Origin of the sequence: Paenibacillus sp. HW567 (assembly GCF_000374185.1) — a bacterium.
Taxonomy (GTDB): domain Bacteria; phylum Bacillota; class Bacilli; order Paenibacillales; family Paenibacillaceae; genus Paenibacillus_AQ.
This window is the reverse complement of record NZ_KB910518.1, coordinates 2257532-2315202: the sequence shown is the minus strand read 5'-3', so window position 1 is coordinate 2315202 and position 57671 is coordinate 2257532. Positions and strand designations below refer to the sequence as shown.

The following is a 57671-nucleotide window of genomic DNA, read 5'->3' as shown; positions in this document are numbered from 1 at the left end:
GCAGCCATAGAATGCCGGCGCCAGGGGTTATCCAGCCTCATCATTGAGAAAAATTTCATTGTTCACTCGATCTATCTGTATCCGAACAATATGCAGTTTTTCAGTACAACCGCACTGCTCGAAATCGGAAATGTCCCGTTTACTTCACCCAATGACAAACCGTACCGCCATGAAGCGCTTGTCTATTACCGCCGTGCCGCCGAGCAGCATAACCTTGAGATCGCGGCTTACGAGGAAGCATTGTCTATTCAGCCCCAGGAGGATGGAAGCTTTGCCGTACATACCCGCAACAAACGCGGCGAAGCCCAGATCCGCACAGCCGCCAACGTAATCATCTCTACAGGCTACTTCGACCAGCCCAATCTGATCGGAATTCCCGGGGAGGAGCTGCCAAAGGTAACGCATTACTTCGGGGAAGCCCACCCCTACACCGGTATGAAGGTTACTGTAATCGGCGGGAGCAATTCCGCAGTGGATGCCGCTCTTGAGCTGATTCGGGTCGGGGCCAGCGTGGATATGGTGTACCGCGGGGCCAGCATTTCGGAGAACATCAAGCCCTGGGTCCGCCCGATCTTTGAGAGTATGGTCCAGAAGGGGAAAATTACACTGCATGTAGAATCGCGGGTAACGGAAATCACGCTGGGCTCCGTAATGATCACTCACCAAAGCGGCGGAGTCACTGAGCTTGATAATGATTTTGTGCTGGCTTTAACGGGCTTCCGTCCCAGCAGAACCCTTCTCTCCTCGGCCGGAGTGCAGATGAACGATGATCTGGATAAGCCCTCCTACAATCCGGAGACGATGGAGAGCAATGTTCCCGGGCTTTATGTAGCCGGCGTTATCGCCTCCGGACGCAATGCCAATGAGGTATTCATCGAAACCGGCCGGGGACACGGCAAGCTGATCGCAGACCACATTATTTCCAAACGACTGAACGACTAGCTTCCAGCCTCATAATCTCTGTGCCCGGTCCATATTATTAGCATAGTGTTAAGGAGTGTACCATTTGCCATGGATATTACCTCGCTACTGCTGCTCGGCTTTGCCGCACTGGGTATCATCAGCAAAAATTCACCAATCACGATTGCTGTAATCGTTCTGCTGCTCCTTCGGGTGCTTGGGCTGCAACAGGCTTATCCCTGGCTGGAAAAGTACGGGCTGACTGTCGGCATTATCATTCTGACCATCGGCGTAATGACACCGCTGGCCAGCGGAAAAATATCATTGGACACCATCTGGCATTCCTTCCTGCACTGGAAGTCCCTCGCAGCCATCGGTATCGGCATGCTGGTCGCCTACCTCGGCGGGCGCGGAGCCACATTAATGGGCAGTCAGCCCACGGTAGTCGCCGGTCTCCTGATCGGCACGGTCCTCGGCGTAGCCCTCTTCAAAGGGGTGCCGGTCGGACCGCTGATTGCAGCAGGCATACTGTCGCTGCTGATCGGAAAAATGTAATCCCGCTCACAGATGGAGTCAGGAATTGGTCTCACTGACCGGCAGAAATGGTATGTGGAAGCTGATCTAACGATCTCTTTTCTACAAAAACGGTTCTGCAAATCCATACTCCGCCTGAATCTGCTTCATATGATCCAGCGCTTCAGCTTCTGTAGTATACAGACGTTTCCGCCCTTTCCTTACCTGGCTTCAGTGTAATGACCACCTGGGCGGGATCTTTATATTCCTTGACTTCATAGGCAACCGGCTCTTTAAAGGTGATATTGAAGCGGATGGCGGAGTCGTCGAGCGTAATGAGCGGATAGGCGTCCCGAACGTAGCGGCTGTTCTTCAAGGTCTCCAGGTCCCGGGCAGCCGAGAATTTCCTCGCCCCGCTAACGGTCACCATCATGGTGTAAGGATACTCCGTGAACTTCACGTTATACGAACTCGCCATTGTCTGACCTTCATCCGGGCTGGCAAAGTCCAAAACAAGCTGATCGCTCTCTCCCCGTGTCTTCAAGGTAATAAACTTCACATCAGCCCCATCCTGTATTGTTCCGCCGCCAGCGCTTCCGCCGGTAAATTGCAATACCTCTACCAGCTTGCCAAGCACCGGCACCTGTTCCAGACTTTCCGCGAATGCAGGCAGTGAATTTATGCTTATGGTAAAAGAAATCAGCACCGCTGCCGCTTCCTGCATGCCCAATCAGGGCGGTGAAGCTGTCTTCATCGCCGGTAATCGCCGGTTCCGCCAGTACGGTCAGGTTCATGCATGTCACATCCTTTCATGAAGTTCTCAAGTGTTAGACGTGCGGCTTGATCATAAAGACTCAAGAAACTCTAAATGCCGTACAAAAGTACAATAAGATTCCCATTGTTTCACAGAATACGACGTCCCTTCGCTCTGCCGTATTAGCTGGGTACAGTTGACATTTACGCTCCACAGTGTTTTTATATTTTTAAACCCATAAGTACGATAGCAGTACCGGAAATTCAGGAGGATAATGATGTCCAGACAATTTGTGACGGAAGCCGTCATGATGGCGATTTACGGCCAGCTTCTTGTTCCGAGAAGCCCTGTAGAATATATTGTGCCTTATACCACCGTGATGGAATTATACGAACTGCGGGACAGCGACGAGCCTTTGATGAGCCATGCAGAGGATGACCAGCATGTGAAGCTCAAAATCCGCGAATTGATTGCCTATTTCGAGGAGCCGCTGAATTCCAAGAAGATCAACCGCTGCCTGAACGTCCCTTGGGCCAAAAGCTCCGGGATTCTGCTCGGCAGCCAGGCACAGGTCACGATTATCAACAGCGTTGACAATGCCACATATGGAGAAACCTTTGACCCGATTGAGACAGAGCTGCTGCTCGCTTCACAGCGGGAGAAGGTGCCGATTCTAACCGACCAGTTCGAGCTGATCCAGCGTATTATCGAAGGCGGTGTGCCTGTTCAGGTGTATGATATTGACGATTTTGAATTTGCTATGGAGGAAGAAACCTTCCGCAGCTCGCACTAATGCTTCAGTATCATACAGGGTCCTGCTCCAGCCGGCCAACATAAAAAGCCCTGCCTAATGGCAAGGGCTTTTGCGCTAAGTATGTGCTGATCCGCTTTGCGGCTGGATTACTTCTTCACACCGCCGGTTACCGGCACTGGTGCATACGTATATTCGATATCATCCTCATCTTCGGAATACACAATGGATAGGTCGTACCCTTCCATATACCATAAATCCTGCTCTTCCATATAAAAAACAATGCCCCCCTGCCCAGCCTGCACAGCAGGACGGCCCGGCGGCTCGGTTGCGATTCCCAGCGAAAAACCGGGATGCAGTCCTCCGCCCGAGCTGTAACGGGGAAATAAGCGGATATAATCCCCCTCCTGCAAACTAAGCTCCCGCTTGAACCAGGCGGCGGCATCCGGACTAATCAGCATATTCATTATTCTAAGCACCTCCTGTTTTTCTTAATCCTGGTGGACATTTGATACTAATTTAAATTGCAGATACATAATATATCATACAGCTTATTTGAACGTTATACAAAATTACAATTGACAATTCTTGAAGACGGGTGATAAACTCAAACACATAACGAAGCGTTTCAAGTTATTACCAAATTAATGAAAGGGGTGATCTCGGTGTTTAAACTTGTACCTATGTATTTCCAACCTATTGTCGGCAATAAATCACAACTGAATACCGAAGCAGCCCTAGTAGTGGAACCCTCCTGAGATTCAAGCGTGTTACGCGTACCGCTTGATATCAGATCGTGCAAGGTCTTCCATGTCACTGTGCTGCAATTGTCACCGTTGACATGATAGCTGCTGTAAATTACAGGCATATCGTCCGTTATCGGATGGTATGCCTTTTTGTTTGCCGCCTAGAACTTCCCACTAACATTGATGAGGCAAGTCATTACTTCTCTGTAAGAAGCCGACAACCATTACAACATGAAAGGAAGGGATTTCCCTTGTTCTCCGTTCTTCGCAATCTCGGCTGGTTTTTCCGCCGCGAAAAAAAGCGTTATGCGATTGGCCTAATTCTGCTAATCGCTGCAGGTGTGCTTGAGCTGCTGCCTCCCCGCCTGCTTGGCAATGCCATTGATGACATAGTCAACGGTTCAATAACCACATCTTCACTGTTTATGTACATCGGCATGATTGTAATCATGCTGCTGATCATCTATTGGGTCACTTACATATGGATGCACAAGCTGTTCGGGGGCTCTAACCTGGTGGAACGTCTCCTTCGTTCCCGCTTCATGAGCCGTCTGATGACGATGACGCCTTCGTTCTTCGAGCGCAACCGTACCGGCGACCTGATGGCCCGGGCCACCAATGACATCCGGGCCGTTTCGGCAACCGTAGGCTTCGGGATGCTCACACTTACGGATTCAACCTTTTATCTCACGGTAGTACTGATGGCTATGGGCTTTCTGGTCAGTTGGAAGCTGACGCTTGCCGCCGTATTGCCACTGCCGCTGATTGCTATCGCGATGATTTTCTACGGTAAAGCAATTCATGACCGGTACAGTCTGGCCCAGGACGCGTTCGGGGATATGAACGACCAGGTGCTGGAATCAGTGTCCGGTATCCGGGTCATCCGCGCCTATGTGCAGGAACGGCATGACGAGAAACGGTTTGCGGACATTACCGATGATGTATACCGCAAAAATATGGCCGTTGCCAAGGTCGATTCCTTCTTCGAGCCGACCATCCGGTTCTGCGTAGGATTAAGCTACATCATCGCGCTCACCTACGGTATCTACCTTGTATTCCGCAATGAGATTACCCTGGGGGACCTGGTCTCCTTCAATATGTATCTCGGGATGATTGTCTGGCCGATGTTCGCCATCGGCGAGCTGATCAACATCATGCAGCGCGGCGGCGCTTCTCTGGAGCGTATTGACGAAACGCTGAATTCCAAGCCGGATGTGGAGGATGTCCCTCATCCGACGCCGGTAACCTATCCGACCAGCATTGAGCTGAAGGACGTTACCTTCCGCTATCCGACCTCGGTGATTGACAACCTGAGCGGTGTCAGCTTCAAATTATCCCAGGGTCAGACGCTGGGTGTGGTCGGCCGTACCGGCAGCGGCAAGTCAACACTGCTGAAGCAGTTGCTGCATGAATATCCAACCGGTCAAGGCGATATCCTGATCTCCGATGTGGCGATTGAACAGATCGCGCTCGACCAGCTCCATAGCTGGATGGGTTATGTGCCGCAGGAGCAGATCCTGTTCTCCAAATCCGTGCGTGAGAACATCCAGTTCGGACACTTTCAAGCCAGCGACGAGAAGATCCTGGAGGCTATTACGGCTGCTGCGTTCCAGAATGATCTTGGCACTTTGGCCGACGGTCTGGACACACTAGTCGGTGAGCGCGGCGTCTCGCTCTCCGGAGGACAAAAACAGCGTGTATCCATCTCCAGAGCCTTTATTGCTAATCCCGATATTCTGATTCTGGATGATGCGCTGTCCGCCGTGGATGCCCGGACCGAAGCCAAAATTATTGAAAATATCCGTGAGGAGCGCGCAGGCAAAACCACATTAATCTCCACCCACCGTCTTTCCGCTATCGAGCATGCCGATCTGATCGTTGTGCTGGATGGTGGACGTATCACTGAACGCGGCACCCATCAGGAGCTGCTCGCGATGAACGGCTGGTACCGTGAACAATTTGACCGCCAGCAGGTGGAGAATAACCTGACCAATGACTAATCGGCAGCTTAGCTGCCATGCTCCCGGAATTAACATTCGGAATACCCTTTAGGAGGTGTCACTGTGACACAGAGTACAGGCAAACGCCTGCTGCAATATGCTTTAACTGCCAAAAAAACGTTCATCGCAGCCCTATTGCTGCTTAGCATTGGAGTCGCTGCCGAGCTTGCAGGGCCATTTATCGCCAAGAGCATGATTGACAATCATATGCTGGCTATCGAGAAACCGTACTTTCAGACTTCCTCGTCCGAGGATGCGGCTGAATATAACAATACCTTTTACAAACGCGGTGACCGTTTTGCGCCCGATGAGGCCAAGGGCCAGGAGATCCGTCTGCTGCAGGCGGGCAGAAGCTTCTATTTCATCAATGAGCCGGTAGCGCAGCCCGAAGGCAAGCGGACCTACCGTGACGGAGCGCTGCATATCCAGCGCGGAGACCAGGAGGCCGTCTACCCCGCTGTGAAGCTGTCGGCAAACGAGCTGTTTTCCTTTTACAAACCAGAGCTGCCGGGAATTTATGAGCTTGTCGGCTTGTATGGACTGTTCCTTGTCATTTCTATCTTTGCGGAATTCGGTAAAACCTACTGGCTGCAATCCTCGGCCAATCAGGTCATACGCAAGCTGCGGACAGATGTGTATGCGCATATCCAGCGGCTGCCGGTCCACTTTTTCGATAATTTGCCTGCGGGCAAGGTGGTTTCCCGGGTGACGAATGATACCGAAGCGGTTAAGGACCTGTTCATCGCCGTATTATCGAACTTCAGCTCAGGGATTATTAATATTATCGGCGTGTACGTCGCCCTCTTCCTGCTGGATATCCGGCTGGGTCTGGTCAGCTTGTTCATCATACCGATTGTTGTCCTCTGGATCGTGCTGTACCGCAAAATCGCCACCAAATACAATACGATCATCCGCTCGCGGCTTAGTGAGATCAATGCCATTATCAATGAATCCATTCAAGGGATGTCCATCATCCGTATTTTCCGCCGCCAGAAGCAGAGTAATGAGGAATTCGAGAAGCTTAACGACGATTACTTAAAGTATCAGAATAAAATGCTGAATCTGAACGCCTTCACCTCGCACAATCTGGTCAATGCGCTGCGCAGCCTCTCCTTTGTGCTCGTGCTGTGGTATTTCGGCTTTGGCAGTCTGGATGGCTCAACCTTTGTGTCACTCGGTGTGCTGTATGCCTTCGTCGATGTGCTGGGACGGATGTTCCAGCCGATCACCGGGATGGTCAACCAGCTTGCGAACCTCGACAGCTCCATGGTTTCTGCGGGACGCGTATTTACGCTGATGGACGAACCAGGTGAGCCGGTCACAGATGGAACCATGCCGCGTTACAAGGGGAATGTTGTGTTCAAGGATGTTTCTTTTGCTTATAAAAAAGACTTCGTCCTGAAGAATATCTCCTTCGAGGCACATCCGGGTGAGACCGTCGCGCTCGTAGGCCATACCGGCTCCGGTAAAAGCTCAATCATCAATCTTCTGTTCCGCTTCTATGATCCGCAGCGCGGGACCATAACAATTGACGGCCAGGAGGTTACCGGAATACCGAAGCAATGGCTGCGCAGCCATATGGGTATTGTGCTGCAGGACCCTTATCTCTTCACCGGCACCATTGCCTCTAACGTAAGTCTGGGAGACGAGCGGATCTCACGTGAACGTGTAGTGCGGGCACTGCGTGAGGTCGGTGCGGACAAATTGCTGTCCCATCTGCCTCAAGGTTTTGATGAGCCGGTTATTGAGAAGGGCAGCACGCTCTCGGCAGGGCAGCGCCAGTTGATATCCTTTGCAAGAGCGTTGTCCTTTGATCCGGCGATTCTGATTCTGGATGAGGCCACCTCCAATATTGATACCGAAACGGAGAGCATTATTCAGGACGCGCTGGAGGTGCTCAAGAAAGGCCGCACCACCTTTATTATCGCGCACCGCTTGTCAACGATCCGCAGTGCGGACCAGATTCTGGTGCTGCATCACGGCGAAATTGTCGAGCGCGGCAGCCATGATGAGCTGATGGCCCTCGGCGGACGCTACTTCCGCATGTATCAGCTACAGCTTGGCGCTGGAGCTGGCGGCGGTACGGAGCTTCCGCAAGCTGAACCGGCTCAACCGCCGGCAGCCGCTTTGCAGCCGTCAATCAAACAAGCGTAAGATTTACCAAATTGCCCCTGATGATTCCAAATATCATCAGGGGCTTTTACATGCTTGTACAGAGAACGTTTGTTCTGTATAATGGAAGATAATACATAGATCGGGGTGAAGTTTTTGATTACCTATACACTCAGCAAGCGGCAAGCCCGGCTTTTTCTATTGCAGCATCAGCGCCTGGTCTCAGGCGGTAGTCCCGGCGGAAAGGCAGGCATCTATGATTTCGTTCGTCATGTGGGCTGCATCCAGTATGATCCGCTCAGCATTGCCGGACATAATCATGAGCTTGTGCTTCAGGCGCGGATGCCGGGCTTCACCCCGGAGCTTGCCACAGAGCTATTGTACAAAGATAGGCTGCTGGTCGACGGCTGGGACAAGAATATGTCCATCTATTGCACGGAGGATTGGCCTTACTTTCAGCGGCGCAGAGCAATGGCGGCTGAGCGCTATCATGAGAATGAGGGATTGATGGCGATGGTCTCACATGTCCGCGAGGAGCTGACTACACGCAGTCCGCTCTCCTCTCTCGACCTGGAGAGCAAGGACAAAATTGACTGGGCTTGGGCACCTGCAAGATTGTCGCGCGCTGCTATGGAGAGCATGTATTTCTGGGGTGAGCTCTGCGTGCATCACCGGGTACATACACGCCGCTACTATGACTTCACAGCTAAGCTGCTGCCCGGTCAACTGGTGCAGGCTGAGGACCCTAACGTGACAGAGGAGCAGCATCACGACTGGTATGTGCTGCGGCGGATCGGCAGCATCGGCCTGCAGTGGAACAAATCCGGCGACGGCTGGCTGGGCATTGCCGGCCTGAAGAGCAAGGAGCGGACAGCCGCCATAGAGCGCCTGCTCCTGAACGACAGCCTCCGCGAAGTGCGCGTGGAAGGCCTGAAGCTTCCGCTGTATATTCGCACTTCAGACGCCCCAGAGCTGGAAGCGGTATTGCTTAGAGAAACTGCCTCCGAAGAGGATGGAAACAGAGAGGGTGCAGATTTTGCCGCCGCACTCGCTCCCCTCGACAACCTGCTCTGGGACCGGGAGCTGATCCGGCAATTATTCGGATTTACGTACCGCTGGGAAGTGTACAAGCCTGTAGCTGAACGCGAATACGGCTATTATGTGCTGCCGCTGCTCTACGGGGACCGTTTTATTGCACGGTTTGAGCCGGTAATGGATAAGAAGAACGGGGTGCTGAATATTGAGCGCTGGTGGTGGGAGCCGGATACAAGCTTAAGCGCGGAGATGCTCCCCGCGCTTACAGCAGCTTTCTTTTCACTTGGAAAATGTACACGCGCCTCCTCCATCCGATTTGCTCCCGGAGTTGCAGAAGACAACGGGCTGCAAGCGCTGGAGGCCAGCCTCCGGTGATAAGTCCGCCTACAAATCTATAAGTATGCCGCCGGCATCAGCAGAACGAATCTCCGCTTCAATAATCTCCAGCGTGCCTACCGCACTCTCCGGCAGACACACGGATACCGGCTGCTGCTGGTGAATGGCTTCAACAAAGTATTTAATCTGCCGGTAGTAACCCATATCGTCAGATAGTTCTGCGATGAAGCCCGGGGCAGCATTCGGATGGACTTTTAGTTGATCGTTCTCGAAGACCAGGTTACCACGTTCGAAATTCACGCGGTAGGTCATGGAGAAGCCATAATCCCCCTCAAGAGTCCAATCTGCCTGGGCATTCAGGACTTTGCCATCCGGATAAACATAATGGGTAGAGACTGTATCATAGCCGCTTCCGGGAATAACATTGCGGGCAAGCGTCGAGACCTTGTCCGGTTTGCCGAAGAGCCAGTGAACCATATCTGCATCATGGATATGCATATCCAGAATACAGCCCCCGCTCAAGCTGCCGTCCAGGAACCAGCCCTTGGGCGCTGCGGAGCCGCGGAAGAAATATCCTGAGGTCACGGCTCCATACCTTCCATCTTCGACACAGGCTTTCAAATACTCATAGGCAGGCCAGAAGCGCAGGCATTGGCCGATCATCAGTGTTTTCCCGCTCTTCTCGGCAGTCTCCGCCATCCGCCATCCGTCAGCGGAATTGCCGGCAACCGGCTTTTCACATAAGACATGTATTCCTTTTTCCAAAAGGAAGCAGGCTAAATCCGCGTGCAGGTAGGTAGGCAAGGTGATATCCACGATGTCCAGCTCTTCATGCTCCAGCATATCCGAGATATTCTCGTAGAGATGGTAAGACGACAGATCGTATACCTCCTGACTGGTGGAGATATTGCCTGAAGCCGACTTGTTTTTCAGCTCTTCTATCAATAAATCACTGATGGCCACCAGTTCAACCGGTGCACCTTCCGCCGCAAGACGGACATAGTTGTCAAAATGCATTCTGCCCATAAAACCAAAGCCGATAAGCCCAACCTTCAACATAAGATCAGCCTCCTACACTATTCTTCAATTTGTATAACAGGTTATTGCGGGGAACGTCCAAGTATCGCATCCATCGCTTTGGATGTATTGAAGATTATTTGCCCGGCATGATGGGTGTAAGGCGGGATCATCTCTGCGGTAACATAATTGCTGTAACCGATAGCCTCAAGCGCTTCAATCACCGCCGGATAGTTCACATCACCCGCCAGCAGGTCAACAAAGCCGTGCAATCCCCCGGCCTGACGGCGGTAATCCTTGAAATGCACCTTCTTGATCCGGTGTCCGAGAATGCGAATCCATTGCTCCGGGTAGCCGCTATGCAGCGCATTCCCGACATCGAAGTAGGAGCCGACATAATCCGAGGCATGTTCATCAATGAAAGTGCGCATTTCCAGCGGAGACAGCAGAAATTTGTTCCACACATTTTCAATTCCAATGGATACTCCGGCACTTTCCGCATAAGGCACAAGCTGTCCGATGGATTCCAGCGCCCGGTCGTAGGCATGCTCATAATCTGTAACCTCACCACCTTGAATGAAATCCACGCCTACCGCGCCAGGAATCACCAGAATGGTATCCACACCGAGAGCTGCCGCAAGCTCCAACTGCTTCTTGCATATATCGACCGCTTTGGTGCGGATAGACAGATCACCGCTAGTCATGGGGTAGGCCCAATACAGCCCCGTTGCCAGCCCGGCAATTTCGAGTTCTGCCTCCTGCAGTTGCTCACGGATGCTGCGGATTTCCTGATCCGTCGTTGTCAGCCCCAGCTCTCCTGTCTCGTTCAGGGACAATTCTATTCCCTCAAAGCCCGCTTCCTTGGCAAGACGAGTACTAGCAGCAATTGAAGTCCCTTCCTTGAATGACCAGATATTAATCCCTTTCTTCACTTTCAGATCCCTTCCTTCGAGTAATAGTTGTTTTTTAGCTAATTCCGTTCTGCTTCTTGGTAAAGAATTTGATATGATAATACATATATCATAAGGATTATTCGATTGATTTTATTTAGTAAAACTAGTGATTAGTTGGACGATTCCGTTCATTATCATTTGTTACTTTTGCAGATCAGGAGGGAGCCATTTGAATAAACCGGCGACAAGCTATCCACAGCAGCGAACCGTGTCTTTCAAGGAGTGGGCACCCAGTGTCCATTATGCGCAGTTTCAGCAGTTGCCTCCCGGCGCGCTCCCGGAACGAAGACTATACGACTTCGAGCTGCTCTTTGTATGCCAAGGCGCGGCAGCCACAACCATGCTTGGACAGCGGCATATACTGGAGGCAGGGCAGCTTATCCTGCTTCCTTCAGGTGTGTTACACCAGAATGAGGCGCTCGCGGGACCCTTTACCCGCTTCCTGGGTATCCATTTTGATTACTTCGGTGAATTGGACATCCAGACTGATGCGGATATGGTGGTCAATGAATCGGCGGTTCAGAGCACCAAATTTGCTATGGAAGCCTGTGCTGAGAGTATGCCGCCTTTATCCGCGAGTCCCATCTATACACCTCCGCTGCCATGTATACAATTGATGGAGCAGTTGGTGGACGAATTCACGATGCGTCTGACAGGCTATGAGATGGTCTGCAGAGCTCTGCTGCTGAATATTCTGGCTTACCTTCTGCGTTCACCCGCCTCGCCCCTGTCCTCAGCTCATTCGGAGCACAGCAGTAAAATTGCCGGGATCATCAGCCTGATCGAAGCATCGCCCGGGGCCTCATGGACCAATAAGAACATCTCAGAGAAGCTGCATATGAGCATCGACCATACTGCCAAGCTGTTCCGGCAAATTGCGGGTAAGCCGCCCGGTGAGTTCGTTCAGACCATCCGCCACCGGGAAGCCAGACGGCTGCTGCGGGAAACTGAGTTATCCATCGAGCAGGTTGGCGAAGCGGCAGGGTATCCAGATATCCACTATTTCAGCCGCATCTTCCGCCGCCTAGAAGGTATCCCGCCTCGCGAGTACCGCAAATTGTCGAGAATTTTGTAAATACACACCAAAAAAGGCAAAACCGGATGAGCTCCGGTTTTGCCTTTTTGACTATCGAAAATGATACCCCCGGGATAGAGGGCGCTATCGCATTGTTCACATCAGCTTTTCTTCTTCAAGCCCCAGCTTGCTGTACATCTCCGTGCAGTAGCCCTGAAGCTTGACCTCAAGTCTGCGGGCTTTGTTCTTGAAGCGCTTCAGCTCACGGATCATCTGCGCTCTGCCGGCCGGCGTGAAGGTCTCCTGGATACGCTCCTTGAAATAGTCATGGACAATATGATTGCGCTGCTTCCATACCGCCTGCAATTGGTTAGTTTCCTCTTCCGAAAAGGGAAAATGATGCTGGATTTCTTTGATGAGCTGGCCGAGTGAATTGCTAAGCTTGCGCTGATACAGTTCCGCAAGATCCGCTTCTGTAGGCGTTTCTCCCTGAGACAGCTTCGTAAGAAGCAGCAGGTTGGTCAATTGCTGCTCCAAAGCCTGACAATAATAGACTGCCAGTCCGAAATAAGCAAATAGCTCTTTGGATTGTTCACTCTCCGGTATGTGTGTATCCTTCATCTTTCCTCCCGTTCCTATATCTATATAAGTTGAAGTTTAAATAATCATACTGGAGTGGTCGAAACTGCGGGGAACGTTTGGATTTCCGGCCGATGCCCGTCTGCAGAGTTCTTCAATTGTACCGCTATTCGCAGTTGAAATCCGCAGACAGCTAATCATACGGCGAGCTTTCCTGCGGAAAGCTCTCAGGCGGTCGCTACCGCTCCGTAAGTATCCAAATTTCACCCTCTGACACTTCTGCCCTTTTATATTTTTATTTAGTTCAACTGATATATTTATTTTTTATGTTCCTCTCTAATAGCTTTTGTTCACATCCTTGCGGCCGCATTGATACAGATAAAATCCGATAAGCACCGCTATGTACGCCAAGGCATGGGCAAACGAACCGAGCAGCGCTGAAACAGGCAGCTTATCCGCGTTCATCATAGCATTCATGACGGGGGCAACCGGCGGCAGCAGCACACGAACAAACGGACCCGGAATCAGATGACTCAGCTTGTTCGCGCCGACGGAGAGAATGAGAACCGCAAGCAATATTCCGGCGGCATAGCTATTCCTGGATACCCATGAAGCCTGCAGGTATAAGGAAATGGCAGCACCGAGAAAGCCGAGCAGCGCATGTCCTGCAAAAGCCAGCATAATCCGGTACACGCCTGCCGGTTCAACAAAATAGCCCAGCAGCACTGGATACGCCACAATGAGGAGATCCAGCACCAAAACAAGATAACCTAAAACCAGTATGCTCCCCACACTATACTTGCGCTTGCTGCCTAATTGAACGATGGCAACCTGCCTCTGCACCGGCATTTCATGATTCAGAAAGCTTAGGCCCATCCAGGCGGCACCTATAAAAAGAATAACAGCCGTAGCTGCATAGCTATTCATCACAGGATTGGGTTTGTAGGAATATAGGATCAGATCAGCAATAATAATAAAGGCAACCGGACCAAAGTAACGCTGTGAAACCGTATAGCTGCGCAGCATATATGCGGTCAGCGATCTCATACAATAGTCCCCTCCTCTACGGCCTTGGGGTCCATCCATTGCTCCAGTCCGCCTACACTTGAACCGCCGCGGGGTTCGACTGATACAACTGAACCACCCGCACCAAGGATTAGGCGGAGACATTCATCCGAAGCAGATGCGTTAACAGTCACACCGGTACATTCTCCTGCAGCATGATTAAGCTCGCTCTGTATGGAGATTATTCCGGACAAGCATGAAATGGCCGCACTCCCTTCATCGGACACACCTTTATACACTATGTATGTCGCGGGAGTCATCCGCAGGTTCTCATGGCCCTGAATGGTCTTAACGGTCCTTCCAGCCTGCAGCACATGTACACTGTCAGCCAATGCCTCCACCATTTGCGGCTCATGTACGGAGAACACAATCGCGGTCCCGTTTCGTTTCAGCTCAAGCAGCAGGTTGATCAGTGTATGTTGTGCCGGAAGATCAAGGCCTGAGAGCGGTTCATCCAACAGCAATAACTGCGGACGTGTCAGCAAGCTTTGAATCAGATTCACCTTTTGCAGCATCCCTTTGGAAAAGCCTGTCATGGATTGGCTGCGAAACTCCGTCAGGTGAAAAGCTTGCAGCAAGGCTATCATTCGCATCTCCACTTCCGCAGGTGACAGGCCGCCAAGCCTGCCCATACTCCGTAAATATTGCTCCGCCGAAAATTTCAGCCCCGGAAAAGCTTCAGGGGCATAGCCAACCGTTAGCTTGCGCTCGCTGCGCACTGCTGTTCCGGAGGAAAGCCCGATTAATCCGGCCAGGATAGAGAGCAGCGTGCTTTTGCCGGAGCCATTGCGTCCAATGAGTGCCATAGCCGTTCCGGGCTCCACAAGCAAAGATATTTCACTAAGAACCGGACGGCCTGCATACAGCTTGACAGCCCGGATAAGTTCGATTAATGGAGTGCTCTTATGTTCAGGTTTCATGTATCCTCCCCTGAGGTTGATCCTTTATATTTAATTCGCCAAAGCGATCCCGATCTCCTCTTAAACCTGACAGAATGATTAGAGCAGGCACAAAAAAGAATTCCGCAGCACTTGAGGCTGCGGAACTCTGGTATGCGGAATTTCGTTATTTGCTACAGGCTTCTTTTGACCGCAGCAGGGCGGGCCAGGAGCCGTCCCTCCAGGCGCAGCAGACTGCTGCGCAGCTCACGGGAAGAAAAATGCTCGCCGATAAATACAGCCACATCCGGCACCTCGCCCTGAGGGGTGATTTTCATGAAATCTGCTTCCCGGTATGCGTACTGGAACAGAAAACGGCTGGAAGTGTCGCTGAAGGTGACAATTCCTTTAGCCCGGTAAATATCCCGCGGCAGCTCCTTGACAAATTGTTCAAATTCCTCGCTGTTCACCGGACGCTTGAAATAGTGGGTATACGCCATAACATGATCATGTGCTATAGGTGCCGAATGTCCAGTACCCTCCTGTTCATCGTCCTCCTGGAATGCCTCAGCCTCCGAGCGGGCTTCAGTATGTACGCCTCCCAGACCACCAAGCAGCTCCGACGGCTCAAGCTCACAGCGCACCGCAGGCAGAATTTCGGCAAAAGCGTTCCATTTGCGCAAAATCACCTTGATGTCTTCTGCTTCCTCCGCTGTCACCCTGTCGGTCTTGTTCAGAATCAATACCGACGCACAGCGGATCTGCTCCTGCATCAGTCTGTAGGTCGCTCCCTGCTGGGAACGGTACAGCTCCAGAAGATGGGCTGCGTCAACGACTGTGATCAGCCCCTTCAGTTCAATTCGCTGATACAGCGAGGTTTCAGTCACTGCATCAACAATCTCCAGCGGGTTCGCTGCTCCAGTCGCCTCAATAACCACAACATCCGGGGACTCCTTTTTAACCAGTGTGGCCAGCTCGGTGCTAAGATCACCGCGGATGGAGCAGCAGATGCAGCCGCCGAGCATTTCGGCCATCGGTACCGACTGCTCGACCAGCAGTCCGTCCAGGTTCACCTCACCAAGCTCATTCATCACTACCGCCGGTCTGAGCCCTTGAGTTTTCCAGTGGTCCAAAAGGCGCTGCAGCAAAGTTGTTTTGCCGCTCCCGAGAAATCCTGACAATATATAAACCGGCAAAGCCTGTTCCATGCTTCATCTCTCCCTGCACAAAATTCCGTTATGGTAGCGAGTGTACTACAAGTTCCAGTGCGGGTGCAAGGTTTCGGCAAGCTTGTCTTTGCCGCAGCCTTCCCCTATCATGAAGGAGATATTCAATAATGAAGGGGTTGGTCCGCTTGTCATCCGTAGAAGAACACCGGCGCGAGGCTCCGCAAAGTGTGGCCTGTTATATCATTACAGTCTCGGACACCCGTACACCGGAAACCGATGCTGGAGGCGCGCTGGTTAGAAGCATGCTTGAGGAAGCCGGCTATGAGGTTGCCGGAAGTGCCATCGTCAAGGACGATTACGAAGCGATCCGCGAGCTGGTCTATAAAAACGCCGTTCATTCCGGTATTGAAGCGGTACTTCTCACCGGGGGAACGGGAATCTCTCCCCGCGATACCACGTATGAGGCGGTGGCCTCCCTGCTGGATAAGACACTCCCGGGCTTCGGAGAGATATTTCGGCTGCTTAGCTTCACTGAAGACATCGGCTCCGCAGCAATCCTGAGCCGGGCCATTGCCGGGACTATCGGCAGCACGGCGGTATTCTCCATGCCCGGTTCCACAGGTGCGGTTAAGCTCGCTATGGAGCGGCTGATCATTCCCGAGCTGCGGCATGTCATGCGCGAGATTTATAAGCGCTCCTAAACTGCTGGAGATGCATAAGAACAGTTAAAGGCGAAAGAACCAAACGTGCGAAGAATGCTGCGCTGCTGGTGCTTTCGCCTTTTTTGGCTGTGAACATTGGATTTCATTGACAACGGGAGACGTTCTATTTATACTATTGAACACTTTTCGCGAAAGTGGTTTTTGATTAACCAAACGGTTAATCGGAAAGGAACGAGATGAGCTCACTCGAACAATTGCATAGAATCGTTAAAACAGTCGTCAGTCCCTATCATGAGCTGCTGTGCAGCCTGCATGTCCTTTATCAGCCGGAGCATCACCCGAAACGCTTGGCATGGGCCAAAGAGATCAGGGCTGCAATGCCTGCTGCTTTGCTGGAGGACATATGCACTCTGGGCCGCTTGACAGACCAATGGTTGGGACTCATGCATCCCGGCCATAGCGGCACCCCGCTCACCAGCACCGAAGGAATCAGTCTGCTCAAAGGATTACCCGATGCCGAGCTCATTCATCTATTGCTGAGAAATAAGGCTTCACTGGGGACCATACTGGAATGGCAGCAAGCGTATGAGAGAGGAAAATTCCAATCTGACTCCGGGCCGGATGAAGCCAGTGCTTATCTGCTGCTGCACCTGGTCTCCATCCGCAAGCAACTGATCGCTACCCTGGAGACGTATGAACAGAATTATTTCCGCAAGGAATGGGATGATGTAATGCCATGGATCGACACCGCTGCCGCACAATTTCAAGAAAAGGTCTCCCGTTCTGCGGAAAAAGCGCTGAATACCCTCCACCCCCGGCTTCGTGCCTCCGAAGGGAAATTTACTGCGCAGAAGGCGGAAACGTACTATTTTGCCTATGAAGATTTGCGGCATGTGTATGTGCTTCCCTCTACCTTCATCTTTCCGCATCTGCTGATTGATTGGACAACGGACAGTCTGCTCCTGCCACTCGCTGTGGATATGCCTGACCTGCCCTTCAGCGAGGCTCCGCCGGAGGATCTGCTGCGGCAGTTCAAAGCCCTTGGCGACGCTACACGCTTGCGTATTCTCAAGCTGCTCTGGCAAGGCCCGCACTGTACGAAGCAGCTCGCCCCAATCCTGGGCATTTCGGAGGCGGCCGTATCCAAACAGTTGAAGCTGCTGAATGAAGCCGGACTGACAAGCGCCGAGCGCAAGGGGAATTACTTGTTCTACACCAGCCGCAAAGAGGCCTTTGACAGTCTGATTGTTCTACAGCGGCAGTACCTTGAGCAATGAAGTCCGAAGGCTATAGAATTTTGAAAAAAAAGGAGTTGTCCGCCGTGTGGCAAACTGTTTTTGCGACCGCAGCCAGGAACCAGAGAGCGAATCTCCGGGCGTTTCCCTGGGCTTTTACCCTTGGTCATATTATTGAAGGCGGGTATCTGGTCCTTGTCTCCTATTTCTCCTATGTCTATCTCATCCAAGGGGATCTGGACGACAGATTCGCCTTATATACCGGAAGCAGCAATTATCTGGCTTATGCCATCATTGGCGGTGCACTGAATGTGTTCAGTGTCAGCATGATGATGAACGTATCCCGGGCGCTCATTACCGAATGGCGGGAAGGCACGCTTGAAGCGCTGCTGCTCGCTCCTTCCAGCCGGAACGGATATTTTCTCGGCACAGCTCTCCAACAGTTTTACCGCAGTGGAATGGTGCTGCTCGCCGTAACCCTATTCGGGATGCTTGCCGGAATGCGTCTCTCCGCACCCAACTTGCTGTCAGCAGCTATAGGCGGCTTACTGTTCATTCTTTCCTGCTACGCTATGGCGCTGGTGCTGGGGAGCATCATGCTGTACACAAGAGACACGTACATTGTCCAGAATACGTTATTTGCGGTAACCACGCTGCTGTGCGGTTTTCAGTTCCCCAGACAGTATTTGCCCGGATGGCTGCAGGGGGCAGGCGAAATCTTCCCGCTAACCTCCTCGCTGCAGCTCCTGCGGGGTGCGCTGTTGACAGGTGCAGCAATCTCGCTGCCCGATATTGTCCCTGCCCTGCTGCTCTCCCTGATATACATAGCGGTTGGATTAGGCTGTACACGGCTTGTAGAGCGAAGATTATTTGAGAGGTTCTAAAGGCGAAAGGACTGAAAACTTATGATTGAAATGAATGAGGTCACCAAAATTTACGCAACCAAAAACAGACTTGGACTATTCCGTTCAGAGCTAAAAACCGTTACCGCCGTCCAATCACTCACGCTGAACATCGCCAAAGGAGAGATAGTAGGTCTACTGGGTCTGAACGGAGCCGGCAAAACCACAACCATCCGTATGCTGTCCACACTGCTTGACCCCACATCAGGGAGCATCGAGATCGACGGCATGCCTATGGCGGACAACCGGCGTGCTGTGCAGCAAAAAATCAATATGATCGCCGGGGGCGAACGCATGCTGTATTGGCGGCTCACAGGCCGGGAGAATCTGCAGTACTTTGGCAGCCTATATGGGCTTGGCGCGGAAGCGCTGCATAGGGAAAGCACACGGCTGCTAGACGAAGTGGGACTCACCGAAGCGGCAGACCAGCCCGTGGAGCAATATTCCAAAGGAATGAAGCAGCGCCTGCAAATTGCCCGCGGCCTGATTAACGATCCACACTATTTATTTCTGGATGAGCCGACACTTGGCCTGGATGCGCCGATTGCCAGACAGCTTCGCAGCACCATACAGAGCCTGGCTAAAGAGCAGGGCAAAGGCATCCTGCTGACCAGCCATTATCTGCAGGAGGTCGAAGAATTATGCGACCGGGTCTACGTGCTGAACCGCGGCCGGTTGCTGCTGTGCGACAAGCCGGAAGCAATAGTCCGGCAGGTCGCCGGCCTGCAGACTGCCCATCTGGAGGTCAGCCGCTGGAATGAAGCCCTGCGCCCGCAGCTAAAGGAGCATCTCGAACGGCTGGGACACAGGGCAGAACCGGTCGTCAGGGGCATGGACGGAAATGCGGGTAATCCCGCGCTTCAAGAGTGCGGGACTTACCGTATCTCCGTACAGTCAACCTCTGCCGACAGACTGATTACGGAGCTGCTTCCCTGGGCCACCCAACATGGGCTAAGTATTAATGGCTTCACCTGCGATAAACCGAACCTGGAGGATGCCATTATCCGGCTGTCGGAAGGAAGGGCATCATGAGTCCCGGCGGTGTATGGCATGCCCTTCTTGCTGAGATCTCCAAGCAGCACCGTAACCGCTCCAAAGGCAAAGTGGTGTTCTTCTCGCTGCTGCTATGGCCCGCCTTCAGCTTCCTGACCTCCTACTTCACCATGAAGCCCTACCGCAGCGGGGCGGGCTCCGTGCTCTCGCGGATCATTCCCGATGAGCGCGTTCCCTTGTTTTTGCTGAGCGGCTATCTGGTATTCCAGCTCTTCTGGACCGTCGTTGAGGCGGCCTGGCAATTCGAGCTGGAACGCAAGGCTGGCACGGTAGAGGCCGTCTTTCTGACACCCTCATCCAAGATAGCTTTTCTCTACGGGCGCTCACTGTATTCCCTGTTTCATGGAATCTGGATGTTTGCCGTCTTTTCGCTGCTGACCTTTGTCTTCGTCTCTGATGCCTCCACCGTAAATTGGGCCGCCCTGATTCCGGCCCTGCTGCTGATCATGGTCTCGGCGGTCATTTGGGGAGCACTGCTGTGCGCGGTATCTCTGTTCTCGCGGGAGTCCTCGTTTTTGTATTATATTTTTCAGACTCCGATGGAGCTGTTCGGCGGTGTGCGCATTCCCCCTGCCGTCTTCCCGGCCTGGGCAACCGGACTGTCTGCGCTGTTCCCGGTGACCTACAGCCTGATTCTGGTGCGCGGCGCCTTATATGACAGCATCGGTCCAGGCTGGTGGCAGGCGCTGTTCACTCTCATTGCAGGCAGCCTCCTGCTTGCCTTCTGCACGCGTTACCTGCTCTACCGTGCTGAAAAACATGCCCGGAGGAAGGGCAATTGGACTTTATTTTAGATAACAAACAATCCCAAACCAATCGGCTTGGGATTGTTGTACAGTCGGGTGATCCACCTATTGAAGCTTCACTTGAGGCAGCCAGTAGGGTTACAGGGTTACCGTGACTCCAGCCGTTCCAGCAGTCCTGAGAACAGATTTTTTACCTTTTTTGAATACTTCCCCTTCTCTTTGCCCATTGAGGTGTAGACCAGTGAAGTATTGTCTTTATTAATTAGATACTGATAGCTTGTATTGCCCTGGTTATCCTCTGTGAACTTCTCATTTGTCAAAGCTGTCTGCTCCTGGCCCCAGCCTGTCAGTGACAGCCCAGCAGCCAACGCTACGGCAAAGGCAAGCAATCCTGCGATATAGCGTTTCATCCCTGCCCTCCTTATCTACCACTCAAGCATAGATCGTGTATGCAATAGGATGTCAGAGTGTTCAAAAAATATACACAAGCTGAAATAAGATAAGCTCCTTGAAATCGGAGAGAAGCTATTCATTCTCCCGGAGGATCTGTATGAATGTCCGTATCAGGAGCCGTCTTCACCCAGCGTGTAAAGCTTACCCGCAGCCCTGCTCTGGTAGGAGCGCAGAGAAAAGGACCTGCTTGCTTACCGGCCTCATACGGAAAACGGGCCACCCGGATTGTGCGCCAAGGATGGTTGTCTGTCCGGGCACGGATCACAACTGCATCATTCATGCGTGATGCACGGATTGTTACCACCCCGCCGTCCCATTCAGGCACAGGTGACAGCGACCAGTCGGAATACATGTCCGTCACAACGGCGCCAATATGCGGCACACCGTCATTCAGCTCAATACCGGCTTTTATCCACACCGTGGGGCTGTGCCACAGCATGATTCCCGCTTGATCATACAGCCCGGTAAATCCCTGCAACGAAAAGCTGACTTCTACCGCCTCACTATCCTCCCATGAAGCCAGCAGCGCATGCCCGTTGTCATGCTGGAAGCCGTACATCGTTTTTTCCCAATAATCACTGCCCTTCACCGCTTCCACAACGAACATTCCGTCTTGAACCTCCGAGGAGACCGGTTCATGAGTCCAACTTCCATCCTGCCAATTCACCGTCTTGATCATATAGACACCTCTTCTTTTCGTATTTTTATTACAGCATTATTCCCCATCTATTCCGCAGATTTGGTTAAGTGAAGATCAGGCTCCAGCGTCTGCAGGGTTAACACAATCATCCCCGTCAAATAATCAGCGGCAAAATCACTGCTAAGCAGCAGCTCAGGAACCGCACCCGGCGGCAGCAAAGCCGCACATCGTTCCGCAATCTCCCTGAGATGGCCCTCCTGCAAAAAACTTCCGTACAGGACAACTGCGTCCGGGTTCAGCACACTGGCAACCGCCGTTGTCAGCCTGGAAATCGCCTCCACCAGACCGGCCGGCGAAGTCTTCCACTCACCACTGGCCCAGGGAATACCCAGGGGAATAAAGGTTACTTCCCCCGCCAAACCCTTCCCTCCCTTATGAAGTTTGCCGTCGATGATAACCCCGGCCCCGGGCGGAAACCGGTCCGGAAAGTATAAATACACCGCACAGGATTCTCCCTCTGCTGTCCCCTTGCTGTTATAACCGACTGCAGCGGCATTAACATCATTTTCGATAATAATCCGCTTCTGGTAGCGCTTCCTGAAATGCTCTGCCACCAGCACGCCGCGGAGAGCATCATAGTCCGACACCACCAGTCTGCCGTCGGCCTCGGAGCCGGGCAATCCGAACCCAATGGCCTGAATAGAAGGATACTGCTTAAGCAGCTTATCAATAATCTCTTCAAAACAGGATAAATCCACCTTCTGAACCGGCGTATTCATTTCATGCAAACAGCGTCCAAAGAGTGTAACCACCGTACTGCGAATACTGATCCCGCCTTGTTTTTCAAAAGGAAACAAGATCAATGCCAAAGCATGCTCATCATTATATATGTACTGCTGGGCCGGTCTGCCGCCGCTGGATGAAACCAGCCCCGCCTCCAGCACCTCACTCTGATGAACCAAAATCTCCAGCACCGTGCCGGCCGTGACGACGCTGAGTCCCGTTGCCTCGGCAATTTGCCGTTTGGTTGCTGCTTGTTTGCGTTCCTTCAGAATACGCCGAACCAGGTTGATATTCACTTCTTTAATTACGAGGGCATTGCCGCCGATATTCTTCATTCGCTATCACCTCGTATATTATAATACTTTGTAAAAGTATTTTGGTAAATGTTTGCGGCAATATCTGCGAAAGTGTACTGCAAAATAATCCCCACTTGCCTTCCTGCAGAAAGAGCCCGGCAGTATACTCTGCCAGGCTCGTATCTTCATAAAATGCTATAAGTCTTACAAATCCGGGTGCTCGTGCTTAGCCTTGAGACGGCTCCAGCGGCGCTGAACCTCGTTCTCGAAGGCATGCAGAGCCGGCTCGTTCTCCGGCTTAAGCAGATGGCGGGTTTTGCCCATCGTCTTCAGCCAGGCGGAAACCTCGACGCGTTTGTCCTTGTCCTCCGGATTGTACGTAATATTCGTGATTCCTTGCTCTACCTCATAGAGCGGGAAGAAGCAAGATTCTACAGCCAGCGATACGATGTTCGTACCATCCTTGTCCTCAGACATCCAGTTGAGCGGGCAAGCGATGAGAATCTTGCCGTAGACCAGACCTTCGTTCTGTGCATACCACTGTGCTTTGGCCGCTTTTTTCAACAGATCCTGCGGGTAAGCCTCGCAGCCAGTGAAGACATAAGGGACATTGGTAGCCGCCATAATTTGCGCGGTATCCTTATGCTGGGTCAACTTACCCTGCTGCGTTTTGCCAATGCTGGATGTTGAAGTACGGTGGCCGAGCGGAGTGGAATAGGATTGCTGTGCACCAGTATTCATGTACCCTTCGTTATCGTACTCTACAATGATCATTTTGTGGCCGCGCAGCGCAGCACCGATAGCCGGACCCATACCGATGTCCATACCGCCGTCACCAGTAACCATTACAAAGGTGAAGTCTTCCTTCAGACCCAGCCCGTCAAGCTCGCCCCGGCGTTTACGCTCCCAGAACATTTCCACAACACCTGATAGCGTAGCTGCACCGTTCTGGAAAAGGTTATGAATAAATGTCGATTTATGCGCCGAATACGGATAACCTGTAGTCGTTACCATCGCACAACCAGTATGGTAGAGCGCAACAATATCGCCTTCAATTCCTTTGAAGAAAAGCTCCAGACCTGAGAATATTCCGCAGCCCGGACATGCGCCATGTCCCGGGGATAAACGTCTCGGCTTCTTCATCAGACTGCGGACCGGCGGAACCTTCACACTCAGCTTGCCGGTCTCTTCGTCTTGCTTCACAGTAATCAGGCCGGTCTTGAGCGCTTCGAAATTCATCGGCTTCAGCAGACGTTTCGGCGCATTCTCCGGTGTGCCCGGATTGTGGCCGTAATAATCGAACGGAATTTCCACACGGTCTGCAACAACGGCATCCATAGCGAGCTGGAAGAAATGATGACCGTCTTCGGCATAGAAATCCTTGCCGCCAAGTCCATAGATACGGCTGATGACCTTCGTAGTGGTGTTGCCGTATGTGAAGAGCGCTGCTTTGATCTCATTAACCATATTACCGCCGTGTCCGCCAACGGAATCTGCGCGGTCGCCAACGGTAATGGCTTTGACATTCTTCAGCGCTTCAGCGATTTGCTTCTGCGGGAATGGACGAATCATATTCGGAGAGATTGCTCCGGCTTTGACTCCTTGGAGACGAAGCTGGTCAACAACATCCTTAATGATCTCGGAGGCGGAGTTCATCAGGAAGACGGCAACGTCGGCATCCTCCATCCGGTACTGCTCAATCATCGGATAGTGGCGGCCGGTCAGCTCGGCAAATTCCTGCGCGATTTCTTCGAATACTTCTCCGGCATTATACATTGCGACCGACTGCTGGTAGCGGTTGTTGATATAATCCGGCTCATTCATGTAAGGACCAACGGTAACCGGATTGTTGCGGTCCAGCGTGTCTGTAAAACCAACCGGCGGCTGCTCGCCTACGAACTTATGCACATCCTCGCGATGGACAAAAGTTTGTACACGGCGCTTCTGGTGGGAGGTGAAGTAGCCGTCGGATGCAACCATCACCGGAAGACGTACCTTTGCATGTTCTGCCAGCTTCAGTGCCATCAGATTCATGTCGTAAACAGACTGCGGATCACGACACATCAGAATTGGCCAGCCGGTATTGAGCGCAAAATACAAATCGGAGTGATCACCATGAATGTTCAATGGCCCCGAGATCGAGCGGCAGACCAGATTCATGACCATAGGCATGCGCGTACCTGCTTGTACAGGCAATTGCTCCAGCATAAACATATAGCCTTGGGCGCTGGTGGCATTAAATACGCGTCCGCCCGCTGTCGAGGCTCCATAACAGATCCCTGCAGAGCTGTGCTCGCCGTCGGAAGGAACCAGCATGATATCGTGCTGTCCGCTGGCTTTCATGGTATCCAGGTACTGGGCGACTTCCGTCGATGGCGAGATCGGGAAATAACCCATCACATGATAATTGATCTGATGAGCGGCGTAAGCAGCCATTTCATTGCCGGATTCATATAGGAATTTCTGCTCCACTTTGGCGGAACCTACTTCTTTTTCATAGTCAATAGCCATTATTCATCCACCTTTCTTCCAAATGTTAGAGCTGTGAGATTAGATCAAATTGGTGATGCACCGTGTGGCTGTCCGCATAGCCCTCCGTCTCACGCTGGCTTGACAGTGCCGAGGTCGGGCATGCCTCAATACATTTCAGACAGCCCTTGCAATATTGATAGTCGATGCCCAGCAGGAACATTTGCGAACGGCCCTTGCGGTCCAGACGCTCTTCCCATACAAAACACTGATCGGGACATACCGTATCGCATTGTGCGCAGTTAATGCATGCTTCATTATCGTACGCCGGAATCATTCCGGAGCGGGAAATGCTCAGGTTCTTCAAGAACGTGCCGCCGGGATTGGTAATCGTGCCGCCCATAGGCTGGGTATCATATCCCAAGAGACCAATGTCAGAGCGGACATATTCAGGCATGCTGTCGCCTGCGGCCAATTCGAATTGCATGAATTTCACTTCATTATAGCCGCGGTCAAACGTTGTAATTGCCGACTGAACCGCCTGCGGATATTTTTTGCCCAGGGATTTCTCAATAACGCCCTTCATCGTTTCGGTATCAAGGAATGGACAGAGCCGGAACAGCGCGCCCAGCATCGCCATGTTAACCCGATTCTTCTCCTTCAGAGCAATGCTTGTCGCGTCAATCACGGCAATGGTTCCGGCCTTCATCTTGAGCAGCTCCTTCAGCTCCTCCGGCGTCTTGGCCGAATTCACTAACACCGTACTGTGCTCATGAATGCCGCTTGTAACGTTAACAGTTTTGGCCAGCGCCTCATGGAATACTCCCACGACATGCGGACGCTCAACCGGCGACGTATCGCGGATATGCGTGTCCAAATCACAGAAACGGATATGGGCCTTAACGGCAGACCCCTTTTTCTCTGAGCCGTAAGACGAGAAGCTGACACCGTTCAGCCCCGCACCGACTACACCTGCTTCCGCGAGCATCTTACCGGCCAGATTCGCCCCCAAGCCCCCTATGGACTCCAGACGAATCTCAAAGAATCCAAGTTCGTTAACAATTGGTAATTGTACCACCGACATAACCCCTTTCTAAATGTCAACTAGAATAACATCCTTATGACTTTTTCAACGATTGTAACTTGATTTCGCTGGTCGGGAAGTGACAAATCTTGCATTTTCCACACTTGGGGAATCACAATTATTTATAGATTTCAATTGATTTCTTTATATGCGACAGCACCGCGTTACCATAATAGAAGGAAATCTGCCATAAAAACAGCAAAATGTGAATTTTATGTGTATAATACGTTTCCCAAGTTAGACATGGATAAAATGTCACCTTATTATTTAGCAATAAAATAAAAATTTAAGATGTTAAATTTGTCACATAAATCATGATAAATATCACAGGCAAGAATACGCATTCCACACATTTGAACCGCTATACAGCAACAAACATAATTTCCAATAACAAGCTGACAAAAAAGGCCGCCCCTGCGCATCATAACGGTGCGGGGACGACCTTAGTCTCTGATCGGCAATATTACAAAATGAAGGTTATTCCTCGTCAGGCATCATATGCTCCGCAATCAACTGCTGCTTGCGGTTCCATACCTGTTCGCTGAGATTCACACGGTACACCTCAGGATTCAGCTTGCGCAAATACTCCGGCCAGAATAAATCAAGCTGCTCCTGATGATAGCGGCGGATTTCATCCAGATCAGGCAGCGTATAGACCTGGAAGCCGTTTACGAAAATCGGCTCCAGCATGGACAGGGCCTTGTATCGCTCCACATATTTCTGCATGTACGGATGCAGCGGATTGAACAGCTTCAGGCGGGCGCCGCTCTTCGGCGTTGCTTCTCCGGGGAAGCTGATGTAATCAGCCAGCGCCTTGCCTTTGGGACCGATAATGCGGAATACATCCTTTTTGCCGGGGGTGGATACCTTCTCGGGGTTGGACGAAATCTTGATCGTCGGCACCATTTCTCCGGTTGGCGATTCAATCTCTACGAGCTTATAAACCCCGCCAAGCGAAGGCTGATCCGAAGCTGTGATAAGCTGTGTGCCTACCCCCCACGTATCAATCGCCGCCCCCTGTGATTTCAGGTTCATAATCGTATTCTCATCAAGATCATTGGAGGCAACGATCTTTACATACTCAAGTCCCGCATCGTCCAGCATTTTGCGTGCCTGGATGGACAGATAGGCCAGGTCACCGCTGTCCAGACGGATGGCGTTCATCCGTTTGCCTGCCGCTTCCAGCATCTTGGCGGTGTTGATCGCGTGGGGTACACCGCTGCGCAGCGTATCGAAGGTATCCACCAGCAGCGTAACGCCATCCGGCATCACCTTGGCATAGGCATCGAAGGCCTCCTGCTCGCTCGCAAAGCTCTGCACCCAGGAATGGGCATGTGTGCCCTTTGTGGGGATGCCGAACATTTTGCCTGCCAGCATATTGGAAGTAGCGTGAAAGCCGCCCACATAAGCCGCACGGGCGCCCCACACCGCCGCATCCGCTTCCTGCGCGCGACGTGTGCCGAACTCCAGCAGAATATCCTTCGGGGCCACCTGCTTGATCCGCGAAGCTTTGGTGGCAATCAGGGTCTGGTAATTCATGAAGTTCAGGATCGCAGTCTCTACGAGCTGGGCTTCCATAATGGTGCCTTCAACACGGATTAGCGGCTCGTCCGGAAATACCAGCGCCCCCTCCTTCATCGAATGAATGCTGCCCTGGAAATGAAACTGCAGCAGCTCCTCCAGAAATGCCGGCGCATAATTCTCTTCCTGTTCCGACAGGTATCGGACATCCTCTTCGGTAAAACGCAGCCCGCCGATATACTGGACGATACGCTCAAGTCCCGCAAATACGGCAAAGCCATTGCCGAACGGAAGCTTGCGGATGTAGGCTTCAAACACAGCCTTACGCTTATGGCTACCGTTCATCCAGTGGGCATACATCATATTAATCTGATATTTGTCGGTATGTAGAGCAAGTTCTCTCCTCAAGTCGTCATCTCCTAATGTCTTCGCTGGTTATTCGCCCGAAACTACGCCCGCTCCGAGACTGCCCCGGAAATGGCCCAGCGCCCAGGAATGTCCGTCCGGGTTGAAGCTGGCTACCGCGTCCTCATGTATGGTAAGGCTGAATCCCTTATTGTAGGCATCCACAGCCGTATGCAGGACGCATATATCGGTGCAGACCCCAATCAGGTGCAGCTCGGTAATTCCCCGTTCACGCAGCTTCAGCTCCAGATCAGTGCCGGAGAAGGCGCTGTAACGTGTTTTGTCCATCCAATAGATGGATTCCCGGTTCTGCTCATAGACAGTATTCAGGCTTCCATAAAGCTCGCGCCCGCGTGTACCCCGCAGATTATGCGGCGGAAACAGGCTGCTTTCGGGATGATACGGATCATTCGTTTCGTGCAGATCCACCGCCATGACCACATAGTCGCCGCTGCCCACAAACGCTTCTGTCAGCTCGCTGACCCGCGGCGCTATATCAATACCGGGCTGCCCCACTGGCAGACTGCCATCCACAAAATCATTAGTAAAATCAATGACGATCAATGCTCTCATCGCGTTACCTCCTGCCGATCTAAGTATAGATGGATAATAAAGGCTCATGGTCTGTGAACATATAGAGCTGCGCCGGACGCTGGGAATACTGGTTGGAGCTTACCGGATTGCCCGCCTCGTCCCGCACTTCCTTCAATATCCCCTGCCGGCTGCGGGTTGAAGTGATTTTGCGGATAAAATTAGGCTCCTTGAATTCCGGCACAACCGTCTGGATTACCTGATACAGCTCACTGAGCGTAAAATGTCTCGGCAGAAACTGCCGCGCAATCGTGGTCTGCAGCATTTGCTGCTGAATCCGCAGGTAGGCGTCGGTAATAATATCATGATGGTCAAAAGCCAGCTCAAGCTCCTCAAGCGCTTCCTGCACGGTAAACAGGCCCACCTCTCCTGCATCGTCGGAGGCTTGTCTATGCTCCAGCATCCACTCTTCAACCAATGCGAAAAAAGCATGGCTGATTATCCACCCGCGCGGATCGCGGCCAGGCTTGCTGTAGACACCAAGGTATTCCAGATGACCGCCGTCTACGCCCGTTTCTTCCTTCAGCTCCCGGGTAGCGGCATCATATATGGACTCATCCTCCTGGCAGAAACCGCCCGGCAGCGCCCACATGCCTGCGCAGGGCCATTTCTTGCGTCTGATCAGCATAACCTTGAGTTCACGCAGCGGAAGCGTTTTGGTCACAGTCTTCCGTTCGCGTTTGGTCAAGGTAAACATAACAATATCGGCCGGAACCCCATCCGGCGTGCGGTACTTTTTGGCGTTATAGGTTTGTTCCTCGTTCTCGCTCACTATAGATCATCCTTTGCCGCAGCTTAAATTAGCTGTTCGTATCTTTTAATGTACCAAACCTGCTGTTCTAAAATCAACACTATGAACTTCCAGCATGGTGCTTAAGGAAGTAGAAAGAGGCGGATTTGCACCCGCCCCCAGTCCTTTACTTTAATCGCCGCATGTCGATGGAGGGGCTTCGGTGCCCGCTTCGACATTGATTTTTTCCGAAACGGTGTCTCTGATTACAGAAATGACGAGCTGCAGCAGATAGTTGATATCGCTCTGGCTCTGCTGAAATTCATTAACTAGCGGAATTCCGTCGATCTCATCCTGCAGCACTTCAATCTCATGCTCGATCCTCACGACCATCTCTTTATTCTTGAAGCTTTCGAAGGCGACGATTTCCTTCTGCTTCTTCTTGATGGTGGCAATCAGACTCTGTACCCGTTCATGGTTCTGTATCTTCTGTTCAGCCTGCTGGAAATGCTTCACCTCTTCGCTGGTGGAAATGAGTGATGCAAGCTCCTTTGCTTTGCCCATAATATCCTCGCGCACGATCAAATCACGGGTATGGTGAGTCTGCATGCCGAATTCGTTCACTAGCGGTTCATCCTGGCTCATTGTCATCGCCCCTTTCCTGTATGCGTTAGAGAATAGCGGCGGCTTCCGCCACGCAGTCCCCTTTGATGTACCATGTCTTGGTATCCGTAATTCTTACCTGCACAAAGCTGCCAATCAGCTCCTTCGGTCCTTCGAAATGCACCAGCTTATTCGCGCGGGAACGGCCGGAGAGCACATTCGAATTGTTCTTGCTCTCTCCTTCTACGAGAACCTCGACGATCTCTCCAAGCATCCGGTCATTGCTGACCCGGCTCTGCTCCTTAATCAAATCATTCAGGCGCTGCAGCCGTTCGCTCTTAACCTGAAGAGGCACATTGTCCTCCATCGAAGCGGCTGGCGTCCCTTCACGCGGGGAATAAATGAATGTATATGCCATATCGTAGCCCACTTCACGCACCAGCGAGAGTGTATCTTCGAACTGCTCCTCGGTTTCACCGGGGAAGCCGACAATGATATCGGTGGTCAGTACGGCATCCGGTACGCTGGCCTTAATCTTGCGGACAAGCTCCAGATACGATTCGCGGGTGTATTTGCGGCTCATTTTCTTAAGAACGGCTGTGCTTCCCGACTGCACCGGCAGATGGATATGCTCCGTGAGATTGCCGCCTTTGCCGAGCACTTCAATTAATCTATCGTCAAAATCGCGGGGATGCGAAGTCATGAAGCGGATGCGGGGAATATCAATCTTCCGCATGTCGTCCATCAAATCCCCGAATGTATAGTCAATATCCGTAAAATCCTTGCCGTATGCGTTCACATTCTGCCCCAGCAGGGTCACTTCCTTGAAGCCTTGGCGGGCCAGCTCCCGCATCTCGGCAATGACATCCTCCGGACGGCGGCTGCGCTCCTTACCCCGTGTGAACGGCACTATGCAGTAGGTACAAAATTTGTCACACCCGTACATGATGTTGACCCAGGCGCGCATCCCCTCCCGCTTCTTCGGCAGGTTCTCAATAATATCGCCTTCCTTGGACCAGACCTCAACGACAAGCTCCTTGCTGAAAAATGCTTCCTTAACGAGCTGCGGCAGACGGTGGATATTGTGGGTTCCGAAGATCATATCGACAAAACCGTGCTTGGACATGATCCGGTTGACCACCCCCTCCTCCTGGGACATGCAGCCGCAGACCCCGAGCAAAAGGCCCGGCTTCTCCAGCTTTAGGTTCTTGAGATGGCCCAGCTCCCCGAATACTTTGTCCTCGGCATTCTCGCGGATGGCGCAGGTGTTGAGCAGAATGATGTCCGCCGAATTGCGGTCCTCAGTGCCCAGGTAGCCCATTTGCTCCAGAAGACCTTTCATCGTTTCGGTATCATGCTCATTCATTTGACAGCCGTAGGTCGCTATCGAGTAATAATGCTGCTTGTGGCGGTTCATTTCCCTGAACTCTTCCATAATTCCGTTCGTTTCATCATTCTCAAAATCAATTACCGCGATATCCTGCTTGCCTCTGCGCTTGCCCTCTTTGTAATCCGGATTCGAATTGATCTGAACAGTTCGGCCTTTAATCCGGTAGGTTATCTTGCCCTCTTCTTCACTGATGACCTTGGCATCGGAAAAATCAAAATATTTGGAGTAATCCTTCGAACCACCCTTGCCGGATTTTAAGTCCGGTGAGTTATTCCCCATTGTCATTATTTCACGTCCTTATAATGAAGCTTTGCACATTTTGCAAGCTCGGTTAGATTATGCTCAAGTAGAAATTATAGCATAAAATGGCCGTTCCGGTAATTGAAGCGGGGAATGTTTGGACTTCCGGCCGCTGTTAGGTTTGGATTTCTCTGATTGGAACCGCTGATTGCGGCAGAAATCCAAACATAAAGGCGGACGCTGCCGCTCCGTAAGTATCCAAACTTCCCCTCCGTCACTTCAAAAAAAATAGCCGCCCCAAAGCGGGACGGCTGTGATTCGGTGAAAGTGCGGCCTGAGCCGGTATGATTATTTTAAAGTAAGAATACCTGCCTTTGGCGTTACATGGAAGGCCGCAGCCAGATCAGCCAACTGCCGGTCCGTAATCTTCTGCTTGATTTCTCTGCCGCCGACCAGATTGTAGACAGTCGCTGCTTTTTCAATCGTTTCCACGAGTCCGAAGGTCGCGTCCATTGCCGCACCGGTAACAAATATCCCATGCTGCGGCCAGACCACCACGCGGTAATCCTTCATTTTATCAGCAGTAGCCCGCCCGATTTCACTGCTGCCGGGAACGATCCAGGGGATCACGCCGACTCCATCCGGGAAAACGACCAGACATTCGGTGCACATTTCCCACAGGGTTTTGGTGAATTTCAGCTCCTCCAGTTCATGGGTGAAGGTCATGGCGATAACATTCGTAGCATGAGTGTGAAGCACGATACGGTGTGACGGATCAACCTTCAGGCGCTCAATGTGGCTCATAAAATGCGAAGCCAGCTCACTCGTCGGCACCGCACCGTTGCGCAGCCCCCAAAGGACCTCCACGCTGTCCCCGTTGCCGCTGACACGCAGCACACCCAGGTTGGCTTCAGGGTCCTTGATCACATTGCGGAAGTATTTGCCTGATCCTGTAACGATAAAATATTTGCCCGCCAGCTCCCGCACAGGGAAGGTAAGGTCAATGGTGCGCAAAGGCTCGCGGATATTGATGTATTTGGCTACCTCCTCCTCGTCCAGCAAATAGCTGATGTTGCCGCCGTTTATCTCATCCCACCCGAGTGACCACATATGATGGGTAATCTCGGACATCTCCTGGATAAAAGGCGCTTCCACGCCCGCAATATAGCCTTTGGATTCAATAACGGATGTACTCATTTGTTTTCTCTCCTTTATATGCACCGCATAATGTGTGTTCGTTCCCGCAGCCCTTATCTTGCAGACAGAACTTCCTGCTCATAGCTCTTCACTTCAGCCAGCCACTCTTCACGCACCGGCGTATTCTGCGAAGCACAGTAGTAATCCCAGACCGCCCCTAACGGATAGGACTTGAATTCCTCTACCAGAGCAAGACGCGAAGTGTAGTCTCCCGCAAGTTCAATCGCCTTCAGCTCAGCTACCGGCTCCAGCATAGCGCGCAGCAGTGCCTTGATGGTATTGCGCGTCCCGATGACCCAAGCGGCGATGTGATTGATGCTTCCGTCAAAAAAGTCCAGGCCGATATTCGTGCGTCCCAGCAAATCTCCGCGAACCAGCTCGCGGGCAATCTCCAGCAGCTCATCGTCCATCGTAACCACATGATCGCTGTCCCAGCGGACCGGTCTGCTTACATGCAGGAGCAGTTGCTCGCTGAACATCAAAATCGAAGACAGCTTGTTCGAGATTACTTCTGTCGGATGGAAATGTCCGGCATCGAGGCAAACCGCTTTGCCCCGGGTCAGTCCATAACCCATGTAGAACTCATGCGAGCCAACAACATAACTCTCCGAACCAATCCCGAACAGCTTGCTCTCCACGGCGTCGATATTGTACTGCGGATCAATCTCCTCGCTGAACACTTCATCAAGCGATTCCTTCAGCCGCATACGCGGGGCCAGGCGGTCCACCGGAGTATCCTTGTAGCCGTCCGGCACCCAGAAATTCGTCACGCAGGGCTGGCCCAGCTCGCGGCCGAAATACTCGGCGATACGGCGCGAGGCCTTGCAATGCTTGATCCAGAAGCTGCGGATTTCTTCATCAGCATGGCTCAAGGTGAAGCCGTCAGCAGCTTTGGGATGGGAAAAGCAGGTCGGATTGAAATCGAGGCCCAGCCCCTCAGCCTTCGCCCATTCGACCCAAGGTGCAAAGTGACGCGGCTCCAGCTCATCCAGATCCACCTTTTCGTCCGTATCGGCATAAATAGCATGAAGATTGACCTTATGTTTGCCCGGGATCAACGCGAGCGCCTTCTCCAAGTCCTGGCGCAGCTCCTCCGGCGTTCCGGCACGTCCCGGATAGCTGCCGGTTACAGCGATTCCTCCGCTCAGTTCTTTGTCCTTGAAAAGAAACCCTCTGACGTTATCTCCCTGCCAGCAATGCAGTGAAATTTTGATTTCTGCCAGCTTGCCGAGCACTTCATCCACGTTGATGCCGTGGGCGGCGTATAATTTTTTTGCTGCGTTATAGCTGTCAATGATGCTCTGATCCATGCTGCAACCTCCTAAAAGTTTTGTGAGCATCCGCTCCACTGGTTTACTTCGTACAAAACTCGCTTCGAAAGCATACGCTTAGTTTTGAGAGCATTTGCTTCACCGATATACTTCGATCAAAACTCGCTTCGAAAGCATACGCTTAGTTTTGTGAGCATCCGCGATAGCAGTGAATTTTTCTCCACAGCGTCCGGACGGCCTATAAACGGCCCCCTGTAAACGGGGCATGGAGCGCATCCCAGCGGGCCAGCAGCTTCTCTAGCTGTGGAACGGGGCGCGGTGTATAGGCAACTATCGGAAAGGAGTTCCCGATGATCGCTCTCGCCTCAGCGATGCCGGCAACTCGGCCCGACTCAATCATCTGAACGGCAAGGTTGCCAAGCGCCGTCGATTCAACCGGTCCGGCCAGCACCTCTTTGCCGGTGACATCCGCTGCCAGTTGGCACAGCAGCTCATTGCTCGCTCCACCACCGACAATCTGCAGCACATCCACCGCCGTTCCCGTGAGCGCTTCAAGCTCCTGGAGATAGCTGCGGTAGGATAAGGCCAGACTGTCAAAAATACAAAGCGCCAGCTCGCCAAGGGTCTGCGGAACCGGCTCTCCGCTCTCCGCACAGGCAACACGGATTTCTTCAATCATGTTCTCCGGGTTGAGAAAACGCGGTGCGTTGCACGGTATCAGACTGCGGAAGCCTTCGGCTTCTCCGGCGAAGCGGGCCAGTTCGGCGAAGCTGTGACGTCCGCCGTCCAGCCTGCGCACCTCCTGGATGAGCCACAGTCCCATTATATTTTTCAGGAACCGGTAAGTGCCGTAGGCACCCCATTCATTGGTGTAATTGGCTGCCATCGCCTGCGGATTATTAATCGGCTGAGTCAGCTCCACGCCAAGCAGTGACCAGGTACCGCTGCTGACATAAGCCGAGGAACGGCCGCTCTGCAACGGAACACCAAGCACCGCAGAAGCCGTGTCATGCGTAGCGGCACATATCAGCTCGCATTGAGGCAGATCATATTGCTTGACCAGGGAATCCATGAGAGGCCCCAGGCTCTCGCCCGGCGCTGTCAGCGCTGCGAACTGCTCTCTTCGCAAATGCAGTAAGGAGAGCAGGTCTTTATCGAACTCGCCTGTCTGCAAATTCAAGAGCTGCGTAGTTGAGGCGTTGGTGGCCTCGTTGATCTTCCGGCCGCTTAATCTATAGTAGAGATAATCGGGCACCAGCAGAATTTGATCCGCTCTGGCCAGCTCTTCCCGGTCATGGATATACAGTTGATATAACGTATTGAAGGATAATTGCTGGATACCTGTCTTCGCATACACCGCAGCAGGAGAAATCCATTGCGCCATTTCCTCCATCACACCATCCGTGCGGCTGTCACGGTAGGCATACACCTCCTGAATACGGTTCCCCTCTGCATCCAGAAGGACATAATCCACCGCCCATGTATCTATACCGAGCGTACATTCCGAGATGCCCCGCGCTTTGGCTGTCTGAAGGCCAATGATAATCTGTCCGAACAAATAATCAATGTCCCAGAAGCAGGAGCCCCCACGCTCGGTGAACCCGTTGCTGAACCGGTGTATTTCCTCCAGGGTAAGCTTCCCGTCTGAGAGCGTCCCCATTACAAGCCGGCCGCTGGAGGCGCCGATATCGACAGCGATGTGTTTGTTCATAGAAGTTCTCCTTACTTATAAGGTTGTTCTAAAGAATTTTACGGAACAAGGCAATAACCTCTTCTTTAGTAGGTATAAAAGGATTGCCAGGTGCGCAAGCGTCCTTCATCGAGTTCTCCGCGAGCAGGTCAAGATCGACCTCGTTCACGCCAAGCTCGGATAATTTGGACGGAATGCCAACTTCCTTGGACAACGCCTTGATGGATTCAATGACAAAATCGGCGCATTCCTTATTGCTTTTGCCTTCAACCTGCAAGCCGATCGCCTTCGCAATGCTTCTGAATTTCTCCGGCACATGTTTGGCGTTCTCCTCTTCCACATACGGCAGCAGCATCGCATTGCACACGCCGTGCGGCAGGTCATATACCCCGCCAAGCTGATGCGCCATCGCATGCACGTAGCCGAGCCCGGCATTATTGAAAGCCAAGCCGCCGAGGAAGATGGCATAGACCATTTGCTCCCGGGCTTCAATATCATGGCCGTTCTTCACCGTCCGGGCCAGATTGCCGAAGATTAGTTCCACTGCAGCCAGCGCCGTTGCATCCGTTACCGGATACGCCCCTGGCGTCACCAGGGCTTCAATGGCATGGGTCAGCGCATCCATTCCTGTAGCTGCGGTAAGCGCGGCCGGTTTATCGACCATCAGCTCGGGATCATTCACCGAAATGGTTGCCAGGCTGTTTTTATCGACCATAACCATTTTTACCTTGCGTTCTTCATCCGTAATGACATAGTTGATCGTCACTTCCGCCGAGGTGCCTGCGGTTGTATTGACAGCGATGATCGGCAGAGACTTGTTGTTGGATTGGTGCACACCCTCATATTCCTTGATATGACCGCCGTTCGTGGCGATAATGCCGATAGCCTTCGCCGTATCCTGCGGTGACCCGCCACCGATAGAGATCAGATAGTCGCATGCATTCGCATTCAGGAATTCCACGCCGTCATGGACATTTTTACAGGTGGGGTTTGGCTTCACTTCATCATACACAACATAAGAGATGCCCGCCTCATCCAGTACAGCCAGCAGCTTGCCGGCAATGCCGCTCTTGATCAAAAATTTGTCTGTGACCACAAGCGCTTTCTGCAAATTCAATTCTTGAATGTAAGGAGCAATGTCCTTCAGACAGCCTTTGCCCATAATGTTGATGGACGGTACATAATACACATGAGTACTCATTGATTGACCAGCCTCCCAGGCAATTTGTTGTTATGACAACGCCATGTTAATGCTCCTCTGCAAGCTTGAAGCTGCAATTCCCGGCTGCGGCACCTCAGGCTGGCCTCTTTGGAATCACAACCGGCCGGCGCTGGCGCCTCTCGAAAAGGTATCGCTTTCAAGGATGAATTAACATCCTCATCGTATCCCCATAAATCTGTGTTGTCAACAATTAAAATAATAATAATGTTGTTTTCATTTGTTTAATGTCCGTTTCGCGAAGAAAATAATAAAAACAGATGTTGTTTCTGTTTATTTTGTTGCAAAACACAGATATTCAGGTCTATAGTTAGGCAATATAGCTTCTGGAAAGGTGATTAACATGCTGGCAGCCGAAAGACGCAAAAAAATTATTGATCTCGTCCACCAGGACAAACGGGTGCTGGTCTCCGATCTAAGCCGGATATTCGAGGTAACCGAGGAAACGATCCGCAGGGATTTGGAGAAGCTGGAGAAGGACGGCATCTTGAGCCGCACCTATGGCGGGGCGATGCTCAACAGGCATACCAACGAGGATCTGCCGTTTTTGACCCGGGGCGCTATTAATACCGATATGAAACGCAACATCGCGCTGAAGGCGCTTGATCTGATTAATGACGGAGATACTCTGATGGTGGACCCCAGCTCGACCTCATTTGAATTTCTGAAGCTGCTGGAGAGCAAGCACAATCTGACGGTCATTACGAATTCGATTAACATTCTGCATGAATTCGCGAGCTCCGGGATGAATATCATTTCCTCCGGCGGTTCCCTGCGCCACCGTTCGCTGTCCCTGGTCGGGCCTGTCGCACACGATACCATTCAGCGTTATAATGTGGACACTGCCGTTATAAGCTGCAAAGGCATTGATCTGGAGCGGGGAGTCACGGATTCCAACGAGCCGGAATGTGAGCTGAAAAAGTATATGCTTCGCCAGGCGGAGAAGGTTGTCCTGCTTGTCGATCATACCAAATTTGACAAAACAGCCTTCACGAAGCTGGCGGATCTGGGGAGAGTTGATGTGCTGATCACGGACCGCAAGCCTGCGGATATCTGGCTGAAACGGCTCGCTGAAGAGAACATTGAGGTATTGTATTAAACGTAGAACGTAGATTGCAAAAGTGATTGCACTTTCTGATTACACTTTCTGCGCTAGACACCCATGCCGCCTTTCGCGGCACTTCAGACGATGCTGTTTCATAGAAGGCCCTCAATTTGGCTTCGCCAAATTCGAGGCTTCCATAACAATGTCCTCTGTTCGGACATCGTTATTTCAGGATAGACTTTAGGGATTCGGGGCTTAATGGACCTTTTGCGCAAAATCTGCTGTAAAGAATGCAACAGATCCTTTTTTGGCGTGGATTTAGCGGCAATCTGCTGCAGAAAGTACATTAGATTGGGTATGAGATCCAATTTTAAAGAGATTATAGCATGGCTCAGGTGTTATGCAGAGTTTGAGCTCCCCAACAAAAAGACCGCCAGATCCCCTTATCTTACTTGGGAACCGGACGGTCTTCTTTATGAGGATGCTGTTACAAAATGCCGCCTTTGGAGAGCATGATGTTCAGGATAGCGGTATCTGTCTCAGCCAGACCTTCCTGGACCAGCCGCTCCATGTTGCGGATGGTGTCTTCAACCTCATCAAAGATAACTCCGTCTTTGGTTGAAGGCGACAGATTGTTCATCGCCAGCGTAGCCGCCTGAATCGCCGCATTGGTGGAGGTGGAGATTTTCAGCGCGCAGGTTGATTTGGCGCCGTCGCAAATCATACCCGACAGGGAGGCAATCGTATTTTGTATGCCATGCTTGATCTGCTCCAGTGTGCCGCCCATAAGATAGATCATCCCGCTGCCCGCCCCTACTCCGCCGGCAATACCGGAGCCGCACAAAGGCGATAAGCGGCCTATATAATGCTTGATGTGCACAGTGATCAGATTGCTGAGCGCCAGTGCGCGGGCCAAAGCCTCTTCGTCCTTCTTCAGAAGCTCCGCCAGGGCAATAACAGGCAGTGTGCAGGCAATGCCCTGATTTCCGCTGCCCGCTGTCGTCATAACCGGCATTGGGCTCCCATCCATCCGGGCATCGGAGGCTGCGGCTGTTGCCGCGATAATTGAATTCGCAACATTGTTGCCGAACAGATTGACTGCCGATTGCTGGCTCATTTTTTTGCCCACCTGCAGACCATAATCCCCCCGCAATCCCTCATCGGAGATCGCTTTGTTCATTCTGGCTCCCTCAAGCAGGAAGCTCAGATCGGTAAATGGCGTGGTACTAATGAACTCGAAGATCGCCTCAACCGAGCAGGCATAGGCTTCAGATTCCGAGTGTCCGGGCTTGGCGCAATCCGCCTTGACCTTCGGGGGATCAATTCTCACTCCGTCGATGGCCAGGAACTCCACACGGGTATGCTCACCGGCTATAATCGCTGTAGCCGTATGGTTACGGCTGGATATGCGGGCTTCGATATACAGCTTCTCCGCTGTATCCTTCAACTCCACCTCCAGCAGCTTGCGTTCAAGCAGCCCACTCGCCTGCTCAATCTCTTCCGGCGACAGGCCGGACAAGATTTCCAGCTCCTTGTGGGAGCGGCCAACCACCGCCCCCAAGGCGGCTGCAATGGGCAGACCGGTCTGTCCGGTTCCGGGAATGCCCACCCCCATTGCATTCTTGATAATATTTCCGCTAAGCAGCAGATGGATTGCAGTGATCTCCTCCTGAAGGAGCTCTGCCGCCAGTGAGACGGCATAAGCGACGGCGATGGGTTCCGTGCAGCCCTCTGCCGGTACAATTTCTTTTTTCAATATATCCAGTAAGCTGATCATGCTGCTGTCACCTCTTCTATTTGCCGGAGCTGCTTAATGTATAGCTTTATATATAGTACAACAGAGTGCAGCATCAGGGAATCCCTGATCTTGTCCGGAAGATCACATATTCAAATAACAATATTAGTATATTAAAAAACAATATATGTTTATTGTAAAACGATAAATCATATGCTAAAATCATGTTGTCATTAAATAAGTGGAGGAGGTGTTGTAAATGAATGTTAAACGAAATTCGACCACTTTCTTAAAGGTAATTATTGTTCTGGCTGGAATTGCAGTGCTTGCTTTGTGTATATTTTTAGTGCCCCATATGGCGAATTTCGCAGCAAATTTGTATCCAGATATTGCCTTAATGAAATTTCTCGTTTTCATCGTGATGTATGGAGCGGCTGTGCCTTTTTACTTTGCTCTCTATCAGGCCTTCCATCTTTTACGGTACGTTGATGAGAACACAGCGTTCTCGGAATTATCTGTAAAGGCGTTAAAGAACATAAAATGCTGTGCGATTACAATCAGTGGTCTGTATGTATTAGGTTTGCCGCTCTTTCATTTTATAGCGAAGAAGGTTGACCCTCCTATTGGATTAATGGGACTCATCATCATCTTTGCTTCGCTCGTTATCGCCGTTTTTGCTGCTATCCTCGAGCGGCTTCTACAAGAAGCGATTAACATAAAATCAGAAAATGATTTAACGGTCTGAGGTGAAGGATATGGCAATTATTATTAATATTGACGTGATGTTAGCAAAACGAAAAATGAGCGTAACAGAGCTTTCGGAGAGGGTTGGAATTACAATGGCGAACCTTTCCATTCTGAAAAACGGGAAAGCAAAAGCGGTTCGTTTGTCAACATTAGAAGCGATATGTAAGACTTTGGATTGTCAGCCAGGTGATATTTTGGAGTACAGAAGCGGCGAAGACACTCAATAAAAACAGCGGCAGGCTAGGACTTTAATTCGTCCTTTGCTGTCGCTGTTTCAATTACTTGATTCAATAGTCTAGCGAATGCCCGGCGAAGCTGGGCAGACCGCTCTGCGGTCCAAGGCGGTTTGCCGCCTTCTTCCGGCAAATATATACCAAGGAAGGCGGATAATGAAGTGGAACAAATTTGATCTGCTCCAGATGAAAGACCTGACGGATCAGCCATGCCAGATGGGGAGGATAGCGGTAAGCGATAAATATCCCGCCGTCCCGGAGTGAAGCTGCAATCTGCTCCATCAGCCGGACCTGCATCACCCGGGTATAGCTGGCAAACGGAAGACCGCTCACAATGCAATCCAGCTTCTTTATGCCGCTGTTGTGCAAGGCCAGCTTAAGCCGCAGGCTATCAGGAAAAAAGAGAAACCCGGGATAATTCACTCTCAGCTTGTTCCTTCTGAGCGGATTTTTCTCAAACAGCAGCACTTGGGTATGATCCGGTTTGGCAGCCTGAAGGTGCTTCGTCAGCTTACCCGTGCCTGCGCCCAGTTCGGCCAGCGCATTCACTTGATGCCACGGAATTTGCCCGATGATCGTATCAGTTAAAGAAGCAGCGAATGGCAGCATGCTATAAATCCGGTCTTTCCATTCTGCAATCATGCTATCCCCACCTGCCTCAGCATCCTTTCTTAGAAATTCTCAACCTCTTTTGTCTTACGGTTCTTCCAGACCATTTCATAGATGACCGGCACAACAATCAGGGTCAACAGGGTAGAGCTGAACAATCCGCCGATTACTGTAACTGCCAACCCTCCGGAGATCAGACTCGTGGATGAACCGGACAAGGCCAGCGGAAGCAGGGCGAGCATGGTGGCGAGCGCAGTCATGAGAATCGGTCTGAGACGCGTCGAGCTGGCTTCGACGATAGCCTCACGGACAGGCTGCCCGGCCTTCCGGTTCTTCTCCACACGGTCCAGCAGTACAACAGCATTGGTAACGACGATACCCACCAGCATCAGCATACCGATCATTGCGCTCATCGACAAGGCTTGCCCAGTAATTAACAAGGCACCCAGCGCCCCAACCGGAATAAATACCAGAGAAGACAGGATAATCAGCGGGGTGACCACGCCGCCGAAAGTAACGCTCATCACCAGGAATACCAGGCCAACTGCAACAGCCATAGCAATACCCAGATTGGTGAAGCCCTCGGTAATCATCTTAAGCCCCCCGCCATAGCTTAGCTCCACACTATCCGGAAGCGTCAGAGCGGCAATATCTGCCTTGACAGTCTTGGTAACAGCAGCGGTATCTTCTCCTTTGACCGTTCCGCTGACCTGGGCATAGGTCTTTCCGTCGCTGTGATTCACTGTGCTTAACGCTTCCTGTACGTTAACATCCGCCACTTCGCTGAGGTTTTTGATTCCTGCTGCAGTGACAATCTTGATCTGCTTCAGCTCGTCGAGTGACGTGATTTGCTGGCGGTAGGACAATACAACCGACTGTTCTTTATTGTCGAGCATGAATGTCCCGGCATTCACCGGCTTGAGCTGCTCTGTCACCGCCTGCATAATGACATATGGGCTAACCTTGGCGTCTTTTCCCTGCTGGTTCAGCGTCAGCTCCCATTTCGGAGTCACCTCATTCATATTATTGGTGATGTCCTTCAGATCACTGCTGCGCTTCATCAGGTCTTCAACCTGCTTGGAGGCCTTTGACAGATCCTCAACATTATTCGAATACAGGCTCACATCAATGTTGTTGCCGGATGGCAGTCCCTGCTGCTCGCCTTCTTTGATAGCTACGGTTGTTCCGGTAACGCTCGCCGACACCAGCGCAGGCAGCTCGGCTTTCGCTTTATCGACAACTTGGTTCATATCGGTTCCATCGTTGAATTGGACAGCAATGGTCGCCCGGTTAGCCGTGCTTCCCATAGACATCAACGGATTGCCTGATGAGCCGCCAATGGACACCTGCACATTCTTCACATTCTCAAGTGTCTGAATATATTTTTCCACCTCCAGGCTGGCCTTATTGCTCTGCTCCATGCTGCTGCCAGCCGGAAGTGCGAGCTGTATGGACGCCGTAGGCACGGAATCTGCCGGAAGAAAAGCCACGCCGAGCAGCGGGATAGTACTGAGCGAACCTGCCAGCAGCACGATAGAGAGACTCAAGACAAGCCACTTCCGCTTCAGGGCAGACACAATAAATTTTTTATAAAATCCTGCTAGACGGCTCTCTCTCTTATGCTCCTTGACGTTCTTGAAGAATGAGGCTCCCAGCACAGGAATCAGCATAACTGCTACAAGCAAGCTGGTGATGATGGAGATTACAACAGCCAGTGAGAACGGACGGAAAAATTCGCCGATAATGCCGCTGACAAAAGCCAAAGGCGCAAACACTACCACCGTAGCCACCGTTGAGGAGAAAACCGGGCTGATTACCTCTTTGGTTGCTTTGTAGACCAGCTCTTTGCCTTTTAAGGTGCTGCCTTTTTCCTGACGCCATCTGAATATATTCTCAATGACCACAATACTGTCATCCACAATCCGCCCGATGGAGACGGCTATCCCGCCCAAGGTCATGATATTCAGCGTATAACCAAGTTGATTCATTACTGCCATTGTGGCAAAGATGGAAATCGGCAGAGACAGAATAGAAATAAGTGTAGCACGCACATTCCGCAGAAACAGGAAAATGATAATGATGCAGAACAGTGCGCCATACAGCCCTTCACGAATCAGCGAGGACACAGATTCTTTGATCTCGTCGCCCTGGTTCGTAATCACATGGATGTCCACATTCTTACTATAGGAATCGAGCAGGCTCTGGACCGCATCGGCCACATCGGCCGTATTGGCATCCTGATTCTTGACCACCGAAAGCACATAGCTTGCTTCACCGTTGAAGCGGGTGATCTCTTTAGCCTCGGACACCTCAGTGACCGTCGCCAGGTCCGAGAGCTTGATAGCAGGAGCAGCAGCGGACGGATTCTGCTGCATAGCCGCAGCTCCTGCGCTCTTCGCAGCGCCGCCGGCTGACGCGCCCATACCCGGCAAGCCCGCTGCGGATACGCTGGCTCCGCCTGAAGCGATACCCGCCCCCGCTGCCGGACTGAGCGGTAAATCCTTGACTTGCTGCAGCGTTGCCGCCGAACCGGAAAGACGGATTGGAACGTTGATCTCATTTTCGTTGACCGATCCAAGCGGGAGTGCATAATTCATGCCCTGCAATGCGCTTTGGATGCTGCTGAGGGAGATCCCCAGGCTGCTGGCCTTCTCCTTATCCACCACAATCTGCAGCTCATGGGAAGGTGCGCCCTTCAAGGTGACGGAGCTGACACCCGCCAGCTTTTGGATAGCCGGCACGATTTCATCCTGCAGCCTGCGGGTCAGCCCGGCAGAGTCATCGCTCGCGGAGAATACCGCCGCCTCATAGATAGGTGCCGCCCCGGCAGACAGCCGGTGAACAGTAACATTTGCATTGTCCGGCAGATTCAGCTTTGCCAGCATGGTCTCAATATCGGACGACTGCTTATCCATATCCGAGCCGAACGGGAACTGGATCGAGATGCTCGCAGCATTCTCGGAGGACGAGCTGGTGAATGAATCGTAGCCTGCGATGCTTTTCAGGCTGTCTTCAATCGGCCCTGTAATCTCCGTCTCCATCTCTTCGGTTGAGGTCCCCGGACTGACGGCTTGGATGAATATAGCCGGGAATTCAACGTCGGGAAAGGTCTGCTGTTTAATTTGCGTGGCAGAAAATGCGCCGTAGCCCAGGATAAGCACGAACAGAATCATGACCGCCACAGAATTTTTTAAACTTATTTTACTCAGGAAACTCATAGGTTTCTCCCTCCTCTATGTGCTCCCCAGTATAAAACCCGAATTTGTACCCAGTGTGTACTGGGGATTACAATTCGGGCTTAGCGTAGACTAGAGGCAGCCATAGAGAAATGGTCGTTCCCGCTCCCGGCTCGCTTTCGACTTCAATCCGGGCATGATGCAAATCGGCGATTCTTTTAACAATCGAAAGTCCGATTCCGCTGCCGCCGGCTCTGCGCTCCCGCGCCTTATCCAGCTTATAGAAGGGTTTGAAAATATGCAGCAGCTCTTCGCCCGGCATGCCAATGCCGTTATCTGTCACCTTGACCAGAACCTCATTCCCCTTCTGGGCTGCCGATATGCCAACCGTACCGCCTGGTCCGGTGAATTTGATGCTGTTGCTGAGCAGGTTGCTCCAGACCTGGCTGAGCTTATCTTCATCGGCAACAATAGCAACAGGTCCAAGCTGAAGCTCCATGTGGATCGCTTTGGCAGACCACTGCGGTTCCAGGGCAATGACGGTCTTTCGGAGCTGCTCATCCAGCGAGAACCGTACGGGCTCCAGTTGAAAATGCTCATACTCCAGCAGCGACAATTGCAGCAAATCTCCGCTCAAGCGGGAGAGCCGGTCACTCTCCTCCTCAATGATATCCAGCAGCCGCATCCGGCTCGCCTCATCCAGTTGCTTATGCTTTAAGGCCTGGGTGAAGCCTTTGATTGAAGTCAGCGGGGACTGAATTTCATGGGATACATCGGAGACGAACTGCTTGCGGATCGCCTCAAGCTCACCCAGCTCGCGGGCCATGACATTGAAGCTCCGGGTTAATTGACCGATCTCATCGCTGCGTTTAGTATGCAAGCTTACATTGAAATCACCTTTAGCCATTCTGCGGGTCGCCCGGGTAAGCTGCTGGAGCGGACGCACGATATAACGGGCCGCGATCAGGATGAGAACACTCCCCAGACCCAGAACGAACAATAGCTGGGACCTCAGAAAGCCGCCGATCATATTGATGATCTTGGAAATTTCAGGTGTAATGAACAAGGCTCTCGGTGAACCTTCAACGCTAAAAGGCAGGCCGATGCTTAAATGGTTCTCCTGAATCTTACTGCGGTACACTCCTCCCTGCAGCACATTCATTAATTGCTCCGCTTCAATCTCCTTTTGCTTCGCCGGTGCTGCACCGCTGGAATAAATCTCTCTTCCCTCACTGTCATACATGCGGACAGAATACAGCGGAAGCGAGGTAATACCTTTCATCAAGGCATCCACATTGGCGCCGCCTGCTTCCTGATACGCTGTGATAATGGTTTTACCGCTGGCAATCATATTCTCCTGCACTGCAGATTTAATCTCTCCAATGAAGAGGCGGTTGATTACCAGTGAGGCGATGACAATACTGACAATAACTGCGCCCAAAAAAGCAAACACCACACGGACATACAGGGATTTAATCACGAAGCACCTCCAGCCGGTAGCCCATCCCGCGCAGGGTTACAATGCGAAAATCCTCGCTGTAGCTATGGAAACGTTCCCTCAGCCGCTTGATATGCGTATCTACGGTGCGTTCATCCCCATCATATTCATATCCCCAGATTTCACGGATCAGCATATCGCGGGTAAAAATCTGTCCCGGATAGCTGGCCAGCTTGCACAGCAGCTCAAATTCCTTCAGCGGCAGATCAGCCCACTGGCCGGAGTCGCTGTACAGAACCTGATAGCTCTTTTTATCGAGTGTGATGGCGCCGAGCTTGATTAGCTGCGAAGTAGAAATGCCGTAACGCTTCAGCAGCGCTTTGACACGCAGTACCATTTCCATCGGATCAAACGGCTTCACCAGATAATCGTCCGTACCCAGGCGAAAGCCTTTGATTTTATCGGCAGGCTCTCCTTTGGCTGTAATCATCAGCACCGGCTTGTCTCCCGCCTCCCTCACCTTCCGGCACAGCTCCCATCCGTCCATTCCAGGCATCATGATATCAATAATTATCAGGTCAACAGGATGGCTCTCAAAATACGCCCAGCCCGCGGCACCGTTGTCCTGTTCAATAATTTCCATACCCTCATCTTCCAGAAAAAGCCGCACCAGCTCGCGGATATGCGACTCATCATCCACCACCATAACTACCGCCATGCCAGTTCACCCCAACCCCTAAAATTTCCCCATCCTATATCTACCTATTCTACCTTATTAGTTTGAACTCAGGGTGAACGGATTATTACGGCTGAACGGCTCAAGGGCAGATCGGCTGTTCCTCAGGCTGAGACCCCTTACCATCCGAACGGCCCATACAAAGACACGCAAAAAACTCCTCCACAGCTATAGCCGTAAAGGAGTTCCGTAGTCGCTTTATCGAATTAGACAGCTTTATTTTGCAGCCTTGGCAGCATCCAGAATCGCTCTCAGATAACCCTGGGTATCCACAAGTGTAGCCCCGCTGACAGCGTCAACCATCTGCTCCTTGGTCTTGTTCGCGAGCGTAGCTTCAAGCGATTTAATCGTTTTGCCGGTCGCAAATTTCTCAATGGCAGCCATGTTCTTGTCATAAGAAACCGTCGATTTAGCTTCTTCTTTCATGTGCTCGCTGTAATATTTGGCATTGGCCTTCTTCGAAGCCAGCACCATCTTGGGATCTTTGTAATTCTGGCCGAAATCCGAGTCGGAGTTAGGTACGCCCTTTGCCACATCTGAGCTCAGGAATTGATAATCATCCAGCGAAGCGGCAACGATTACTCCATTCTGAACAGCCGCAACTGCCACCGTGAAGCATTTCTTGCCATGTGCCGCTGCTTCTACCCGTCCTACTTTGAGAGGCGCACTTGCTGCCGAAGACACATTATTCAGCGCACCGCTATTGCCAATCCCCACAACCGCCAATGAAATACCGGCTACCAGCATTAATTTTGTTACATTTTTCACAATCATACCCCCAGTGATGTTATTAAAAACGCTTTCATACTATATTTATCAATTTCTAGCATTCTCGTCAGTTACAAATGTTACTAGAATTCTGTAAATACATGGTATACCTACAAGTCACGCAAAAAAACCAGCATATCTCCGTAACGTAAGCCGGAAAATGCTGGTCTTCTTGGGCCTCGGTGCTGCTAACTTAGCTTACTGCTTCGCTTCCACGGCATGGCCGCCGAATTCATTGCGCAGGGCGGCAACAACCTTGCCGGTAAAAGTGTCGGTCTCCAGCGACCGGTAGCGCATCAGCAGCGACATGGCAATAACCGGCGTAGCCGCCTGCAGGTCGAACGCGGTCTCCAGCGTCCATCTGCCTTCCCCGGAGGAATGCATAATTCCCTTGATTTCATCCAGCTTGGCATCCTTTGAAAAGGCACGTTCAACCAGCTCCATCAGCCAAGAACGGATGACGGAGCCATTGTTCCATACCCGGGCCACTTCTTCAAAATTAAAATCATAGCCGCTCTTCTCCAGCACCTCAAAGCCTTCGCCAATGGCAGCCATCATCCCGTACTCAATTCCGTTGTGGACCATCTTCAGGAAATGTCCGCTGCCGGACTTGCCGGCAAATAAATATCCGTTCTCCACAGACGTATCCCGGAAAAGCGGCTCGGCAATTGCCCAGGCCTCCTCATCGCCGCCGACCATGTAGCAGGCTCCGTTCCGGGCGCCCTCCATCCCGCCGGAGGTGCCGGCGTCAAGGAAATAGATGCCCTGCTCCGCAAGCTCCTGATGGCGTCGGATCGACTCCTTGTAGTGGGAATTTCCGGCTTCGATAATAATATCGCCCTTGGACAGCAGCGGTGTCAGCTCGGCAATGACGGAATCGACAAACGTATGCGGAACCATGACCCAGGCGATTCGCGGAGCGTCAAGCTTCGCAGCCAGCTCCGTCAGGCTCTCTGCCCCCGTTGCTCCTTTGGCTTCAAGCTCCGCTACCGCAGTGCTGTTCACGTCAAAGGCCACGACCTCATGACCGTGCTCCAGCAGATTTTGTCCGAGATTGAATCCCATTTTTCCTAGTCCGATTAATCCAACTTTCATTGATAACCCCTCCGAATGTGATTATTAGTTCTTCTGTTACGCCCCGGGCCGGATCATTGCTTCATCCGTGGTGTCGTCTGCGCCCAGCGTATCGGTTTCCGGTTCATCCAGCCACCAATGGGCATCTCCGAGCAGATCATCCGCCGCTTGCGGGCCATTCGAGCCCGCCGGATAGAGATGAAGCGGAAGCTTCCCATCCTTCGTCGCTTCGATTATAGGCTGAACCCACTGCCATGACAATTCGACTTCGTCCCAATGGGCAAAAAAAGTGGCGTCTCCCAGCAGCGCATCGTAAATCAGGTTCTCATAAGCCTCCGGCAAATCCGGATTTGCCGAATCATGCTTGATGCTGACCGGCGCAAGCTCACCGTGCTGACGCGGATTTTTAGTATTGAGCTGGAGCGAGATGCCTTCGCCGGGGCCGATTTCAATTACCAGCAGGTTCGGGTCCAGATTCAGTCTGTTCAGGTTATGCAGGTCATTGAACGGTTCCTTGAACTCAATTACGATCCGTGTTGATTTCTCCTTCATACGTTTCCCCGTACGGATATAGAACGGCACCTCATCCCACATCGGATCATCAATTAAGAGACGCGCGGCAATATAAGTCTCGTTCTGCGAAGACAGCTCGATCCCCGGCTCGGAAGTGTAGGCGGCGGCAGGGCGGCCTTTGCTTTCACCTTCAGCATATTGCCCGCGGATCACATTCTTCGCCAGATCCTCCACAAGCAGCGGACGGACAGAACGGATGACATGCCGCTTCTTGCTGCGGACATCTTCCGGCGTGCTGCCTTTAGGCAACTGCATCGCCATCATCATAACAAGCTGAAGCATGTGATTCTGGAACATATCGCGCAACGCGCCTGCTTTGTCGTAATAGCCTGCCCGTTCCTCAACACCAACCGTCTCACTGGCGGTAATCTGCACATTGGCGATATAACGGTTCTGCCACAACGCTCTCAGCACAGGATTGGAATATTTCAGCACTTCCAGGTTCTGCACCATCGGTTTGCCCAGGAAATGGTCGATGCGGAAAATCTCCTCTTCTGCAAAAGCAGCGCTCAGGCTGTCATTCAGCACCCGCGCCGACTGCAAATCCGTACCGAACGGCTTCTCGATGATCAGGCGTTTCCAGCCCTCCGTGTCGCCTAGTCCGCTTGTTTTAATATTAGCGGCAATTTCGCCGAAAAACTCCGGTCCTACCGATAGATAAAACATCCGGTTCTGCGGGAGCCGGAGCTGCTCTTCACGGCGGAGCACATGTTCTAACAGCTTCCGGTAATCCTCGGGATGTCCAACATCCAGCATGCTGTATTCAAAAGACTGCAAAAAGCTCTGCAGCTCCGGCGAGTCCTCTACTGTGCGCCGTGAGAAGGTACGCAGCGAATCCAACACTCCTGCCTGGAAGGCTTCGTTCGTCAGTGTTCTTCTGCCCAGACCGATGACCGAGAGTGGACCGGAAAGCTTGCCGTCTGTGAACAGATTATATAGAGCGGGATAGATTTTTCGTTTGGCTAAATCCCCCGTTGCGCCAAAAAGTACAAATGTTGATGATTCCACTTTCATTCCTCCCGTAATTATCATTTATTTATTAGGTTACTTATTATTACTCGCAAACTTTATATCACACATCATACGACTGTAAAACTCATTCGTCAACATCATTTTGACATTTACGAATAGTACTTATTTTCACGAACTTTTTACTATGTTATAGTTAGTGGGATATTTATAATAACTAAATGAGAGGGGGAACAAACATGTCACAGGATTTCAAGCTGCTCGCCAAGGTGGAGCATGTCCATCAAATCATCGGTAAGAAATGGGTCAACCTGATCATCCACGTGCTGAAGGAAGGTCCGAAGCGTTTCAGCGAGCTACACGCCTTCATTCCCGATTTAAGCAAACGTGTGCTGAATGAACGGCTGAAGGAGCTTGAAGAGTGCGGTTTGCTGAATCGCAAGGTTATTCCTGACCGGCCGGTAAGGACCGAATATTCATTAACAACCAAGGGTCAGGAGCTGGGCGAGGCGCTATGCCACGTGGAGGCTTGGGCGATGAAATGGCTGTAATGCAGGCACAATTAATTTTGACACCGCCACATTCCGGCATCCTTGGTGAAAGCCTGCAATGCGCCAGCCACTCCGATAGCAGAGGCATAGCCTGCTGCTTGGGAGTCTTTGATGGATCATGTTACAATACAACCAGCACTTATACATAAGGGCGGGTGAATCAAATGATCTATATTATTAAATTTGTCTACAGCTTCGTACTGCCGCCGGGCCTCTTCGTCGTGCTGCTGCTCGGCCTTACAGTCTGGCTGTGGCGGAGCCGCCGCCGTCCGGCGCTGGTGCTGCTTGGCGTTACTCTGCTGCTCTACCTCTCTATGACACCTCTGATTGGCGACCTGCTGATCGGCAGCCTGGAACGGCAGTATGATCAGCCCAAAAAACCCGCGGGCGATGTCATTGTTGTCCTGGGCGGAGGAGCCTCCTCCGGCACGCCGGATATAGACGGGGAGGGTAATCTGTATGGTTCGGCGGCGAACCGGCTGCTGACCGCCGTCCGGCTGTACCGTCAGACGGGACGGCCCATCCTGTTCTCCGGGGGTCAGGTATTTGCCGACTCCGGCAATGAAGCGGATATCGCCAAACGGCAGCTTATCGCCCTCGGGGTACCGGAGAGCGACATTCTGACCGAAAACCAGTCGCTCAACACCGAGCAGAATGCTGTAAATACAGCGGCACTCATGAAGGCTAAGGGGCTAAGTCGGCCCGTGCTGGTCACCTCAGGCTTTCACATGCCGCGTGCTATGGTACTGTTCAAGAATGCCGGACTTTCTCCGCTTGCCTATCCTACGGATTATGCCGCGAGCCGGGGAGGCTCCCTGTACCCTGCCAAGTTCTCGCCTTCTCCCGGAGCGGTGAACAATACCGGAACAGCACTTAAGGAATATTTGGGCCTGTTGGCAGCCCATTTCTAAGCAGACAGGGATGCAGCGAAGCAGCAAAAAAGCAGTGAGCCGGATGCTTGGTTGCATCGGCCACTGCTTTTTTTGTACAGGAGGTATACTCACCTTACCACTATTTAATTAATTCACTGAACCGGGCGTCCAGAGCCTCGGCAAGCTGCTTCGGCTCAAGCTCCATCTGCATGCCGATTTTCCCGGCGCTGACAGCGATCGTTGCCAGTTCCACGGCGCTGCTGGCGATAAAGGTCGGATAGAGCTTCTTCATCCCTACCGGTGAACAGCCGCCGCGCACGTAGCCCGTCCATTTCAGCAGCTCTTTTACCGGAAGCATCTCGATCTTCTTCTCGCCCGCCGCTTTGGCGGCTTTTTTCAGATCCAGCTCTTCCGCAACAGGGATTACAAATACATACAGATTCGCACCGCTGTGCGCGACCAGCGTTTTGAAAACCATTTCCGGGGCCAGATTAACCTTCTCCGCTACCGCCGTCCCGTGAATCTGACCGTCCTCGTTGTCGTACTGATGAACCTCATAAGCAATATTCCGGGTATCCAGAATTCGCATTGCATTGGTTTTGGGAATTGACATCGCTCATCGACCTTTCCTGCGGCCTCGGCTTCCATCCTTCAATCTCTGGGATAATTGATAGCCATAATATCCATAAAAGGAACCTTGATCAGCTCCTCATTGTAGCTTACATGCACCTTGCCGGTCCGCGGGTCCATACCGACAATGGTCCCCCGCACCTCCTCTTCTTTGCCCCATACCGTCAATAATATCTCGGAGGCCTCCTGCATGGCTTCCGTTAATTGATTTCCAATTTCCTCCAGCACAAATTCATCTCTTGTCGGCCGTTTAGCCACCTTCGCTTTTGCCACGCTTTTCCTCCATTACGTTAAAGATGTTATATTGTTGCTCTGATGCTGCAGATCAGGAGCACGACTCTCATGAGCTTACCATTTTGCACAGCATCAAACAAGCTACTTAGTTAAAAAGAGCCGCACAGGTTATCCCTGTAGCGGCACTGGCCAAAACACGCGGTCAGCACTGAAGCTATCCCGTAATAACCTGACTATGACCGAAAGGAAATCGGCAGATATAGATTTGTATTACCTTTTGTACTCCAGTTGTTGTAAAAGCTACGATCTGGATCGGACCGATAATGCGGAGCAACATAGGTACCATTCTTCTTAGTGTAACCATGAACATAGACTCTGGCAGATGCAGAACCGATGAAGCTTAAGGACATAATTAAAATCAATAAAAGCCATATCTCTGACAATCAATGTGGTGCTAGATGATAAAATCATTGTGTTCCGAAGCCGGTGCTGGTGCGCTGGTGTGCTATGAAACACAAAAACCGCCAGTAGACACTTCCGGATAATAGAGTACCTAATTGGGAGGTTTGAAACTTAGATCAAAATAGTCACGAAAACGAACGAAACAAAAATTTCATACATGGACAAAAGAACAAGCAGACCCTTTCATCATGCATATATTAACCCAAACCCACTACAGAGGAGCTGAATGGAATGTCCTTTTGTCCAACATGTCCAACCAAAACTGTTGTTGATCCACCAGAAACAATATACGAAAACTATTACCACCCTCAGATCGTTCAAGTGATACACCCGATTGAAATCATAAGACAGCACCATTGTGTGCCGATTCCTCAACACATTTGCGAATACAGCGTTAAAGATGTAATGTGTTATGTCTCAAGTGTAAAAAAACGCAAAAAAAGAAAATAGCCATGTTAATGATAACAAAGGCCAATTTAGCAAGCGTCCGATAAAATCACAAAAACAAACCCGTCAGGCTTAATATGCCGGCGGGTCATTTTATGTATGTTCTAAATTCAACTCTCTCTTGAACGAAACGAGTGCCTATAATTCCTTAAAAAAATCATCGACTGAATTAATAAAACCAGCTTTCTGCTCAATATATGGAAAGTGATTGCTATCCAAAAATGGTACGAACCTTGCTCCAGGTAATAAGTCGCTCATTTCTTCGGAGAATTCATGGGGACACTGAACATCATATTTTCCACTGAGTATAAGAATCGGCATATGCAGTTGGTTGAGCTGCGGACGAAGGTCATAGTCTTTCATATCTTTTATGTATGCCTCATTCGCTTCATATTGGTTTTCTGTATGGTATGATCACCAAAGTAAGCTTCAAATCGTTCAGGATGATAAAGAGACAGTTCTATCCATTTGCGATTAGCTGCCAGCTTCTTTTTTCGAAAGAGGGGGAGCGCTAAAGTAATAAAAATTTTAAAGTAATCCTTTCCGTACATTCCTTTGAAGTTATACAAGCATTTATCTGATTTCAAAAAATCATTCGATGCCGCCGTTCCAGAAAGAATTAACAATTCTAAGGATTTGGGGTTCCGAACAGCATAATTAAGTCCAAGAAATCCTCCCGTTGAATGTCCAGCATATCCCCACCGTTCAAAGCCCAAGACCTCTCGGATACTTTCCAAATCTTCAACCGTTTCGTTCATTGAGAGTTCTCTGAGATGCTTTACTCTTGATGAGTTTCCTGAATTTTTCAGGTTCACTAAAAATACTTGTCTATGCTTAACGAAAACTTCTGCGAAGTTATTCCCGCTGTCGCTGAATTCTGCATACATATGAGAAATACATAACGGCTCTCCTTTACCCTTCACATAGAGTTCAAAGCTTCCCCTTGCTGTAGTAACCATCTGCTGTGTCCAATTCACAATGAACAAGTCCTCTCCATTAAAAAATCTTGGTTCCGCTATAATCTCAGTAGAGTCACAATATCATTTATGGAACATTATGTATATGACGATAAGAAAAATTTTCCTGAACACAAAGAAATACCCCGCCGCTACTGGCAGGGTAGTATCACTCTTCAATACTTTGTGTGTAGCCCTCAAGTGATCACTCCTTCGTCAGGAAGGCAGCGAAACGGTCATCATACTTTGTAATTATGAATTCTGTTACTTCATACTGGGCAATTTTATTTCGATAAAACGGGTCTTCCTTCAAAATAAGGTCTACTTCTTCTGTACTTGTGGCATTAACTAAAATTACACCACCTGTTCTGGGAACCTTCCTTCCCGAGAATATAAACTTATTTAACTTGTAATACTTTTCCAAAAATTCGACATGCTCTTCAAGATGATTCTCAACCTCACTTATCGGCTTCAGATAACTCAAATTCACAATAAACATGCACGATCCCCCTCAAATAAAATGCCCTATCACTTCGGCAGTAGACTGTCTAACCGTATGATGTAATCATAATATTTCATTTAGATACATACAAATCCTATTTCGCAGAATATTCGTCCACGCTGAATGTAAGTATTTTATTGAAGATCACATAATCTTTGCGGCTGCTGAACGGGCCTTGGTTATTGGCATGCTTATTGATGGCGTAGGATGCCGTTCCATTACCCGACTGCTTATTCTCATACCAAGTAATGAAAGAATTCACTTCTTCCATGCTTAAGTCAAATTCCTTTTCAAGACCAGTATTCATCGTAACAACCAGGATCGCACGGTTTCCTGTTGTTTGCTCTGGCGTTGGTGTGGGAGCTACTGTTGGTGAAGGCGTAGCCGTAGGTTCTACTGTAGATACTGGGGTAGGTGACGCAGTTGGAGCTACAGTCGGAGTAGGTACTGCTCTTGTATTTCCTATTGTCAGTTCATTTACCGCAGCCCAAGATTGCCCACCAGAAATCACCAATCTAATCCCATCAGGTTTTTCAACTAATTTTTAAAAACAAAAAAGGCCCGCCGACCAGTTAAGGTGACGGGCTTTCCCATTGGTTAGAATGTATTACAGTATCAATGCTTTAAAGATAATAACCAACAAAATAATCAGAACTAAAATCCTACAGAGAGGGTGAAGCGGCCACCGAAACCACTGTATCCCCCTACATTTCTTCCACATACCGCTTGGCTTCTCCCAGGGGAAGATCCGTATGCTGACGCACCAGCTTGATGGCGGGAATAAGCTGTCCATCCTTTTTTAACTGGCGGACATGCTCCCGGACCTCTTCAGGCAGAACCCTCAGCGTAGCGCTTGCTGCCTCCCGGCGCTTCAATTCCTCAGCGATCCTCTGCTTCATCTCCTCTGTGGGTGGCTCCTCTGCTTCCTGAACCGGCTTAGGATAAGGTTCGGGCACCCGTCCGCGAATCCCTGCAAGCAAGGTGCCCACCATGGAATAGAGCACCAAATACTGTGCGCACCGGTAAACGTACAACCATACGGTACTTAGCGTGACCCGCTCCCCGTCCGGCTTCAGAATGGAGAGGTTATCCGAGATGACATACTGACCTGGCGCATAATTATTAACATCCTGCTCCAGTTGCAATTGACCTATAGATGAAACCATCCATTCCAGCGGCTTGTTGGTTACGGGGTTCCCGGCAGTGTCAATCATCATGCCTAAGAACGAGAAGATGGCGACGGCAAAGACCAAATAAGTGGACCAATTCAACCTTTTGACTAACACCACAATACTGAACACAACGAGCAAAGACAGACTTCTTAAGTAATCGTTATGTAGGAATAATTGAAAAACTACCGGCAGCCCCCATCCGAACAGCAGCACCATAACAGCCGCAAACCCAAAGAAAAGCAATAGAATCTTAACATTCTTCATCACTACCTTCATTCTCCTTTCCTGCCTCCTATCCTATATTTACCCAGAATGAAGTCATTTGAGGCGATCCGGTTTATATACAATTCTAGCTGTCAGCCGACATGTTATACATGCAGTCTATAATCAACACAGGTGAAGGAGGATTTACTTGCTATGAATGAACTGTTAAATATGAAGGAATTGTTCAAGCAAATCATCAAGCAGGACTCAAACCTTTTTTCTCCGCACAGGGCTATCGTACAAAAGATCTGAATTTCTACACAACAGAAGGCCAACTCAGCTTCTATGTGAATTACAGTATTCATTCCGAAGCGCTTGCGCAATATAGGCCTGCTTCGTCTCTGGGTTTGGCTCACTTCAATGCCAGGATCGGGAACATCGTCCCCGCCGCCCCGGAACGCTACTTCCTGACGCATGGAGGTAGACCTGGACAAGTTCACACGGTAGACCTGCTGCTCCACACGGCGCCGAGAAGCGCTGGGCGATCTGGGAGAAGAAGTACTGACATTATCACATCCCGCTACTACTAACAATGTATGAAGAAAATTACCTGAAAATTAATTTCAGATTATGTATATGAGGATAAGGAAAATTTTCCTGTATCTTTATCCTTACAAATCATTTATTTAATGGAAAACAAGAACGAACATTTGCCTCCCCGTTCGCTTCAACTATTTGTAAATTTTCTTAATTCTCAGAATCACTGTTTAAAAGAGAGTTTATCCCCCACTCGTTAATATACTTCAAGGCTGGGAGTAGTCTTTTGCTGCTTTCAGTTAGAGAATATTCTACACAAGGCGGTATCTGGCTATGTTCTTTCCTTGTGACTAAACCGTTTTCCTCAAGACCTCTAAGCGCTCTGGTCAACATTATATTTGTAATTCCATTCATATGCCTTTTCAATTCGTTGTAACGCATGCTCTCTCGAGCAGAGAGTTCCCAAATAATGGGTAACCGCCACTTCCCACCAATGATATCCAATGTTTGGGAGAGCGTACACTTCGTTGGAACATCTATCGTTGACGATCTCACATCTTCTTTTTTCATAATGACTCCTTTAAGGCACAAATTTGTGCGTACTTGTTAATTTGTTCTCTTAATTTTATACTCAGCCTAGCTGGTTACGAGAAAGAAGTAAAGCCCCAGTTAACCGCAGTATAATTAGGAGAATAAATACAGAAGGAAAGGAATAAAGAAGACATGATTAAAATTGTAGCAAAACAATTTGTTAAGCCTGATCAGATCGCAAACTACATTGAATTAATGGATGAGATGGTATCGAAAACCAGAGCACTGGATGCTGGTTGCATTGAGTATGGTTTATTTCAGGATTTGGAAGTCCCTCACATTCTTACTATTATAGAAGAATGGGAGAGTCAAGAAGCTCTGGATAACCATATGCAAGCCTCCCATTTTAAAGAGATTGTACCGAAATTAGATGCATACTACGAGAAGCCAGGCGATGTGAATTTCTA

At 51.0% G+C, this 57671-nt stretch carries 55 protein-coding genes and 1 pseudogene (2 of these 56 running past the window's edge); 18 read left to right on the top strand and 38 right to left on the bottom strand.

All coding sequences use genetic code 11. The annotated features are described in order from the left end of the window. Positions 1-942, top strand: the 3' portion of a protein-coding gene (locus B212_RS0110425; protein WP_019910645.1) for a YpdA family putative bacillithiol disulfide reductase. 45 nt of this gene lie to the left of the window's left edge; the window shows 942 of its 987 coding nt (coding positions 46-987); its start codon lies beyond the left edge, outside the window; its stop codon occupies positions 940-942. Between the two features lie 69 nt (positions 943-1011). Then, positions 1012-1455, top strand: a complete 444-nt coding sequence (locus B212_RS0110420; RefSeq protein WP_019910644.1) for a DUF441 domain-containing protein — start codon at positions 1012-1014, stop codon at positions 1453-1455. A 142-nt stretch (positions 1456-1597) separates the two neighbouring features. Here the strand turns inward: B212_RS0110420 and B212_RS31215 are convergent, their stop codons facing one another. Further along, complete coding sequence (locus tag B212_RS31215; RefSeq protein ID WP_019910643.1) at positions 1598-2119, bottom strand: hypothetical protein; 522 nt, start codon at positions 2117-2119, stop codon at positions 1598-1600. A gap of 325 nt (positions 2120-2444) precedes the next feature. Between B212_RS31215 and B212_RS0110410 the strand changes: the two genes are divergently transcribed. Continuing rightward, positions 2445-2960: a hypothetical protein gene (locus B212_RS0110410; protein ID WP_019910642.1), complete on the top strand. Its 516-nt coding sequence runs from the start codon at positions 2445-2447 to the stop codon at positions 2958-2960. Positions 2961-3067: 107 nt separating this feature from the next. On the opposite strand, the gene B212_RS0110405 is transcribed toward B212_RS0110410, so the two are convergent. Beyond that, the gene (locus B212_RS0110405) at positions 3068-3385 is read right to left on the bottom strand and encodes a HesB/YadR/YfhF family protein (RefSeq protein WP_019910640.1); all 318 of its coding nucleotides are present in this window, start codon (positions 3383-3385) and stop codon (positions 3068-3070) included. Between the two features lie 530 nt (positions 3386-3915). Between B212_RS0110405 and B212_RS0110400 the strand changes: the two genes are divergently transcribed. From B212_RS0110400 to B212_RS0110390, 3 genes are all read left to right on the top strand, one after another. Beyond that, complete coding sequence (locus B212_RS0110400; RefSeq protein WP_019910638.1) at positions 3916-5664, top strand: ABC transporter ATP-binding protein; 1749 nt, start codon at positions 3916-3918, stop codon at positions 5662-5664. Positions 5665-5727: 63 nt separating this feature from the next. Further along, on the top strand, positions 5728-7818 hold the full coding sequence (locus tag B212_RS0110395) for an ABC transporter ATP-binding protein (RefSeq protein ID WP_019910637.1): 2091 nt from the start codon (positions 5728-5730) through the stop codon (positions 7816-7818). A gap of 114 nt (positions 7819-7932) precedes the next feature. Further along, complete coding sequence (locus B212_RS0110390) at positions 7933-9186, top strand: DNA glycosylase AlkZ-like family protein (RefSeq protein ID WP_019910634.1); 1254 nt, start codon at positions 7933-7935, stop codon at positions 9184-9186. 9 nt (positions 9187-9195) lie between these two features. On the opposite strand, the gene B212_RS0110385 is transcribed toward B212_RS0110390, so the two are convergent. Together B212_RS0110385 and B212_RS0110380 are read right to left on the bottom strand one after the other, a co-directional pair. After that, positions 9196-10206: a Gfo/Idh/MocA family protein gene (locus B212_RS0110385; protein ID WP_019910633.1), complete on the bottom strand. Its 1011-nt coding sequence runs from the start codon at positions 10204-10206 to the stop codon at positions 9196-9198. Between the two features lie 41 nt (positions 10207-10247). Next, on the bottom strand, positions 10248-11096 hold the full coding sequence (locus B212_RS0110380) for a sugar phosphate isomerase/epimerase family protein (protein ID WP_019910632.1): 849 nt from the start codon (positions 11094-11096) through the stop codon (positions 10248-10250). Between the two features lie 190 nt (positions 11097-11286). Between B212_RS0110380 and B212_RS0110375 the strand changes: the two genes are divergently transcribed. Beyond that, a complete protein-coding gene (locus B212_RS0110375) occupies positions 11287-12192 on the top strand; it encodes an AraC family transcriptional regulator (RefSeq protein ID WP_019910631.1) in 906 nt (301 codons plus the stop codon). Between the two features lie 96 nt (positions 12193-12288). Here the strand turns inward: B212_RS0110375 and B212_RS0110370 are convergent, their stop codons facing one another. From B212_RS0110370 to B212_RS0110355, 4 genes are all read right to left on the bottom strand, one after another. Then, complete coding sequence (locus B212_RS0110370; protein WP_019910630.1) at positions 12289-12753, bottom strand: hypothetical protein; 465 nt, start codon at positions 12751-12753, stop codon at positions 12289-12291. A 294-nt stretch (positions 12754-13047) separates the two neighbouring features. Further along, positions 13048-13758, bottom strand: coding sequence for a hypothetical protein (locus B212_RS31210; protein ID WP_019910629.1), 711 nt, complete (start codon positions 13756-13758; stop codon positions 13048-13050). Continuing rightward, entirely contained in the window at positions 13755-14696 is a 942-nt protein-coding gene (locus B212_RS31205) for an ATP-binding cassette domain-containing protein (protein WP_019910627.1), read from the bottom strand. The genes B212_RS31210 and B212_RS31205 overlap by 4 nt, the downstream gene beginning before the upstream one ends. A gap of 152 nt (positions 14697-14848) precedes the next feature. After that, positions 14849-15862, bottom strand: a complete 1014-nt coding sequence (locus B212_RS0110355) for a CobW family GTP-binding protein (protein ID WP_019910626.1) — start codon at positions 15860-15862, stop codon at positions 14849-14851. Positions 15863-15990: 128 nt separating this feature from the next. On the opposite strand from B212_RS0110355, the gene B212_RS0110350 reads away from it, so the two are divergent. The 5 genes from B212_RS0110350 to B212_RS0110330 all read left to right on the top strand — a co-directional run bounded on the left by B212_RS0110350 (position 15991) and on the right by B212_RS0110330 (position 20469). After that, positions 15991-16524 carry a MogA/MoaB family molybdenum cofactor biosynthesis protein gene (locus B212_RS0110350; protein ID WP_019910625.1) on the top strand — a complete coding sequence of 178 codons (534 nt, stop codon included), beginning with the start codon at positions 15991-15993 and terminating at the stop codon, positions 16522-16524. A gap of 197 nt (positions 16525-16721) precedes the next feature. Further along, positions 16722-17762, top strand: a complete 1041-nt coding sequence (locus B212_RS0110345) for an ArsR/SmtB family transcription factor (protein WP_019910623.1) — start codon at positions 16722-16724, stop codon at positions 17760-17762. Positions 17763-17806: 44 nt separating this feature from the next. Continuing rightward, positions 17807-18604, top strand: coding sequence for an ABC transporter permease (locus tag B212_RS0110340; RefSeq protein WP_019910622.1), 798 nt, complete (start codon positions 17807-17809; stop codon positions 18602-18604). A 21-nt stretch (positions 18605-18625) separates the two neighbouring features. Next, positions 18626-19654 (top strand): ABC transporter ATP-binding protein, encoded by a 1029-nt coding sequence (locus B212_RS0110335; RefSeq protein ID WP_019910619.1) that lies wholly within the window; start codon positions 18626-18628, stop codon positions 19652-19654. Beyond that, positions 19651-20469, top strand: a complete 819-nt coding sequence (locus tag B212_RS0110330; protein ID WP_019910618.1) for an ABC transporter permease — start codon at positions 19651-19653, stop codon at positions 20467-20469. The genes B212_RS0110335 and B212_RS0110330 overlap by 4 nt, the downstream gene beginning before the upstream one ends. Positions 20470-20567: 98 nt before the next feature. Here the strand turns inward: B212_RS0110330 and B212_RS0110325 are convergent, their stop codons facing one another. The 14 genes from B212_RS0110325 to B212_RS0110260 all read right to left on the bottom strand — a co-directional run bounded on the left by B212_RS0110325 (position 20568) and on the right by B212_RS0110260 (position 36985). Further along, positions 20568-20831 carry a hypothetical protein gene (locus tag B212_RS0110325; RefSeq protein ID WP_019910617.1) on the bottom strand — a complete coding sequence of 88 codons (264 nt, stop codon included), beginning with the start codon at positions 20829-20831 and terminating at the stop codon, positions 20568-20570. A gap of 119 nt (positions 20832-20950) precedes the next feature. After that, positions 20951-21553, bottom strand: coding sequence for a DUF1349 domain-containing protein (locus B212_RS0110320; protein ID WP_019910616.1), 603 nt, complete (start codon positions 21551-21553; stop codon positions 20951-20953). Between the two features lie 47 nt (positions 21554-21600). Further along, complete coding sequence (locus B212_RS0110315; protein ID WP_019910615.1) at positions 21601-22632, bottom strand: ROK family transcriptional regulator; 1032 nt, start codon at positions 22630-22632, stop codon at positions 21601-21603. Between the two features lie 165 nt (positions 22633-22797). After that, positions 22798-25104, bottom strand: a complete 2307-nt coding sequence (locus B212_RS0110310) for a thiamine pyrophosphate-dependent enzyme (RefSeq protein ID WP_019910614.1) — start codon at positions 25102-25104, stop codon at positions 22798-22800. Positions 25105-25129: 25 nt separating this feature from the next. Next, complete coding sequence (locus tag B212_RS0110305) at positions 25130-26140, bottom strand: 2-oxoacid:acceptor oxidoreductase family protein (protein ID WP_028530728.1); 1011 nt, start codon at positions 26138-26140, stop codon at positions 25130-25132. A 483-nt stretch (positions 26141-26623) separates the two neighbouring features. Then, positions 26624-28075, bottom strand: coding sequence for a nicotinate phosphoribosyltransferase (locus B212_RS0110300; protein ID WP_019910612.1), 1452 nt, complete (start codon positions 28073-28075; stop codon positions 26624-26626). Between the two features lie 27 nt (positions 28076-28102). Further along, complete coding sequence (locus B212_RS0110295) at positions 28103-28645, bottom strand: cysteine hydrolase family protein (protein WP_019910611.1); 543 nt, start codon at positions 28643-28645, stop codon at positions 28103-28105. 19 nt (positions 28646-28664) lie between these two features. Continuing rightward, positions 28665-29435 carry an NUDIX domain-containing protein gene (locus B212_RS0110290; RefSeq protein ID WP_019910610.1) on the bottom strand — a complete coding sequence of 257 codons (771 nt, stop codon included), beginning with the start codon at positions 29433-29435 and terminating at the stop codon, positions 28665-28667. A gap of 150 nt (positions 29436-29585) precedes the next feature. After that, positions 29586-30038 carry a RicAFT regulatory complex protein RicA family protein gene (locus tag B212_RS0110285; RefSeq protein ID WP_019910608.1) on the bottom strand — a complete coding sequence of 151 codons (453 nt, stop codon included), beginning with the start codon at positions 30036-30038 and terminating at the stop codon, positions 29586-29588. Between the two features lie 25 nt (positions 30039-30063). After that, positions 30064-31671 (bottom strand): tRNA (N6-isopentenyl adenosine(37)-C2)-methylthiotransferase MiaB, encoded by a 1608-nt coding sequence (miaB, locus tag B212_RS0110280; RefSeq protein ID WP_019910606.1) that lies wholly within the window; start codon positions 31669-31671, stop codon positions 30064-30066. A gap of 303 nt (positions 31672-31974) precedes the next feature. Beyond that, positions 31975-32823 (bottom strand): rhamnulose-1-phosphate aldolase, encoded by an 849-nt coding sequence (gene rhaD / locus B212_RS0110275; RefSeq protein ID WP_019910604.1) that lies wholly within the window; start codon positions 32821-32823, stop codon positions 31975-31977. Between the two features lie 53 nt (positions 32824-32876). Next, the gene (gene rhaA / locus B212_RS0110270; RefSeq protein ID WP_019910603.1) at positions 32877-34133 is read right to left on the bottom strand and encodes an L-rhamnose isomerase; all 1257 of its coding nucleotides are present in this window, start codon (positions 34131-34133) and stop codon (positions 32877-32879) included. 199 nt (positions 34134-34332) lie between these two features. After that, positions 34333-35805 (bottom strand): rhamnulokinase, encoded by a 1473-nt coding sequence (gene rhaB, locus B212_RS0110265; protein WP_019910602.1) that lies wholly within the window; start codon positions 35803-35805, stop codon positions 34333-34335. Positions 35806-35833: 28 nt separating this feature from the next. Then, positions 35834-36985: an iron-containing alcohol dehydrogenase gene (locus B212_RS0110260; protein ID WP_019910601.1), complete on the bottom strand. Its 1152-nt coding sequence runs from the start codon at positions 36983-36985 to the stop codon at positions 35834-35836. A gap of 361 nt (positions 36986-37346) precedes the next feature. Here B212_RS0110260 and B212_RS0110255 point away from each other — a divergent pair, with 361 nt between their 5' ends. After that, positions 37347-38102 (top strand): DeoR/GlpR family DNA-binding transcription regulator, encoded by a 756-nt coding sequence (locus tag B212_RS0110255; protein ID WP_019910600.1) that lies wholly within the window; start codon positions 37347-37349, stop codon positions 38100-38102. A gap of 433 nt (positions 38103-38535) precedes the next feature. Here B212_RS0110255 and B212_RS0110250 read toward each other — a convergent pair whose 3' ends face one another. Then, positions 38536-39825, bottom strand: a complete 1290-nt coding sequence (locus B212_RS0110250; RefSeq protein WP_019910599.1) for an L-cysteine desulfidase family protein — start codon at positions 39823-39825, stop codon at positions 38536-38538. Positions 39826-40042: 217 nt separating this feature from the next. On the opposite strand from B212_RS0110250, the gene B212_RS0110245 reads away from it, so the two are divergent. Together B212_RS0110245 and B212_RS0110240 are read left to right on the top strand one after the other, a co-directional pair. Beyond that, positions 40043-40528, top strand: a complete 486-nt coding sequence (locus B212_RS0110245) for a DUF2975 domain-containing protein (RefSeq protein WP_019910575.1) — start codon at positions 40043-40045, stop codon at positions 40526-40528. Between the two features lie 10 nt (positions 40529-40538). Then, complete coding sequence (locus B212_RS0110240) at positions 40539-40757, top strand: helix-turn-helix domain-containing protein (RefSeq protein ID WP_019910574.1); 219 nt, start codon at positions 40539-40541, stop codon at positions 40755-40757. 60 nt (positions 40758-40817) lie between these two features. On the opposite strand, the gene B212_RS31200 is transcribed toward B212_RS0110240, so the two are convergent. From B212_RS31200 to zwf, 7 genes are all read right to left on the bottom strand, one after another. Beyond that, positions 40818-41405 carry a class I SAM-dependent methyltransferase gene (locus B212_RS31200; RefSeq protein WP_019910571.1) on the bottom strand — a complete coding sequence of 196 codons (588 nt, stop codon included), beginning with the start codon at positions 41403-41405 and terminating at the stop codon, positions 40818-40820. 29 nt (positions 41406-41434) lie between these two features. Continuing rightward, positions 41435-44590, bottom strand: a complete 3156-nt coding sequence (locus B212_RS0110230; protein WP_019910569.1) for an efflux RND transporter permease subunit — start codon at positions 44588-44590, stop codon at positions 41435-41437. Between the two features lie 67 nt (positions 44591-44657). Beyond that, the gene (locus tag B212_RS0110225) at positions 44658-46028 is read right to left on the bottom strand and encodes a sensor histidine kinase (protein ID WP_019910568.1); all 1371 of its coding nucleotides are present in this window, start codon (positions 46026-46028) and stop codon (positions 44658-44660) included. Continuing rightward, entirely contained in the window at positions 46021-46704 is a 684-nt protein-coding gene (locus B212_RS0110220; protein ID WP_019910567.1) for a response regulator transcription factor, read from the bottom strand. The genes B212_RS0110225 and B212_RS0110220 overlap by 8 nt, the downstream gene beginning before the upstream one ends. Positions 46705-46938: 234 nt before the next feature. Next, on the bottom strand, positions 46939-47490 hold the full coding sequence (locus tag B212_RS0110215; RefSeq protein WP_028530727.1) for a hypothetical protein: 552 nt from the start codon (positions 47488-47490) through the stop codon (positions 46939-46941). Positions 47491-47688: 198 nt separating this feature from the next. Then, positions 47689-48585: a phosphogluconate dehydrogenase (NAD(+)-dependent, decarboxylating) gene (gnd, locus tag B212_RS0110210; RefSeq protein WP_019910565.1), complete on the bottom strand. Its 897-nt coding sequence runs from the start codon at positions 48583-48585 to the stop codon at positions 47689-47691. A gap of 36 nt (positions 48586-48621) precedes the next feature. Continuing rightward, positions 48622-50145, bottom strand: a complete 1524-nt coding sequence (gene zwf, locus B212_RS0110205; protein WP_019910564.1) for a glucose-6-phosphate dehydrogenase — start codon at positions 50143-50145, stop codon at positions 48622-48624. Positions 50146-50345: 200 nt separating this feature from the next. Here zwf and B212_RS0110200 point away from each other — a divergent pair, with 200 nt between their 5' ends. Both B212_RS0110200 and B212_RS0110195 read left to right on the top strand, forming a co-directional pair. Further along, complete coding sequence (locus B212_RS0110200; RefSeq protein WP_019910562.1) at positions 50346-50657, top strand: winged helix-turn-helix transcriptional regulator; 312 nt, start codon at positions 50346-50348, stop codon at positions 50655-50657. A gap of 164 nt (positions 50658-50821) precedes the next feature. Continuing rightward, positions 50822-51568 carry a YdcF family protein gene (locus B212_RS0110195; RefSeq protein WP_019910561.1) on the top strand — a complete coding sequence of 249 codons (747 nt, stop codon included), beginning with the start codon at positions 50822-50824 and terminating at the stop codon, positions 51566-51568. 100 nt (positions 51569-51668) lie between these two features. Here the strand turns inward: B212_RS0110195 and ybaK are convergent, their stop codons facing one another. From ybaK to B212_RS31190, 8 genes and pseudogenes are all read right to left on the bottom strand, one after another. Then, entirely contained in the window at positions 51669-52142 is a 474-nt protein-coding gene (ybaK, locus tag B212_RS0110190; RefSeq protein WP_019910560.1) for a Cys-tRNA(Pro) deacylase, read from the bottom strand. A 38-nt stretch (positions 52143-52180) separates the two neighbouring features. Then, positions 52181-52432 carry a YolD-like family protein gene (locus B212_RS0110185; protein WP_019910559.1) on the bottom strand — a complete coding sequence of 84 codons (252 nt, stop codon included), beginning with the start codon at positions 52430-52432 and terminating at the stop codon, positions 52181-52183. 1008 nt (positions 52433-53440) lie between these two features. After that, a complete protein-coding gene (locus B212_RS33120) occupies positions 53441-53665 on the bottom strand; it encodes an alpha/beta fold hydrolase (RefSeq protein WP_019910558.1) in 225 nt (74 codons plus the stop codon). A 5-nt stretch (positions 53666-53670) separates the two neighbouring features. Continuing rightward, positions 53671-54279, bottom strand: coding sequence for an alpha/beta fold hydrolase (locus B212_RS31195; protein ID WP_156830105.1), 609 nt, complete (start codon positions 54277-54279; stop codon positions 53671-53673). Between the two features lie 184 nt (positions 54280-54463). Beyond that, the gene (locus B212_RS0110175; protein WP_019910556.1) at positions 54464-54757 is read right to left on the bottom strand and encodes a YciI family protein; all 294 of its coding nucleotides are present in this window, start codon (positions 54755-54757) and stop codon (positions 54464-54466) included. A 97-nt stretch (positions 54758-54854) separates the two neighbouring features. Continuing rightward, a pseudogene (locus B212_RS0110170) lies at positions 54855-55112 on the bottom strand (ran-binding protein 10); the annotation flags it as partial. A 352-nt stretch (positions 55113-55464) separates the two neighbouring features. Beyond that, positions 55465-56208, bottom strand: coding sequence for a hypothetical protein (locus B212_RS0110165; RefSeq protein ID WP_019910554.1), 744 nt, complete (start codon positions 56206-56208; stop codon positions 55465-55467). Between the two features lie 675 nt (positions 56209-56883). Next, positions 56884-57243: a winged helix-turn-helix transcriptional regulator gene (locus B212_RS31190; RefSeq protein ID WP_019910550.1), complete on the bottom strand. Its 360-nt coding sequence runs from the start codon at positions 57241-57243 to the stop codon at positions 56884-56886. 153 nt (positions 57244-57396) lie between these two features. Between B212_RS31190 and B212_RS0110150 the strand changes: the two genes are divergently transcribed. Continuing rightward, a protein-coding gene (locus tag B212_RS0110150; protein WP_019910549.1) for a putative quinol monooxygenase crosses the window boundary here: on the top strand, positions 57397-57671 show its 5' portion. The gene runs 25 nt beyond the window's last position; the window shows 275 of its 300 coding nt (coding positions 1-275); the start codon lies at positions 57397-57399; its stop codon lies beyond the right edge, outside the window.

Bases quoted from the DNA above. Each gene is read 5' to 3' on its own strand.
- B212_RS0110420 (WP_019910644.1), top strand. From the start codon at position 1,012: ATGGATATTACCTCGCTACTGCTGCTCGGCTTTGCCGCACTGGGTATC.
- B212_RS0110410 (WP_019910642.1), top strand. From the start codon at position 2,445: ATGTCCAGACAATTTGTGACGGAAGCCGTCATGATGGCGATTTACGGC.
- B212_RS0110405 (WP_019910640.1), bottom strand. From the start codon at position 3,385: ATGAATATGCTGATTAGTCCGGATGCCGCCGCCTGGTTCAAGCGGGAG.
- B212_RS0110385 (WP_019910633.1), bottom strand. From the start codon at position 10,206: ATGTTGAAGGTTGGGCTTATCGGCTTTGGTTTTATGGGCAGAATGCAT.
- B212_RS0110370 (WP_019910630.1), bottom strand. From the start codon at position 12,753: ATGAAGGATACACACATACCGGAGAGTGAACAATCCAAAGAGCTATTT.
- B212_RS31210 (WP_019910629.1), bottom strand. From the start codon at position 13,758: ATGAGATCGCTGACCGCATATATGCTGCGCAGCTATACGGTTTCACAG.
- B212_RS31205 (WP_019910627.1), bottom strand. From the start codon at position 14,696: ATGAAACCTGAACATAAGAGCACTCCATTAATCGAACTTATCCGGGCT.
- B212_RS0110355 (WP_019910626.1), bottom strand. From the start codon at position 15,862: ATGGAACAGGCTTTGCCGGTTTATATATTGTCAGGATTTCTCGGGAGC.
- B212_RS0110350 (WP_019910625.1), top strand. From the start codon at position 15,991: ATGAAGGGGTTGGTCCGCTTGTCATCCGTAGAAGAACACCGGCGCGAG.
- B212_RS0110345 (WP_019910623.1), top strand. From the start codon at position 16,722: ATGAGCTCACTCGAACAATTGCATAGAATCGTTAAAACAGTCGTCAGT.
- B212_RS0110335 (WP_019910619.1), top strand. From the start codon at position 18,626: ATGATTGAAATGAATGAGGTCACCAAAATTTACGCAACCAAAAACAGA.
- B212_RS0110330 (WP_019910618.1), top strand. From the start codon at position 19,651: ATGAGTCCCGGCGGTGTATGGCATGCCCTTCTTGCTGAGATCTCCAAG.
- B212_RS0110325 (WP_019910617.1), bottom strand. From the start codon at position 20,831: ATGAAACGCTATATCGCAGGATTGCTTGCCTTTGCCGTAGCGTTGGCT.
- B212_RS0110320 (WP_019910616.1), bottom strand. From the start codon at position 21,553: ATGATCAAGACGGTGAATTGGCAGGATGGAAGTTGGACTCATGAACCG.
- B212_RS0110315 (WP_019910615.1), bottom strand. From the start codon at position 22,632: ATGAAGAATATCGGCGGCAATGCCCTCGTAATTAAAGAAGTGAATATC.
- B212_RS0110310 (WP_019910614.1), bottom strand. From the start codon at position 25,104: ATGGCTATTGACTATGAAAAAGAAGTAGGTTCCGCCAAAGTGGAGCAG.
- B212_RS0110295 (WP_019910611.1), bottom strand. From the start codon at position 28,645: ATGAGAGCATTGATCGTCATTGATTTTACTAATGATTTTGTGGATGGC.
- B212_RS0110285 (WP_019910608.1), bottom strand. From the start codon at position 30,038: ATGAGCCAGGATGAACCGCTAGTGAACGAATTCGGCATGCAGACTCAC.
- miaB (WP_019910606.1), bottom strand. From the start codon at position 31,671: ATGACAATGGGGAATAACTCACCGGACTTAAAATCCGGCAAGGGTGGT.
- rhaD (WP_019910604.1), bottom strand. From the start codon at position 32,823: ATGAGTACATCCGTTATTGAATCCAAAGGCTATATTGCGGGCGTGGAA.
- rhaA (WP_019910603.1), bottom strand. From the start codon at position 34,133: ATGGATCAGAGCATCATTGACAGCTATAACGCAGCAAAAAAATTATAC.
- rhaB (WP_019910602.1), bottom strand. From the start codon at position 35,805: ATGAACAAACACATCGCTGTCGATATCGGCGCCTCCAGCGGCCGGCTT.
- B212_RS0110260 (WP_019910601.1), bottom strand. From the start codon at position 36,985: ATGAGTACTCATGTGTATTATGTACCGTCCATCAACATTATGGGCAAA.
- B212_RS0110255 (WP_019910600.1), top strand. From the start codon at position 37,347: ATGCTGGCAGCCGAAAGACGCAAAAAAATTATTGATCTCGTCCACCAG.
- B212_RS0110250 (WP_019910599.1), bottom strand. From the start codon at position 39,825: ATGATCAGCTTACTGGATATATTGAAAAAAGAAATTGTACCGGCAGAG.
- B212_RS0110245 (WP_019910575.1), top strand. From the start codon at position 40,043: ATGAATGTTAAACGAAATTCGACCACTTTCTTAAAGGTAATTATTGTT.
- B212_RS0110240 (WP_019910574.1), top strand. From the start codon at position 40,539: ATGGCAATTATTATTAATATTGACGTGATGTTAGCAAAACGAAAAATG.
- B212_RS31200 (WP_019910571.1), bottom strand. From the start codon at position 41,405: ATGATTGCAGAATGGAAAGACCGGATTTATAGCATGCTGCCATTCGCT.
- B212_RS0110230 (WP_019910569.1), bottom strand. From the start codon at position 44,590: ATGAGTTTCCTGAGTAAAATAAGTTTAAAAAATTCTGTGGCGGTCATG.
- B212_RS0110220 (WP_019910567.1), bottom strand. From the start codon at position 46,704: ATGGCGGTAGTTATGGTGGTGGATGATGAGTCGCATATCCGCGAGCTG.
- gnd (WP_019910565.1), bottom strand. From the start codon at position 48,585: ATGAAAGTTGGATTAATCGGACTAGGAAAAATGGGATTCAATCTCGGA.
- B212_RS0110200 (WP_019910562.1), top strand. From the start codon at position 50,346: ATGTCACAGGATTTCAAGCTGCTCGCCAAGGTGGAGCATGTCCATCAA.
- B212_RS0110195 (WP_019910561.1), top strand. From the start codon at position 50,822: ATGATCTATATTATTAAATTTGTCTACAGCTTCGTACTGCCGCCGGGC.
- ybaK (WP_019910560.1), bottom strand. From the start codon at position 52,142: ATGTCAATTCCCAAAACCAATGCAATGCGAATTCTGGATACCCGGAAT.
- B212_RS33120 (WP_019910558.1), bottom strand. From the start codon at position 53,665: ATGAAAGACTATGACCTTCGTCCGCAGCTCAACCAACTGCATATGCCG.
- B212_RS0110175 (WP_019910556.1), bottom strand. From the start codon at position 54,757: ATGTTTATTGTGAATTTGAGTTATCTGAAGCCGATAAGTGAGGTTGAG.
- B212_RS0110165 (WP_019910554.1), bottom strand. From the start codon at position 56,208: ATGAAGGTAGTGATGAAGAATGTTAAGATTCTATTGCTTTTCTTTGGG.
- B212_RS31190 (WP_019910550.1), bottom strand. From the start codon at position 57,243: ATGAAAAAAGAAGATGTGAGATCGTCAACGATAGATGTTCCAACGAAG.